The organism is Bradyrhizobium sp. (assembly GCF_036735945.1).
Classification (GTDB): domain Bacteria; phylum Pseudomonadota; class Alphaproteobacteria; order Rhizobiales; family Xanthobacteraceae; genus Bradyrhizobium.
In genome coordinates, this window is record NZ_DAINNI010000015.1 from 1 (window position 1) to 55960 (window position 55960).

Sequence of the window (55960 nt, forward strand, 5' to 3'; positions counted from 1 at the left end):
TGAAGGCCAGCGCCGTCTGCGTCTTCAGCGCGGCGACGAAGCCGTACATGAATTTCTCGGCGGTGAGATACAGCACCTTGCGCTCGCCGCCGGAATTGCCGGCCCATGTCACGGCCTGCAGCAGATGGGTTTTGCCGAGGCCGACGCCGGCGTGAATATAGAGCGGGTTGAACATCACGGGATCGCCGCGGCGTCCTTCGGCGACCTGACGCGCGGCCGCATGAGCCAGCGTGTTGGAACGGCCCATCACGAAGCTTGCAAAGGTCAGGCGCGGGTCGAGCGGCGAGCCGCCGAGCGCTTCGTGGCTCGCGGACACCGGCGCCGTCGCGGTGGCGCGCAGTTCAGGTGCGGGCCGGCCGTTGGCCTGCTCGACACGGCGCTGACCGGCCGGGGCGGCGGCATCCTTTGCCGGCGCCATGGAACGCATGGCGGAGCGCACGGTGAGATCGATCCGGTGCACTTCCGGCATTTCCGCCTGCCAGCAGGTCAGGACCCGGTCGGCGTAGTGCGCCTGGATCCAGCTCTTGAGGAATCGCGTCGGCACCGACAGATGCACGGCTTCGTCCTGCACGCTTTCCAGATCCATGCGTGCAAACCAGCTGGTGTAGACGTCCTCGCCCACGCTCGTGCGCAACCGCCCCTTCACGCGCGACCAGCGATCCTGTTCCGTATTTGTCATTGCCTGAGAACTTTTCTGAAAGAGTAAGTAAGTGTTCTTGCGAAATCGGCTGGCGAGTGCCCTGCAGGTTTCCTGCCAGACGAGACCTCGACGCGGGGTTTTCAACCACCGGGCAAAGATCAGGCGTTCGGCGGAATCGCCGCGGCGCAGACCAGTGCTGGATGGAGTGAAAAAACTACCGAGAGGTCAGCGCGTACTCGACGGTCTACCCGGAGCTCGCGTGGGGGGACGGCCAAAAATCTTGTGCAAGGATTCCGAAGCGGTCTCGATTGAAAAAAGTGTCCCGAATGTCGCGTTGCCGTAAATCATAATGCCTCCCCCTCTCGCCGCGAAAGCGCGCGACGAGTAATCAAGTGCTTCAAAGCCAGTCTGCCGTCACCGAACATCCGCTTGTTCGGCGCTGCGCCGCCGCTACCTCAGTCTGTCGTCTTCAACACGTTCACGAGCCGCACGTTCCCAATCGTTGCCTCGCCGGCGAGCGCCTTATTCCCCCTGTCTGGAGCGCGCTGGATAGATTAGCGCTACGCCAGGAAATCAGACACACAACTACCGCTCTCATATTGCTATGAGTCGCCAACTCAGCTTCGCTTGGAAAGCGTCGCTAACGCGCACACCGCCGCCGATTTGCACGTCCGCTCTTGGGTCTCAAACCGCGCTGGTCAGGAGAGCCTCGAGCGTCGCGAACGAGTAACAAATACACCATGCCGGATTTCTGACAATCCGTGATTCGACCCGCCTCCGGGACTCTTCCTCGGTGTTGCAATGCTGCAATTGCGGCGCTCCACACCAAGTTTTTGAATCAGCGCACAGAATCCCTGAGCGCGAACTTGCGTGACAGTTTTCGCTGCACTCGCAAAATATTTTAAGAAATCGTTACAATCGTGGTTACCCGGACCAGTTTTCAAAACGCTTGCTCTCGCTATGTGGATAAGTGATTAGCGAAGCGAAGTTTTTCGCGATTGCTTTTGCAGGGTAACCTTCGCGGCAGGGATGTGGTCGGAAGCAGCTGCGCCGCATTGATCGGTCGTCACGACCGCACATCTCGCAACTGCGTACGACAAATCGCCGCTGCGGCACGTTGCGCCTCGTAAAATTACGGGTGAGAGAAATGTGACAGGTCAGGCGGAGAGCAGCAACGAGACAAAAGAATTGTCACAATCGATGCGGTGCGCGCGGTTGCATGTGTGTTCGAATTCCAACAGCGTGCGCGCTCGCGACGAAATGGATTTTTGTTCGCGCGTATCGCGCGACATGATCGGAAAAAAGAAAGGCCCGGCGAAGCCGGGCCTGGATGATCGTCTATTTGTGTCGGCTCACTTCGCGAGCTTGGCAATCGCATGCGTGAGGCGAGACACCTTGCGGCTCGCATTGTTCTTGTGAACGATGTTGCGCTGTGCCGCCTGCATCAGTTCCGGTTCCGCGCGCTTCATCGCTTCCAGAGCCGCATTGCGGTCGCCGCTCTTGATCGCTTCCTCGACGGTGCGAACCGCGCCGCGCATCTGGGTGCGACGCGACTTGTTGATGATGGTGCGGCGGGCAATCTTGCGGGTCGCCTTCTTGGCGGAAGTGGTATTGGCCATGTTCTCAACTATCCTTCGGCTGTCATCGCTCGGGTGGTCGGCCCTTGAGCGCGCCGGCCGTTCAAATTGCGTGATCGCTGGTTGCGTTTTCCAGGGTGTTCGGACGTAGCCGTCCTTGAGGATGCCATGGGCGGAAGCCAGAATGCCCCCGCGAGCGGCGCTGCTCAAAGAACAGCGGCGGCGGGATTGCGCCCGCCGCCATTGGGGGTCTTATAGAGGGCTGGTCCTGCACCGTCAACGCCTTCCGCCCTCCTGGTTCGGCCGGGGCGCGGGTGAAAATGTCGCGTAAGGTGCTGATGAGGTTGAATTTCCGGGGGGCGCCCGGTATGGCCTGACGGCCGTATGGGCGACAGATATTTAGGGTGACGCATGATCCGCGGTTTTTTCCGGCTTATCGGCCTCCTGCTCCTGGCCGGCGGGTTCATCTTCATGGTCTATGACGGGGCCCGTTTCGTCGCCGACCAGACCCTGCGGTTCACCCGGTTTGGCCAGTTCTGGAACGACATCCACCAGTCCAGCCAGCTCGCGTTCCGGAACTGGATCGAGGGTGTCGCGCCCTGGCTCTGGAACAGCGTCATCCGGGTGCTGCTGGATCAGCCGGTTTTTGCCGTGCTGGGCGCCGTCGGCATTCTCCTGATGATCCTGTTCCGGCCCCGCAAGCCCTTGATCGGTTATTCGCGGGACTGACCGAGCGCAGGCCTCGGAGGCCACCGGGCGCGGCGTAACAGGGCTGCGGCATCCGGCGTAAAGACATATATAGATGTCTATCGATGTCCTGCCGGACGACGCCGTCGTCGCGTCGCCGCGATCCCGCCTGGAGGTACTCCATGTTGTTCATGCGCAAATCCACCGCGTTGCCGAGTGCAGCCGAAGCGCTGCCGGGCCGCGCCACCCCGATACCGACCGCCACCACGCACTTCGTCAACGGCCGCAAGCTGCAGCCGCCCTATCCGGCCGGCCTCGAGCAGGCGGTGTTCGGCCTTGGCTGTTTCTGGGGCGCGGAGCGCAAGTTCTGGGAACTCGGTGACGGCATCCATGCGACTGCCGTCGGCTATGCCGGCGGGCAGACGCCCAATCCGACCTATGAAGAGGTTTGCTCGGGCCGCACCGGTCACACCGAAGTGGTGCTGGTCGTGTTCGATCCGAAGAAGATTTCCTACGAGCAACTCCTGAAGACGTTTTGGGAAAGTCACAACCCGACGCAGGGCATGCGCCAGGGCAACGACGTCGGCACCCAGTATCGCTCGGCGATCTACACCTTTGGCGACGCGCAGCGCAAAGCGGCCGACGCATCGCAGGCGATGTATCAGAAGGCGCTTGCCGCCAAGGGGCTCGGCGCCATCACCACCGAGATCGCGCCATCAGGCGAGTTCTACTTCGCCGAGGACTACCATCAGCAATATCTCGCCAAGAACCCGGCGGGCTATTGCGGACTGGGTGGCACCGGCGTGTCGTGCCCGATCGGCGTCGGCGTCACCGCCTGAGCGACTGACCTCTCTTTTCGCCCTCGCCCGCAAGCCGCGGGCGAGGGCATTTCATTGCCCTGCCGCTTGTCGCAAAAAACGCTTTGTTAACCATACCGGGTGCAAGACTGGAACTGTCTCGCTTCGAGGTGGCCTGGGGTACGGGTAGTGCGCGCGTTTCGAATTTCGATCACTGCGATCGTCACGGCACTCGCTCTGTCGGGCTGCATGCGCACGACCGGGCCGGTTGCCGTCGCGCCGCAGGGCGATCTCGATTCAATGGCCTATGGCCAAGCTGGCAGCCCGCCGCCACAGGCGGTTGCTGCCGGGTCCGGTGGCGGTGCCATCGGCGCACTTCGTGCCGCCTTTGCCGCGCCGCGGCCCGCGCCAACGCCTGTCATCGTTGCCGAGCCAACTTCCGTGGTCCTCGCCGCGCAGGCGGCTTATGTCGAACCGATGCCCGCGCGGCACGACGCGGCCTATCATCTCGATGCCGGCGACAGGCTGCGTGTCGTGGTTTACGGTCAGGAAGGCCTCACCAATACCTATGCGGTCGGCGCCGGCGGTTCGATCACGATGCCGCTGATCGGTTCGGTCACGGCGCGGGGCCGCACCACGGCGGGATTGGCGGCGGCGATCGCGGCAAAACTGCGCGCGGGCTTCATCCGCGAGCCGTCGGTTGCGGTGGAGATCGAAGCGTACCGTCCCTTCTTCATTCTCGGCGAGGTCGCCGCGCCCGGACAATATCCGTACGTTCCCAACATGACGGCGGAGAGCGCGGTGGCGATCGCGGGCGGCTTCTCGCCGCGTGCCCGCCGCGACCAGGTGACGGTGACGCACACCGACGCGTCCGGAACGCAGCGCTTCGTCATCCCGCCCGCCAGCCCGATCAGTCCCGGCGACACCGTGCTCGTCGGCGAGCGCTGGTTCTAGCGCGCGGAGCGTTTTTATCGAATGCTCATTCGCGCGGCTGTCGCCCTGAGCATTCGCGTCAGGCAAATGCCTCGCATTTGACCAGGAAATTTCACCATATGTTTTGCATCGACGCGTGTGCGGCGCGCGGCTTCACATTGTCGGCCACCTCGCAGCGGATCTAACCAGCAGTGGCAGAATTACGGCCTCGCACGTGTGGGGATGCTCACCTGCGGTGAATTGGCGCTATGCGCGCGAACGCGGGCGAAAGCGTTTCCATATTGCGCTGCAGCGAGGTAGAACCCGCGTCGTTGAAGTGAGGCGCGCCGGTCTGTCGGTAGAGTGCCTGCAATCCGGAGTATGACGATGAACTATCATTTGCCGGTCAGCGTGATGCGCGCTGCGACCGCAGTGGCGTTGTTCGCTTCCATTGCCGCGACGGCATTGGGTGTCTCTTCGCATCCGGCATCGGCGGCGGATGCCTATCCGAGCCGGCGCATCACGTTGGTCATTCCCTATCCCGCGGGCGGCGCCACCGATGTGCTGGGCCGTTTGCTTGCCAACAAACTGTCGGAGGCGTGGAAGACGACCGTCGTGGTGGAGAACAAGTCGGGTGGCGGCGGCGTCGTCGGCAACGATTTCGTGGCCAAGGCGCAACCCGACGGCTACACCGTGCTGCTCGCCATTACCCAGATCATTCAGGCGCCGAGCCTGGTTGCGAAACTGCCCTACGACGTCTTCAAGGATCTCGCGCCGGTCACCCAGGTGGCACTGTCGACCATCGTGCTGACGGTCCCCGAGCAGCAGCCGTTCAAGTCGGTGAAGGAGTTGGTCGACTATGCCAAGGCCAATCCCGGCAAGCCCTATGGCACCTTTGGCAACGCCACCACGTCGCATCTCTATGGCGAATTGCTCAAGAACGTCGCCAATATCGACATGACCCACGTCCCCTATCGCGGTTCGGCCCCGCTGACCAACGACCTGCTCGCCAACACGGTGACCATGGGCTTCGTCGACCTGACGACGGCGAGCGCGCAGATCAAGGCGGGCAAGCTCAGGGCGCTGGCGGTGGGCGGCGAAAAGCGCCGGAAGGCGATGCCCGACGTGCCGACGATGGCCGAACTCGGATATCCCGGCTTCGAAATCGAAGGCTGGCTCGGCGTGTTCGTACCCGCTGCAACGCCCAAGGAGATCGTGAAGAAGCTTTCCGACGAACTCGCCCGCATCGTTGCCTCGCCCGAAGGCATCGCGGGAATCGAGACGCTGAGCCTCGTACCGGTGGGCGGATCGCCCGAAGACTTCGACAAGGCGCTGCGTCGCGATCTCGTAAAATGGGGCGATGTCGTGAAGCAAACCGGCGTCAAGGGCGAGTAAGCCGCTTGCAGCGTCACTCCGGGTTCGCGCGAAGATGCGCGCCCCGGAATGACGGCCGAGAGATTGCGCCCGTCCTACTTCTTCAAATGCTTCGCAAGGAATTCCAGGCTGCGCGGCCAGGCGATATCGGCGCTGGCCTTGTCGTAGCTGGCGCGTTCGTCGCAGTGAAAACCGTGCTGCGCGCCGGGATAGACATGGACTTCGACCTCCGGCCGCCTGGCCTTGATGGTCTCGACGTCGGTCAGCGGAATGCCGGCATCCTTCTCGCCGAAATGCAGTTGTGTCGGCACCTGCGGCTTGTCGTCGGCGAAGCGTACGACGGCGCCGCCATAATAGCCGACCGCGGCTGACAGGCCGGTGAGATTGGTCGCCGCGGCATAGGCGATGCTGCCCCCGAGGCAGAAGCCGATGATGCCGACCGGGCCGACATCCTTCACGGCATCGATCGCCGCCTGGGTATCGCGCAGCATCGCGGGCCAGTCGGGATTGGCGATGAATTTTCGCGCATTTGTAATTTCGTCAGGCGAATAGCCGAACTGAAAATCCGGCTGGCTGCGATCGAAGATCGCAGGCGCGATCGCGACATAGCCTTCGGCGGCGAGGCGGTCGCAGACCGAGCGGATGTGATGATTGACGCCAAAGATCTCCTGGATCACCACGATGGCCGCCTTCGGCGCGCCTGCGGGATCGGCGCGGTAGCCGCCGGGTTTGAAACCATCCGAAGCCGTCAGTTTGATATCCTGTCCCACGGGGCATCCATTTGTGTTTGAGGTGAACGAAGTCGCTTGCGCCGATGAATTGTTATGAACGCGGCTACTGCCACATCCAGTTCTTGCCCCAGTCGCCCTTCCAGCCGGCGAGGCGGCCCTTGCGGAATTGCAGATAGAGACGGTCTTTCTTGTAGAACAGCCCGCTGCCGCCGATGTTGCGGAAGGCGAGGAAGATTTCATCGCCCGGCCGGCCCCTGACATAATTGAGCGGCACGCCGAGCGCGCGCGCCGTCTCACTTGCGTCCATGCCGAAAGCAAGCGGCGTGTTGTTGGACAGCGTCGCGGTGAAGGGCGGCGGGTAGGGGCCGCCGATCGGCGGCGGTTGCTGCGCGGCAGCTTGCGAGAAACTGCCGGCGATCAGGATGAAGGCGACGGCGGCGGCTTTCATGACGCGGCTTTCTTCGCGGCCCTGGCATCGAGACCATCGAGGAATGGCAGCACGACATCGATGAAGGCCTGCGGCTGGTCGATATTGACGGCGTGGCCGGCGGCCGGGATCACCACCTTCTGCGCGCCGGGAATCTTGGCCGCCATGTAGTCGGAGGCGGCAAGGAACGGGGTGTCGTCGGCGCCGACCACGATCAGCGACGGCACCCTGATATCGGGCAGGGATTCGATCACGCGGGCGTCGCGCTGGGTCAGCATGCCGCGCGCAGCGCGCGCCAGCCCCGACGCGTCGCGATGGGTGACGCTGGAGCGCTCGCGGCTGGCTGATTTCAAAACGTCCAGCCCCTCGCGCTCGAATCGGTCGCCGGTGTCGTGCGCGCGCTTGTTCCAGACCTCGCGGGCCTCGTCCTTCTTGAAGCCCGGGCCGGTGTCGATGATCAAAAGCGCGCGCACGCGCTCGGCATGGGCGCGGTAGAACGCCAGCGACATGTAGCCGCCGAGCGAAAGCCCGCCGACGATCGCTGTCCGGGCACCGACCGCGTCGAGCAGCGCCGCCATGTCGGCGACCGTCAGCGCTTCGCTATAGGCTGCGGGATCGTCGGGATAGTCGGACCGGCCGTGGCCGCGCATGTCCCACAACACGAGCTGGTGCCGCTTCGACAGGGCTTCGATCTGCCCCTGCCACATCCCACTGGTCGATGAATAGCCGTGGGTCAGCAGGAGCGGTGGGCCGGCGCCGTGAACCTCATAATAGATCTTGACCCCGTCACGATCGATCGTCGGCATGCTGTTTTCTCCGGCAAATACGCGAATTCGGCCCTGCCTCCATCGCCGGTCGCATCCTAGCGCGATCCCTCGGCGAATTGGAAATGCGGAAACGGAAGACGTGCCCGTGCGGTACGCGCACGTGATTGAAATCCCCTTGCCGCAGCGCACAAGCAGATCACTCGAAGATTTTATTCTCTTCGAACGGTTCCAAATTGGATTGCCTCTCAAAAAGATCGGGATCATTGTTCCCGCCGACCGGCATTACCCGGTGGTGCCGGCCAATACCCAAAAGTGAGATGCCGCCGTAAGCGGCTTCATACACCGGAAGGGGAGCGCCAATGCCTAATCTGAATATCAACGGGCGGAATATGTCCGTCGAGGCGTCCAACGATACGCCGCTGCTCTGGGTCATCCGCGAGCAATTGCAGATGACCGGTACGAAGTTCGGTTGCGGCGCAGGTCTCTGCGGCGCCTGCACGGTTCACGTCAACGGCGAAGCTGTCCGTTCCTGCCAGACCATGGTCAGCGACGCCGTCGGCAAGAAGATCACCACCATCGAAGGCCTGTCCGCCAAGGGCGACCACCCGCTGCAGAAGGCGTGGATCGCCGAACAGGTGCCGCAATGCGGCTACTGCCAGTCCGGCCAGATCATGCAGGCGGCGGCGCTGCTATCCAGGAATTCCAACCCGACCAAGGATGAAGTCGTAGCTCACATGGACGGCAATCTGTGCCGTTGCATGACCTATTCGCGCATTCAGAAGGCGATCATGCGTGCCGCATCCGAAATGCGTACCGCCTCCAACGCCAGCACCGAGCGGAGGGCCACATGAATACGCACGTGAGAATCACCGGCAGCAAGCCTGCCGATCTCAGTCGCCGCTCGTTCCTGGTCGGCTCCGCCGCCACCGGCCTAGTGCTCGGCTACGCCGCGGTGCCCGGCATCGATCAGGCGCTCGCCGCGCCCGCCAGCTTCGAACCCTCCGTCTGGTATTCGATCGCCCCCGACGGCCTCGTCACGGTCACCTGTGGCAAGGCCGACATGGGCCAGCACATCGCCTCGACGATGGCGCAGATCGTCGCCGAAGAGCTCGGCACGAACTGGAAGGACATGCGGGTCCAGCTCGCCTCCAACGATCCGAAGTTCAACGACCCCGTGCTGGGTGCGCAGATCACCGGCGGCAGCTGGAGCACGATGATGAACTTCGATGCCATGAGCCGCGCGGGCGCCGCGGGGCGGATGGCATTGACGGAAGCCGCCGCCGGCATCATGGGCGTGCCGGCCGGCGAGTTGGTGGTGCGCAATTCCACCGTCTCGCATCCGAAGTCGAAGAAGTCGATGAGCTTTGCCGACATCGTCAAGAGCGGCAAGATCACCAAGACCTTCACGCCTGACGAGCTCAAGGCGATCAAGCTGAAGACATCAGACCAATACACCATGGTCGGCGTCTCGGTTCCGCAGCTCGATATTCCCCCGAAGATCAACGGCACGGCCAAATACGGCATCGACGTCATGCTGCCGGGCATGGCCTACGGCAAGGTCGTCACCCCGCCGGTGCGCTATGGCGCCACGGTGAAATCGGTTGACGATTCCGCGGCCAGGAAGGTGCCCGGCTTCATCAAGGCGGTGACGCTCGACGACAAGACCGGCAGCACGACCGGCTGGGTGGTGGCGGTGGCCAATACCTATGCCAATGCCCGCAAGGCGGCCGACGCGCTGAAGATCACCTATGACAACGGGCCGAACGCCAGGCTGTCGAGCCAGTCGTTGCTCGACGAAGCCAAGCGGCTGCAGGCGCTCGACGATTCCGGTCAGTTCTTCGTCAAGGACGGCGATACGGCGGCGGCGTTCGGAACCGCGGCCAAGGTGCTGGAGGCCGAATACACCACCAGCATCAACATCCATGCGCCGCTGGAGCCGATGAACGCGACCGCCGAATTCAAGGGCGACATCCTGCACGTCTATTCCGGCAACCAGTTCGCGACGCGCTCCGGCGCGATCGCCGCCGGTGCCGCCGGGATCGATCCGAAGTTCGTCGTGATGCACCAGATGTGGCTCGGCGGCGGCTTCGGCCGGCGGCTCGATGCCGACATGATGGTGCCAGCGGTGCAGGCCGCGAAGGCCGTGGGCAAGCCGGTCAAGGTCATCTATTCGCGCGAAAACGACATGACCATGGATTATTCGCGCCCGCTGACCTACCAGAAGGTGAAGGCCGGCGTGGACGCGGATGGCAGGCTGATCGCGCTCAACCACGACGTGGTCTCGGCCTGGCCGACCGCGCGCTGGGGAATCCCCGATTTCCTGACGCCATCGGTCGACAAGAAGGGGCCGCTGGACTCGTTCACGGTGAATGGTGCGGACTTCTTCTATTCCGTGCCCAATCACAATGTCCGCGCGATCAAGAACGAGATGGCGCACACCGCGACGCCATCGGGCCAGTTGCGCTCGGTGGCGCCCGGCTGGACCTTCTGGGCGGTCGAAAGCATGATCGACGAACTCGCTCATGCGGCCGGCCAGGATCCCGCGCAGTACCGTATCGCGCTGCTCGACGGCAAAGGCAAGAACGACGGCGGCGCGCAGCGTCTGCGCAACACGCTGCTGGCGGCGATGGGCATGGCCGGCTACGGCAGCACCAAGCTGCCGAAGGGCGAGGGCATGGGCGTTGCCTGCGTCTCGTCGCAGGAGCGCGCCACCGCAAGCTGGACCGCGTGCGTGGCCCATGTCGCGGTTTCGCCCTCCGGCGAGGTCAAGGTCAAGAAACTGACCGTGGCCACCGACGTCGGCATGCAGGTGCATCCCGACAATATCCGTGCCCAGGTCGAGGGCGCGGCATTGTGGGGCCTTTCGCTCGCCATGTACGAGAAGGCGACGCTGAAGGATGGCGGCATCGAACAGACCAATTTCGATAGCTACACCCCGCTGCGGATGAGCCAGACGCCGGAAGTCGCCGTCAACGTCATCGCCAACGGCGACAAGCCGACCGGCGTTGGCGAGCCGGCGGTGACCGTCATCGCGCCGGCGCTCGGTAACGCCATCTTCAACGCCTGCGGTGCGCGCCTCCGCTCGCTGCCGATCACGGCGGAGGCGGTGAAGGCGAACATGAAGGCGTAGGACGCACGCGTCTTCGGTCGACGAATGATCCGCCGGGGGCATGCTCCCGGCGGATTTGCTTTGGCTGGTGTCGGGACGCTGCCGTGAAGCGTCTCTGAATCCTCGGCTTTTGCGGATGTGGCGGCGGCGCGCGCGCCGCGTCACGAACGCATTCGCTACAATTTTACGGTTTACGGTAGGTTTCTTTCACGATGCCTCTTAAGCCCCGAAAAACCCCTTATCCGTTAGCCTTGGCTGCAAGACATCACCGCTAGGGGTCTGGGGTTTCATGACAACCGCAACCAACAAGACTTCGTCCAGGCGCCGGCTGCTGCTGGCTTCGGATCGAAGCGATCACAGCAGCGAACTCGCCGATATCCTGCGCTCGGTCGGCCAGGTCGACACAATAGCGACGTCGGATATTCCCGACGCGCCCGAGCGCGATCTCGCCGGCATCGTCGTCGACATCAACCTGCGCTCGGCCGAGAGCGTGCAGCTCGTGCGCAACAAGCTGCGCGCCGAAGCCTATCGCGAAATGCCGCGGCTGTTCGTGCTGGCGGATGCGCTGCATCACGGATCGATGCAGGCCTGGGCGCTTGGCGCCACCGACACCATCGCCCGTCCGTTCGACGCGCAGGGCATCCTGCACCGCATCCGCGCCGCCTTTCCGGACAGCGACGGTTTTGACGAGACCGATCGCGGCAAGGCCCTCAACCGCGGCGTCGAGGCGGCGCATTCGGTCATGGTCAAGATTTTCGAGAAGCTGCCGGCCGGCGTTCCCCTGAAATTCACCGACATCGTCGAGGCCGAAAACAAGATCCTCAAGGCGATCAAACATTCGTCGCTGCGCGAATGGCTGACCACGGTCGGCTGCCACCACACCGGCAGCTACCGCCACTGCCTGTTCGTCACCGGCTTTGCTGTGGCCTACGCGCAGCATCTCGGCATGCGCGAGGACGACCAGCGCCGTCTCGCCCGCGCCGCGCTGCTGCACGACGTCGGCAAGGCGTTCGTTCCGGTGGCGATCCTGGACAAGCCGGGTCCGCTGACGCTGGAAGAGATGGAGGAGATGCGCCAGCATCCGCGCCGCGGCTACGAGGCGCTGACCGAGCAGGGCGGCTTCCCGCCCGAAATGCTCGACGTGGTGCTGCACCATCACGAATTCCTCGACGGCACCGGCTATCCCAACGGCCTCAGCGGCAAAGAGATCAGCGACATCGTGCGGTTGACCACGATCGTGGATATCTATGCCGCGCTGGTCGAGAAGCGCGCCTACCGCCTGCAGTTCACCCACGCCCGCGCCTTCGGCATGATGGAAGAAATGGGCGACAAGCTGGATCAGCATCTCCTGCACGCCTTCCGCCCGGTGGCGTTCGGGTATTATTGAGTCATTGCGAGCGTAGCGAAGCAATCCATCTATCCCAGCGCTGAAGCATGGATTGCTTCGTCGCTTTCGCTCCTCGCAATGACGCGGATGGAATAGTAGCCGCTCAACGCAAGCTTCGGCCTTGCAACTGCCCAAGTATCGTGGTCATCAGCGCGCCTTGCGCAGATGCTACAGGCAGGCCGGAAGCCCATGGATACGACCGCCAACCCGACGACGAACCTCGACATTCCCGCCGACATTGCGGCAACGCTGGTCGATCCGGCCGCCTATGCCGATCATCGCATCCATGACAGCTACCGCTGGCTGCGCGCCAACAATCCGCTCGGCATTGCGCGGCCGGAAGGGTTCGATCCGTTCTGGGTCGTGACCAGGCACGCGCATATCCAGGCGATCAGCCGGCAGAACGAACTGTTCCACAACGCCGACCGTCCGACCACGCTGACCAACCGGGCCGTGGAGGAGCGCGTCCGCAAGATCACCGGCGGGCCCAATCTGGTGCGCTCGCTGGTGCAGATGGATGCGCCGGATCATCCGAAATACCGCGCGCTGACGCAGGGCTGGTTCATGCCCGCCAATCTCGGCAAGTTCGAGGGCCGCGTGCGCGAGATCGCGCGCGCCGCGGTGGAGCGCATGCTGAACAAGGGCGGGCGTTGCGATTTCGTCGAGGATGTTGCCCTCGGCTATCCCCTGCACGTCATCATGGAAATTCTTGGCGTCCCCGAGCAGGACGAGCCCCGCATGCTCAAGCTGACGCAGGAGCTGTTCGGCCCGCAGGATCCCGATACGGCGCGGATCAGGGAGAAGCTCACCGCAGAGCAGTTCTCCGGGATGATGCAGGCGGTGGTGGCCGATTTCGGCGCCTATTTCCGTGCCATCACCGAGGACCGGCGCCGCAGCCCGCGCGACGATCTCGCCACCGTCATTGCCAATGCCAGGATCGGCGCTGACTACATGCCGGACCACGACGCGACCAGCTATTACATGATCGTCGCGACCGCCGGCCACGACACCACGTCATCCTCGACCGCCGGCGCGATCTGGGCGCTGGCGGAGGACCCCGCGCAATTCGCAGAGGTGAAGGCCAACCCGGAGCGGATCCCCGGGTTGGTCGACGAGGCGATCCGCTGGATGACGCCGGTCAAGCATTTCATGCGTTCGGCCACGGCGGACACCGAACTCGGCGGCCGCAGGATCGCCAAGGGCGACTGGCTGATGCTGTGCTACGCCTCGGGCAATCGCGACGAAGAGGTGTTCGAGGAGCCGTATCGGTTCCGCAGCGACCGCAAGCCGAACCGGCATGTCGCGTTCGGCTACGGCGCGCATCTCTGCCTCGGGCAGTATCTGGCGAAACTGGAAATGCGGATCCTGTTCGAGGAACTGCTGCCGCGGCTGAAATCGATCGCGCTCGATGGCGAGGTCAAGATGACGCAGGCGTATTTCGTCAACGGCCCGAAGAAACTGCCGATCCGGTTCGAGCCGAGTTGAAGGGATCGCGCAGGGTGGGAACGTCGCCGACGGCCCACCCCGCGCAGTGAGCGCGATTACCCTTCCAGCATCTTCCTCAATTCCGCCTTCGCCACCTTCTCCAGCGTCGAGCGCGGCATGTCGTCGACGAAGCGAATCTCGCGCGGCAGCTTGAAGTCGGCGAGGCCGTTGCGGCAGGCGGCCATCACGGCATCATGCAGGTCCGGCGGCGCGTCCCTGACGCCGGCGTGCGGAATGATGAACACGACCGGCACCTCGTCGAGCATCGGATGCTTCCTCGCCACTACAGCGGCCTCGCGGACGCCCGGCACCACCGCGATCACCTGCTCGATCTCGGAAGCCGCGACATTCTCGCCGCCGACCTTCAGCATGTCCTTGTTGCGATCGCCGAACCTGATGAAGCCGTTCTCGAGCAGCGTGACACGGTCGCCGGTGATGAAATAGCCGTGCTCGTCGAAGCTTTCGCGCGTGGCTTTCTCGTTGTGCAGGTACTCTGCAAACAGCGACAGGCCTGGGATGCCCTTGATCAGGAGGTTGCCGGTGCCGCCGACATCGGTCGGCGCGCCGTCGTCCTCGACGATGCGGATCTGATATTCCTGGGCGGCGCGTCCGACCGACATCGGCGTGTTGGGCTGGTCGACCTCGCCGACAATGCCGTGGGTGATGGTCTCCGTCATGCCCCACCAGCCGATCATCTTGACGCCGAACGCGGCAAAGGGCGGCGGCTCCGACACCGCGGTACCCCAGAGCCGGAACTTGTGGTCCTTCGGGATCTCGTGTTCCAGCAGCGCCTTCATGCAGAACGGGATCGTCGAGGTCCAGGTGCAGTTGTGCGCGCGCGCGACGCTCCAGAAGCGGCTCGCGGAAAAACGCGGCTGGATCACGCAGGACGCGCCGACCCACAGCGACGCCAGCATCGAATAGGCCAGCGCATTGGTGTGGAACAGCGGCAGATAGGTCTGGTGCACATCGCCGGCGTGCAGGTCCTCATGCGCGGCGTTGATCTTGGCGCCCCATAGCGCATTGGCATGCGTCCACAGCACCGCCTTCGGGCGCGACGTGGTGCCTGAGGTGTACTGCACGCTGCATGGCGCGAACGGATCGGTGGCGCGTCGTGGCCGGTCGGCGCTGTCGGCGAACAATTGCTCAAAGCTGTCGCCACGCGCTACGCGCTGCGCGGGCGCCGCCCCGGCGTCGTGCGAGATGACGGCGATCCAGCGCAGCTCCCGGCAATTGGCCGCGATCAGGTCGGCATAGGCCGGCTGCGTGACGGCGGCGACGGCGCCGCAATGGCCGGCGAAATATTCCAGCTCGGCGGCCGCCGAGCGGGTGTTGGTGGTGACCGCGATCGCGCCGAGCTCGACGCAGGCAAACCAGGCCAGCATGGCCTCGATGCAATTGTCGAGATGGATCAGCACATATTCGCCGGGCTTCACGCCGCGCCTGGCAAGCCCCGCGGAAAGTTGCCCGACACGCTCGTGAAACTCGCCATAGGACCAGCTCCGTGCCGGACCCTCGAACGGCGCCCAGATCAGGAATGGGTGGTTGCGGCGGCTCTCCGCGCGCATGCGCAACAGCCACGGTACGTCAAGGCCTGCGAAGGGTCCGACAATGCCGGGTGCTGGCTGTGAAATGGACATGGAATTCCTCCCGTGCCGCCTTGAGGCGGCTGTTGGTTCTTGCTTGGGAGTAGTTCTGCCATCGGACGGCGCGATGGGCAAATCGGAGTTGTCATTCCGGGGCGATGCGCAGCATCGAACCCGGAATCTCGAGATTCCGGGTCTGGTCCTTCGGACCATCCCGGAATGAGAGCAAACTTCGGATTGCTTCGTCGCTTCTTTCGCAATGACGAGGAGAGGGCTGCGCGCTAGTTCGTCCCGTCCTCATACGACGAAATCTCGATCAGGCTGCCATCCGGATCCCGGCAATAGATCGAGCGCAGCGTGCCGCGGGCGCCTTGCTTCGCCACCGGACCTTCCTCGATGGCGACGCCGTTGGCCTTCAAATGCGCCACGACTTCATCCGGCGTGCTCGACGTCAGGAAGCACAAATCGTCGCTCCCGGCGGTCTCGCGATCGGCGGTGAACCACTCGACCTTGTCGGCATCGAGCGGCCGCACGTTGATCTTCTGGTTACCAAACACCAGAGAAGTCCGCGGTGTCTTGCCGGGGCCCGGATCGAACACCCTGACCTCCATGCCGAGGATCTTGCGGTACCATTCGGCGGAACGCGTTACATCTGCGACGTTGATGACGATGTGATCGAGTGCATTAACCCTGACAGACATGCCTTATCCTTTCGTCGCGGTGGGCGGCGCCTGTGTCGCACTGGCCGCACGGGGGTTTGTTTGTTACAACGCGGCCCGCGTTCGCTTCAATAGAACCGCGCTTTCAAGAGAAACGGACCGGGCTCCAAACCCCGGCCTCCAAGGAGAATGCTTTATGATTTCACGTCGCTCCGCGATTTGTCTGGCCGTGATCGGCCTGTCCACGGCCGCTTCGATCGGCAGCGTTTCGGCGGCGGATTATCCGACCCGGCCGGTGAAATGGGTGGTCGGCTATCCCCCGGGCGGCGCGACCGACATCATCGCACGCCTGATCGGCCAGCGGCTTTCCGAGCGGCTCGGCCAGCAATTCGTGATCGAAAACAAGCCCGGCGCCGGCAACAACATCGCGACCGAATCCGTCATCAATGCGGAACCGGACGGCTACACCGTGCTGCTGGTCAATCCGGCGAACTACATCAACGCCACGCTTTACGCCAATCTCAAGTTCAACGTGGTTCGCGACATCGCGCCGGTGGCCGCCTTCAATCGCGTGCCGAACGTGATGACGGTGAACAAGGACGTGCCGGCCAAGACGGTCGCGGAATTCATCGCCTATGTGAAGGCCAATCCGGGCAAGGTGAACCTGGCTTCGTCGGGCAACGGCACCTCCGTGCACCTGTCGGGCGAAATGTTCATGGCGATGTCGGGCGCCAAGATGCAGCACGTGCCCTATCGCGGCGCCGCGCCGGCGATCACCGACCTGCTCGGCGGCCAGGTCCAGGTGATCTTCGACAACATGCCCTCCATCATCCAGCACGTCCGCGGCGGCGCGGTGCGGGCGCTGGCGGTGACCAGCACGACGAAGTCGCCGCTGCTGCCTGACGTTCCGCCGCTCGCCGAGACCGTCCCCGGCTACGAGGCAACCGCGCTGTTCGGCATGGGCGCGCCGAAGAACACGCCGAAGGAAATCATCGCCAAGCTCAACAAGGAGATCAACGAGGTCCTGGCCGAGCCCGCGATCAAGGCCAAGCTGAGCGATCTCGGCGGTGAACCCTTGATCGGCACGCCGGAAGCGTTCGGCGCCATGATCGCGGCCGAGACCGACAAGTGGAAGAAGGTGATCGAGGAAGCCAAGGTCGAGAAAGTGCAGTGATCTAGATCACGGAACAACGGCGGAGCCGCGGTGTTTTATGCAAAGACAGCGCGGCTTTCCGTTACGTGAGGAGATCGATGATGCGCAATGCGATGTTGGCACTATTGGCACTGTCGGCGGCGACCGTTGCCACAATGGCGGGCAGTTCGCCGGCGGCAGCCTATGATTACCCCTATTGCCTGCAGGGCAGGGGCATCGGCATTCCCGGTGACTGCTCGTACGCAACCTATGGCCAATGCATGGCGTCGGCGTCCGGTCGGGCGCTCTACTGCAATGTCAATCCGCGCGTTGCCTTTGGGCAGCAGCGGCGGATGCGCGTCTATCGGGATTATTGATCCTGCGAGTTATTCCCGGAGGGCCGGCCCATTCCCCGCGAAAGGCATTCGCGCGGAATGATCCGGCCCTCTGGATTCGCGTCGTCAGAACTCTCAAACACGTGATGCAACCGCCGCCTTGACGGCGTTCTTTTTCCGTCTATGCTAAACCGTATGGTTAAGTATAAAGAAGATGCTCTCGATCGTACCTTTGCCGCGCTTTCCGATCCGACCAGGCGCGCGCTGCTGGCGCGGCTGGGGAATCGCGAGAGCCTGTCGGTCAGCGAACTGGCGCAGCCGTTCTCGATGTCGCTGCCCGCGATCATGAAGCATCTCGACGTGCTCTCGGACGCCGGCCTGATCGCGCGCGAAAAGACCGGCCGCACGGTGGCGTGCCGGTTGACCGCCCAGCCGATGGAGCAGGCGATGGACTGGCTCAATCGCTACCGGCGCTTCTGGTCCGACGCGCTCGACCGCCTTGCCGCTTTTGTGGAGGAAGACCCATGGCCACCCAGTCAAGCCTTGCCAAGCACGACGACGCCGAACTCGCCGCGCGCCCCAGCCTCACGCTCACGCGCCGGTTCAGCGCGGCGCCCGAAAAAGTCTACGCCGCGTGGGCCGACCCGCAAAGCCTAGTGCAATGGTTCGGCCCCGCGGCCGTCGAGGCAGGCTCGGTCAAGGCCGATATCGATCTGCGTGTCGGCGGCCGCTACCGCATCAGCTTCAGCGCCAACGGCAATTACAACGAGGTCAGCGGCGTCTATCGCGAGGTCGTGCCGAACCAGAAGTTGGTCTTCAGCTGGGCATGGCATTCGACGCCGGAGCGGGAATCCTTGGTGACCATCTCGATCAGGCCGGAAGGCAGCGGCTCGCTGCTCGTCTTCCACCACGCGCAATTCGTCGATGAGAAGGCGCGCGACAATCACCAGCGCGGCTGGACCGAATTCCTTGACAAGCTCGAGGACTACCTGGGTTGATTGCGGGAACTGGATCGGGTGCGGCTACGTGAACAGTACCAGTCGACGCCGGTTCAGGCATGCTGTTGTCATAGAGGCCAGATGTGAAGAGGAAACCGCATGCCCTACGTCGACGGCTTCATCGTTCCCGTGCCGAAGAAGAATCTCCAGGCCTATGTCCGCCTGTCGAAGAAATCGGGCAGGATCTGGCGCGAACACGGCGCGCTGGATTATCGCGAATGGGTCGCCGAGGACGTCAAGGTCGGCAAGCTCACCTCGTTCCCGCGCAGCGTCAAGCTGAAGGCGGGCGAGACCGTCGTGTTCGCCTGGATCACCTACAAGTCGCGTGCGCAGCGCGACAGGATCAACGCCAGGGTGATGACCGATCCGCGACTCAAGAACATGTTCGGTGAGAATTCCCGGCCGCCGTTCGATGGCAAGCGGATGATCTATGGCGGCTTCGAGAGCCTGGTGAAGGTCTGACTCGCGCGGCGGTACGGCAGGTTGACAGCGGCCGCGCCGCGGCCAAAGTGTCGCGCATGCGCATTACCCTGGTCCACGCCCTGAAACATTCGCTGCAGCCGATCGAGGCCTCGTTCGCGAGGCTCTGGCCGGAGGCGCGCCTGATGAATCTGCTCGACGACAGCCTGTCCGCCGATCTGGCGCGCGATGACGGGCTGACCGAGGCGATGACGGAGCGATTTCTCCGGCTTGGGCGATACGCCGTCGGCACCGGATCGGACGCGATCCTGTTTACCTGTTCGGCGTTCGGCCCCTGCATCGAGGCGGTGGCGCGCGCCCACGCGCCGATGCCGGTGCTGAAACCCAACGAAGCGATGATCGAGCAGGCGGTCGCGCGCGGTGGCAAGATCGGGCTGCTGTCGACGTTCCCGCCGACGCTGGTCTCGATGCCGCCGGAGTTTCCGCCGTCCATCGAACTGGTGCCGAAACTGGCTGATGGCGCGATGGCCGCGCTCGACCGCGGCGACCGCGCCACCCATGACCGGCTGGTGGTGGAAGCCGCAAAGGACCTGCGCGACTGCGACCTGATCGCGCTGGCCCAGTACAGCCTGGCGCCGGCGGCCGACGAGGTCGCCAAGGCGACGGGCCGGCCGGTTCTCACCACGCCCGACAGCGCGGTGCAGAAATTGAAGAAATTGCTTGGTGTCGGATCGAACTAGGCTTCGTCCTTCTTGACCACCTTCTTCGCAGGCTTCCTGGCGGCCGCCGCTGCCGCTTCCTCGGCCGCGTTCCGGATCGCCCGGGCGTAACTGTCGGCGGTGTTCTCGGCTGAATTCTGCAGCCGCCTGGCGGCGGCGGTGCCGAGTTCCATCGTGCTCCTGGCGATCAGGCGGAATCGGTCCCGCGTCTCCTTGTCCTTTGCCTTGGCGGCACGGGCCATGATCTGGTCGCGCCGCTTCTTCACGGCGGCGATCAGGTTTTTGTTTTGTGCTTTTGCAATTTGCCGGATGACGACGTCGAGATCGGCTTCAGCCATTATGGGTCACTCTTATCGCACCATGTCGTCCGTCTGGTGCGGGGATCATTGGCGCGCCGCGTTTGAAGGATAGGTTCCATTGTGTCGCCGCGCCGCTGCCATTTCAAGCGCCGTTTCTCGCGATCGGAGGCTGCGAGCTATCGGCGCAACCGGATAACAATCGATTAACGTTGTATTGGTAGCAATTCTCAACCAACTGGAAGAGAAGCGGCATGCGTAACCTCACCGTCTACCAGCGCTTTGCGATGATCATTGCGGCGCTGACGATCGTCCTCGTGGCCGTCTCCGCGCTGCAGATCCTGGTGCTGCGCGATGCGGTGCTGGAAGAGCGCCGCACCACGGTTCGCGATCTCGTCGAAGCCGCCACCAGGATTCTTGCCCATCATGAGGGCGAGGCCAAGGCTGGCCGGGTCACCGCGGACCAGGCGCGCCAGATGGCCTTTGCCTCGATCAGCGCCATGCGCTGGGGCGAATATTCCGACTATGTCGGCGTCTACGGCACGGGAAGCAGCGATGCCGGCGTCACCTACGTGCACGCCAACCCCAAATACATCAACGTCAACCGCTGGGAGTTCAAGGACAAGACCGGCAAGCTGCTGATCCAGGACATCGTACGGACGGCGCGCGGGGGCGGCGGGTTTGTCGAATACCTGGCGCCGCGGTCGGCCGGCGGCGCCGAACTGCGCAAGGTCTCTTATGTCGGCGCCTTTGGCGCCGGCGACAAGCTGCTTGCGCTGCAGGCGGGCGCCTATGTCGACGATATCGACGCCGTGGTGTTCCGCCGGATGATGTGGGCCGGGATCGCCGGCCTCGTCGGCCTCGCCATCGCGGCACTGGTCGCGTTCTGGCTCGGCCGCGGCGTGGTCGTGCCGCTCAACAGGACCTGCGCGGCGATGGATGAACTGGCCAGGGGCAACCTGGCCGCCGAGATTCCGTTTGTCGAGCAGACCAACGAAATCGGCCGGATCGCCCGCAGCCTACAGGTCTTCAGGGACCATCTGGTCGAGACCACGCAGCTCCGCACCGAGCAGGAAGCGATGAAGGTGCGTTCTACCGAGGAGCGGCAGGCGGTGATGTCGCGGATCGCCGACGATTTCGAGCGCAGCATCGGTGGCGTGATCCGGGGCACCGCCACCGCCGCCGACGAGTTGCAGAATTCCGCATCCTCGATGTCCAAGGTCGCGGTCGGCACGACCGGCCAGAGCGCAAAGGTCGCGGCTGCCGCCGAGACGACGGCCGCGAACGTCCAGACCGTTGCCGCCTCGGCGGAGGAACTGTCGTCCTCGATCCAGGAGATCGCACGGCAGGTCACCCAGTCGTCGTCGATCGCCCAGAACGCGGTCGGGCAGGCTGACAGGACCGAGGCGATGGTCGGCCGCCTGGTCGACGCCTCGCAGAAGATCGGCGAGGTCATGGCGCTGATCCAGACCATCGCGGGACAGACGAATTTGCTGGCGTTGAACGCGACCATCGAAGCCGCGCGGGCCGGGGAGGCCGGCCGAGGCTTCGCTGTCGTCGCCAACGAGGTCAAGGCGCTGTCGTCGCAGACGGCGAAGGCGACCGACGAGATCACCAGCCAGATCCAGGAAATCCGCGATGCGACCGGTTCGACCGTCGAAGCTATCCGCGAAATCGGCACCACGATCGGGCAGATGAACGAGATCACCGGCTCCATCGCCGCGGCGGTCGAGGAGCAGGGCGCCGCAACGAGGGAGATCGCCCGCAGCGTGCAGCAGGCGGCGCAGGGCGCGCAGGAAGTGATGCAGAACATCGCGGGCGTGCGCGAAGCCTCAAGCCAGGTCGACGCTTCCGCAACCCTCGTGTTGAATGCCGCCGCCCAGCTCACCACGCAGTCCGAGCAACTCGAGACCGAAACCGGCAAATTCCTCGGCAATATCCGCGCTGCTTAAGGGACGCGGACCTCCGCGGTTCAATTCAGCCGCGCGCCGATCCCGGTCAGAATCCGGTAATCCGGCTTGGACTGAACGCCGTTGTGCTGGTTGATGACGGGTACGCCGAACGAGACGAAGCTCGAGAAGCGATCGAAGCCGACGCGGACGCCGGGCGACAGATAGACCGTGGTGCCGCCCGAATTGGGATCGGGGATACCGCCGACGACCTGCTTGTCGTGCCACTCGCCATTGAGCTCGAGAACGAGGTCGAGCGTGTACGGCGTCTTCATCATGTCGCTGTGATCGTGATTGGCGTGATAGAGGCAATGCTCCTGCAACTGGTTGCGCGGCTGCATGCAGTAGTCGTGCAGCTCCACCTCCTTTGCCGAGCCGACCGGGCCGACCAGGCGATACGACACCGCGGTGCCGAACAGGAAGCGGTCGCCGAGATTGGTGTTCTGCGTGCCGTTGCTGATCAGGTAATAGAGGCCGCTGACGTCGAACGCCCAGCGTCCCGTGCGCTTGGTGAAGGCGGCCCCGATCAGCCCGTCCCATGAACCCGAGCCCGGCTGAAACTCGGCCTCGAAGAGCTGGCCGAAGGCATCGCGCTGGCTGGTGCTGCCGGTCGGCGCCTTGAAGCCGAACAGCACGGCGGCGGACGTTCCGGTCTGCGTGTTGTTGTGGAAGCGATACTGGCCGAGCATGGTCACGTCGCCAAAACCCGCCGAATTGCCGCGCCGGTTGATGCCGTCGGCGCTCATCAGGCTGCTCATATCGTTCGAATTCATCATGCCCATATGGCCGCCGCTCAGCATGTCTTCGCCGGGCTCGCGAATATCGGAGCGACGGACGCCGGCCGCGCGGACGGCGAGGGTCAGGTCGTTGGTGATGCCGTAGGCGACCGAGAGCGAGAGGCTGTCGATCGAGCGAAGCGAATGCGCATGTGTGCCGCGGTTCGCGGCGGCGATCAGATCAGCGTCGCTGAGCTGGCCGAGCCGGATGAACTCGTAGCGGATCGATGCAGCGAACATTCCTTCGGCAAGCGTATCGGCGGAGATGGTGTTGATGGCGCCGCCGCTTCCGGTATTGCCGCCGCCGCCGGGATGATGCGCTTCGGCGGGAGCGGTGAGGAAAAGCATCATCGACGAAAAGATGCCGGCCGCCGGCCGCTTGAGATACGCACACACACTCGCCCCCTGTACTTGCTGTCTGGTGATTAGCCATCGCAATCGGGCGCGAGATTGGCTGCATCATGCGAGAAGCGCGGCCTGCTGGCGACGGAAGCTGAGCGGAAAAGCGAAGCCATGATCGCGGGCGCGACAACTCTGTGGCCCTCGCGTGGTAGGCAGATGGCGAAGGCGGCGGGACATCGCCGCCCGGTTGCACGTGCGACATCTTCGCGCCGGCGCGATGCGCTGGCCGCAATCAAGCCCGGCGCTGGCCGTAGTCGCGTCCGATTGTTTCTCTAAGTGCCATTCTGTCCAGCGTGAGTTTGAGTATCGGAGTGGATGTCATGACAAACATACTTAGAAGCTTCGTTGTATCTTTTGCCGCAGCCGCAGCCGCAGCCGCATTCGCCGCGACCGGCGCCACAGCGCACGAGTACAAGGTGGGCGCGCTCGACATCGGCCATCCCTGGTCGCGGCCGACGCCGAAGGAAGCCAACATCGCGGGCGGCTATCTCACCATCACCAACAAGGGCAAGACGCCGGATCGCCTGATCGGCGGCTCCTCGCCGGTCGCGGGCCAGATCGAGGTGCACGAGATCGTCGACGTCGACGGCATGGTAAAGACGCGACCGGTGACGAACGGCATCGAGATCAAGCCCGGCAAGACCGTGGAGCTGAAGCCCGGTGCGCTTCGCATCGTGCTGCTCGGCCTGAAAGAACCGCTGCAGGTCGGCCAGAAGATCAAGGGCACGCTGGTGTTCGAGAAGGCCGGTCCCGTCGATATCATCTACAACGTCGAGGAAAATGCCGGCGCCGCCGTCAATGGCGTCAATGGCGCGCACAAGCACCACTGAAGCACGACTGACTGCAAGCGGATCGAACATCGCGCCGCCGCCGTCAGCGGCGGTCGCTCTCAAGTAAGGCGTCATTCTTCATGGAGGACGATGACCAGTGTCCATCTCAAGCCACATGTTGCTCGCGAGCTCAGGCAAGTCACGATCGGCGCGCCAAGCAAGGTACGTCACCCTGCACTCCGCGGCCGCGGTGTTGTCAGCATCGCTGCTCGGAATTGGGCTGGCGTACTGTGCCTGCGCGTTGCTGATCCCCGCCGTCGCGCATGAGCGGAGCGATGCGTCCGTTCCTGCCGTCGACGGCCGCCCGCAGGATGTCAGCTGTTCGAGCGGAACGTCGTCGACGTCCCCGCAGCGGGATCGCGCGGAGGAGTAGGTCGCAGCACGCTCACGACGGCCGTCGTTCTCCGCCCGCCATCAATAGTTGGGAAACCACGCGCGCGCTCTCCCTCTCGCGCTAACGAATCGAAAATCGTTCTGCCGCAAGTTCGTCTCCGGGAAAGAAATGGGGAGATCCGAACGATGAACGGCCTGGCCATCATGGAAAACGTCCGCCGCTATCGCACCATCGCGTCGCTGTACCGGCAGACCGCGGCGCACCGGCCGCTGCACAGCGGCTCCTTGCTGGCGCAGGCCAGCGAGTGGGAACACCGCGCCGTCACCGAGCTGGAAGCCTACTTCGAAGCTTTCTGTTATGCCGCTCCGGGCGGTGCGCCGGCGCACACTGTTAACTGACGGCGGCGCTCCGCCGTTAATGAGATGGCGGCGGCGCGGGTGAAATCGTTTACCTTCGCCGTCCGGATGGACCTTCCGGCTGCATCATCAGGTCGCAGGCGCGATCAGCCCGACCCTCAAATCCTTCGCAAAATAAACGCAAGTGCCGTCGGCGAAGACCCGGCCGTTCGCGATGGCAACCGCCAGCTTGCCGCGCCTGACCTGGCGCATGCTGACCTCGTACCGCACGCGCTTCGTGTCCGGCGTGATGCCGCCCTGCAACTCGACCTCGCCGACGCCGACCGCGCGGCCCTTGCCCGGCGAACCCGACCAGCCCAGCCAGTAGCCGATGACCTGCCACATGGCGTCGAGGCCGAGGCTGCCCGGCATCACCGGGTCGCCGGCAAAGTAACAATCGAAAAACCATAAGTCGGGCTTGATATCGAGTTCGCCGATGACGTGGCCCTTGCCGAATTCGCCGCCGTCCACGCTGAGCTCGACAATCCGGTCCATCATCAGCATCGGCGGCGCCGGCAACTGGGCATTGCCCGGGTCGAAATAGCCGCCCTCGCTCGATTTGAGCAGGTCTTCCTTGCTGTAGGACTGTTGCGGCGTATGGAAGTCGCGCGGGTCGCTCATGATGGCGTCGCCTCTGCTGTTGTCTGACGGGTGGCTGCTGATTGAGCCGCAGTTCGCATTCCGTGCAACGCGGTTGCGAACTGCGGCCGGAGACTACTTCGCCGGTGCTTTGACCAGGTCGGCAGTGTAGATGATCACCATCCCGTTGCCGGTGTTCTTGTGCCAATGCACGGTGTTGACGCCTTCAGCGGTGGTGTCCCCGGAATGGAACGTCCTGGACGTACCATCTTCGTTCGTGACGACGTCCGTACCTTGATCGAAGTAGACAACGGCTGGCCGGTCTTTGTGGTTGTGCAGCCCGATGTGCCCGCCCGGTGCGATGTTCAGAACGCGCAATCGCAGTTGCCAGCCGGACATGCCTGGAATTTCCTTGCCGAGATCGATCGCGATCGTTGTCGGAGTGGTGTATCCTTGGTTGCCTTTGGGCGCATCTTCCGCAAATGCGGCATGGTTGGCGGAAGCTGCCATAGCGAGCGCAATGCCAGCGCCCAGGATCGGTGCTCGACGCATTTCATTGTTCTCCTCTGAAACAATAAACTACATTGAAATTGAATCTCCGTTGCGCAGCCCTTCATGCCACATCCAGTGAGGGAATGGCACTGGTCTTCTCGCCAAGCTCCTTCTTCGCCGTGGTGGCTGGCGAGTTTGCTGCACCTTTTGGCGCACCCGAGGCCGGCCGCAGGCTCTTGCCTTCCGGCTCGTAACGCGTTACACTGTAACGCGTTACGAAGGAGGATATCCAATGGCGGAGCCCGCCGAAAGGATGAAGATGATGCGGCAGCGGAGGCGTGCCCGGGGCCTGCGTGAGCTGCGTCTCGTGGTAGCTGATGCTCGCTCGCGGGCAGTCCGACGCCGGGTGGCGAAACAGGTCGCCGGTCTCGAGCCCGATCGCGAGCGCGACGCTCTGCAGTGGATCGAGTCGGTCTCCGAGTTCGATGCAGATGCGACGCGGTGACGTGGTGACCGTTGCGGCGGCCGGTGACTATGGCAAGCCCCGCCCGGCGGTCGTCGTGCAGAGTGACGCCTTCCCGGAGACCCATGCCTCCGTGGTGATCTGCCAGTTGACTTCGGAGTTGGTGGACGCTCCGGATTTTCGCGTCACCATCGAGCCAATGCCCGAAAATGGATTGCGACTCAAATCGCAGGTCATGGCCGACAAGCCGGTCACCGTGAGACGCGAACGGATCGGGCAGAAGATCGGGCGTCTCGGCAACCAGGATATGGCTCGGCTCGGTATCGCTTTGGCGTTCGTCCTGGGGCTTGCGGATTAGTACGGCAATGCTTCCGGTCCGGTCGACCGGCGACAAGAATTTCGTACGGCTGGCGGCGCGCGCGATGCAGCCGTTTCCGTTGCTCGGCGACGATATCGTGCAAACTCGTAGAGTGGCGCACCCGACACGATTCGAACGTGTGACCTTTGCCTTCGGAGGGCAACGCTCTATCCAGCTGAGCTACGGGTGCTTCGCAGCATCATTTAGCCGATTGGCCGGGCAGGGGCAACCGGGCCCTTGGCGGGGGCGTGCGACGAAGGTGGCACGATGTGGGCAGCGTTTCCCTATCAAAATTCCGATCCGATTCCGCCGATTGGTGCTAGTCTTGGTGCGTTGAACTTCTCGCCATCGATGGGGACGTACGATGTATAGGAAGGTTCTTCTCGCCTATGACGGTTCGGTCGAGGGGCGGCGCGCGTTGCGGGAGGGCGCAAAGCTCGCACAACTCTGCCGTTCCGAGGTATTTTTGCTCGCCGTCGTCGAGGTTTCTTCGATCATGACGCCGGAAGCCGGGCTCACCATCCCGATCGAACTGCAGACCGAGGACTACAAGGCCATCCTGAACGAAGGCACCGAGCGGTTGAAGGCGCTGGGATTCACGCCGACCGCGCGGCTCGAGGTCGGCGACGCCGGGCAGAAAATCGCCGAAGTCGCCGAGGAAATCGGCGCTCATCTCGTCGTGGTCGGCCACCGTCCGCAGGGGACGCTGGCGCGCTGGTTCGGCTCGATCGGCAGCTATCTGGTCAAGCGCCTGCGCTGCAGCGTGCTGGTGGCCCAGACCGAGATCAGCGACGCCGAGTTCGAGCGGCTGAAGCCTGCGCCGACAGCGGCGGAATAGCTCGACGCGAGTTCAGCTCGCGGGAACGATGATCTTGCCGATCGGCCACAGGGCGATGCCGGCAAGCTTCAGGTGCGCCCAGGCAAACGGAATGCCGATGATGGTCACGGCCAGCAGGACGGCCGTGACGACATGGCCGAGCGCCAGCCACCACCCGGCCAGCACCAGCCAGATGATGTTGCCGATCACCCCGAGCGGCCCGGTGCCGATATCCTCCTGCCCGCTATAGACGTCGCGCGAGACCGCCGTGAAGCCGAACGGGAACAGGGTGTAGGCGGCGATGTTGAACGCGGCACGCGCCCAGGGAATGCCGATGATCGTGATCGCCATGATGACGGCGGCGACCAGCCAGCCGAACGCCATCCAGGCGCCGCCGAGAACGATCCAGATGATGTTGAGGAGCAGCGAGACCGGGGACATGGTCGGGACTCTATCTTGCCGTGGTCGCGATTGAAAGCGCGCTGCAACCGGAACCCGATTGCCGTGCGCCTCGCAGCCGCTAAACTCAGTGCCTAACGACCAGGCCACAAGCGTCGATCAGGAGAAACGTCATGCGTCCACTCGAATTCGGCTGGTATCTGCCCACGCATGGCGACACCACGGCCTATGGCCTGATGGACGCCCAGATTCCCGGCTCGCCCGAACTGTGCGACCGCGTGGTGCAGGCGGCGGAAAAGGCCGGCTTCGAATATCTCCTGATCCCGGTCGGCGCGGCCTGCTGGGAGGCGTGGATATCAGGCGCGTTCATGGCGGCGCGCTCCTCCTCCATCAAGCCGCTGATCGCCGCGCGACCGGGCTACATCAACCCGGTGCTGCTGGCGAAAATGATCTCGACCTTCGACCAGATGTCGGGCGGACGCATCTGCATCAATCTGATCGCGGGCCAGAACGAGAGCGAGGTCGAAGGCGAGGGCGTGCGCTATCCGAAGGAGGCGCGCTACGAACTGATGGAAGAGGAGGTCTCGATCCTCAAGGCGCTGTGGACGACGCGCGGTCCCGTCAACTTCGAGGGAAAATTTCACAAATTGTCGGGCGCGCAGATCCGGCCGCAGCCGCACCAGCAGCCGTTTCCCAAATTCTATCTCGGCGGCGGCTCGCGCCAGGCCTGGCAATTGTCGGCCAGGCATTCCGACGTTCACCTGTTCTGGGGCGACCTGCCCGAGAAGATCGCCGCCAACATCGCCGAGATCAGGCAGATGGCGCGCGCGCATGATCGCGAAAACGACGTCGGCTTCGGCATGCGGCTGCAGGTGATCTGCCGCGAGAACGAGGCGGACGCCTGGGACGCCGCCGAGCAATTGGTGCGGCATGCGACCGAGCGGCAGATGCAGGAAATAAAGACGCTGTACAATCGCTCGGAAGCCAATATGCGCGTGCAGCAGCTTGCCCGCGAGCATGGCGATCTCCTGATGCCGCATCTGTGGACCGGCATTACCAAGGTGCGCCCGGGCGCCGGCATCGCGGTTGTCGGTAATCCCGTCCAGTGCGCTGACACGCTGCAGCAGTTCATCGATGCCGGCTGTCACTCCTTCTGCCTGTCCGGCTATCTGCACGACGAGGAAGCCGAGCGTTTCGGTCGCCTGATCCGGCCGATCCTGGCGGAGAACAATCGCGGCCGGTGGGCGGCGTAAGCGCTGGCGGTAAACCTGTTGCGGTGCGTCCGCGCGATCCGGGCCTATTGCTGCGCTGCGCTGGCGCGCAAGCCTTTATATCACTCGCGGCGGTTCCTGCCCGGCGCTAAGGTCGGGCGTTTCAACTGGGTCACCGCCGAATGAACGGGTCGAGCTCGGTCCCTGCCTGGAGTTCTGCGCTGGAAGACTTCGCGCTGTTTCGAACGCTCAGTTCCGAACAGCGGCTGAAGGCGCTGAGTGCCATGGTCCGCCAGGATCTGGTGCGCGGGCAGATGCTGGTCGCGCAGGGCGGGCCGTCGGATTCGCTGTTCCTGGTGCTGCATGGCGCGCTCGCGGTGCGCAAGACCGGTTATCTCGAACCGATCGCCGAACTGCGCGCCGGCGAACTGGTCGGTGAGATCGGCTTCTTCGCCGATGTGCCGCGCACCGCCGACGTGATCGCCATCCGCGACACCAGCGTGCTGGCGTTGACGCGCCCGGCCTACCAGAAGCTCGTCAAGGAAGCGCCCGCCATCGTCGAGGCGCTGCTCGCGGCGCTGGCGCAGCGGTTCGCAAGGGAGACCGCGCGCATCGCCCCGTTCCGTACCTCGCCGAAGGCGCGTACGGTGGCGCTGATCGGCGGCGGGGTCGAGCCGCTGCCCGACTCGTTCGATCGAAGGATGCGCGAGGGACTTTCTGCGATCAATGCCGAGATCGTCGACGCCGCCCGCCTCCAGGCGTTGTTTCCCGGCCGCGCGCTCGATGCACACGAAGTCACCGAATGGCTCAACAAGCTCGAACACGCCGCGCCGCTGGTGGTCTATCTCGCCGGCCGTGATGCCTCGCCCTGGGCCCGCAAGGCGATCCGGCAGGCCGACATGGTGGTGCTCGCCTGCCGCGGCGAGGCGCCGGCGGCCGCGCTGACTGAAATCGAGGCCTTTGCCTGCCAGGTTCATCCGATTTCGGCACGACGCCTCGTGCGTGTTCATGACGTGCGTAGCGGCGCGGTCTCCGGGACGGCCGCCTGGCTCGCGCGGCTGCCGGCCTTCATGCATCACCATGTGGCGCTGGAGGACCAGGTCGATATCGACAGCCTGATCCGCTTTCTCTGCGGCCGTGCGGTCGGCTTCGTCGCCGCCGGCGGCGGCAGTTTCGGCACGGCGCATGTCGGAATCTACAAGGCGTTTCGCGAGCGCGGCGTGATGTTCGACATCTTCGTCGGCACCAGCGTCGGCTCGGCCATGGTGGCCGGTTTTGCCAAGAATCTAGAGGCCGAGCATCTCGAGCGCGGCACGCACGAGATCTTCGTCAAGAGCCGGAGCTTCCGCCGGCCGACCTGGCCGCGCTACTCGCTGCTGGACCACAAGGCGTTCGACCGCGCGCTGGCGCAGCAATATGGCGCGGACTGCCGGATCGAGGATTGCTGGCGGCCGTTCGCCGCCGTCGCCACCAACCTCTCGACCCATAGTCTCGAACTGATCCGCTCGGGCCCACTCTGGCAGGCGGTGCGCGCGTCGAGCGCGATACCCGGGCTGCTGCCGCCGTTCTATACGGCTGATGGCGCGATGCTGGTCGATGGCTGTCTCATCGACAATGTGCCGGTGAGCTCGATGCATCAGCTCAAGGCCGGCCCCAATCTGGTCGTGCATTTCGGCGAGCCGGCGGCGGAGATGTTCGACGTCGACTATGCGTCGCTGCCGGGTCGGCTGGAACTGATTGCCGCCATGCTGACGCCGTTCCGCAAGAAGCTGCTGCCCGCGGCGCCCAGCGCCGTGAACGTCCTGTGGCGCAGCCTCGTCGCGCATCAGCGCTACGATACGCTCCCGGTCGGGCCGTTCGACACGGTGATGCGGCCGCCGTCCCCTGACGGCATCGACGTGACGGATTTCGATCGCCACACGGAAATCTTCGAGGCTTCCTACGCCTGGGCCAGGGAGGCCATCGCGGCGCTGGAGGCGGGCGGCAGTTCGGCGATGGCGGCACTTCTCGATACCGGCGCGCTGGAGCGGCCTCAGGCCACGGCGGCCCTGGTCTCCAGCCGCACGCCAAGCAGCCTTCTCGCCTCGGCGGCCGGCTTCGGCGCGCTGAACAGATAGCCCTGCATCTGGGTGCAGCCGAGCTGACGCAGCATTTCGCGCTGCTGCTCGGTCTCGACGCCCTCGGCTGTCGTCGTCATGTTGCGAGCGGCCGCGATGTTCACCACCGCCTGCACGATCGCCGCCGAGCCGTCGACCTCGATGTCGCTGACAAAGCAGCGGTCGATCTTGATCTTGTCGAACGGGAACCGCTTCAGATAGCTCAATGACGAGAAGCCGGTGCCGAAATCGTCGAGCGCGATGCGTACGCCGATCGCGCGCAGCTGGTGCAGGATCGCCAGCGCGCTTTCATCGTCATGGATCAGTACCGCCTCGGTGATCTCGACCTCGAGCCGGTCGGGCGCCAGACCCGAGGCGGCGAGCGCGCCGGCGATCCGCAGCGCCAGCGTCGGCGACTTCAACTGGATCGGAGACACGTTGACGGCGAGCCTCACCCGCGACGGCCAGCCCGCTGCTTCCATGCAGGCGGTCTGCATCACCCAGTCGCCGATTTCGTTGATCAGGCCGGTATCTTCCGCAACCGGGATGAATTCGGCGGGCGAGATCATGCCGCGTTCGGGATGGCGCCAGCGCAGTAGCGCCTCGCAGCCCGTCACTTCGCCGCTCGAAAGGTCGAGCAGCGGCTGGTAGTGGATTTCGAAGGCACCATCGGCCAGCGCCTGCCGCAAATCCTGCTCCATCGTCAGCCGCGCCTGGGCGCGGGCGTCCATGGCAGGCTCGAAGAAGCGATGGATGCGGCGTCCCTCGGCCTTGGCGGCATACATCGCGAGATCGGCATGCTTGATCAACTGGTCGAGCTCGGTGCCGTCCTCCGGCGCCAGCGCAATGCCGATGCTGGCATCGGTCGAAAGTTGGTGGCCGAGACACTGATAGGGGTGGCGGATCGCCGCGTAGATCCGCGCGACAAATTGCTCGACATCGCGGCGGCCACGGATCGCGGTCTGGATCACCGCAAATTCGTCGCCGCCGAGGCGGGCAATCAGATCGCCCGGCTTGGTGCAGCCCTTCAGGCAGGTGGCGACCGCCTTCAACAGTTCATCGCCGACATGATGGCCGAGCGAATCGTTGATGCCCTTGAATTCGTCGATATCGATATAGAGCAGCGCGAATTGCTCGCCTTCCCCGGCCTTTCGAAGCTCGCGCTCGATCTGCTCGCGGAAAAGCACCCGGTTCGGAAGGTCGGTCAGCGCGTCGTAATGCGCCAGATGCGCGATCTTCTCGTTGGCGAGCCGGCGCTCGGTGACGTCGTCGACGACGTTGATGATGTAGCGGGCCTGGCCGGCCGAATTGCGGATGCTGAGTCGCCTGGAGGTGATCCAGCGCGGGCCCATCCCCTGGGTTTCCCAGATGTGCTCGTCCTTGAACAGGCCGTCGGGAGATTGCAGCGTCTTCTCCTCATCGGCCGTGATGGTTTCGGCTGCCTCCCTTGGAAAGACGTCGAAGGCCGATTTGCCGATGATCCGGTCGCGCGAAATGCCGAACTGGGCTTCGGCCACGCGGTTGACCAGGAGATAGCGGCGGTCGTGCACGTCCTTCACGGTGATCTGCGAGGGAATGTGATCGATGATCTGGCTCAGAAAGGCGTGGTTGCGGTCGCGCTCCTGTTCGAGATTGCGCCTTTCGGTGATGTCTTCCATGGTGGCGACCCAGCCGCCATCCGCCAGCGGCTTGCTGACCGCCATGAAGGAGCGCCCGTCCGGGCACTCCATGATGCTGCGATCGACCCGGCCGCGCGCGATGTTTCGGATCACGGTGGCGCAGAATACGTCGACGTCGCCGGTAAACGAGCCGCTGTCCTTGCGGTGCTGCATCAGGTCGCGGAAATGGCAGCCCGGCTTCACGACCTCGGCCGACAGATTGTACATGTCGATGTAGCGGCGGTTGAAGGTGACGAGGCGCGCCGACGCGTCGAACGTGACGAGACCCTGGATCATATTGTTCAGCGCGGTGTCGAGCCGGCCGCGTTCCGCTTCAAGCCGCTGCTGCGCTTCGCGGCTCTGCCGGGTGATCTGCCGGATGATCAGGAACAGGGTGAGAGCGATCACCCCGGCCGCCAGCGTTGCCGCGAAGATAAGTAACCTGGTTTGTTCGCGCCAGTCGGCGAGCGCGTCGGCAACCGTGTTGGTCGCGATCACCACGCCCGGATAGTGCACGAGCGGCGCCGCAGATCCAAGCCGCGCCGTCTGGTCGACGGGGCTTTGCACGCGCAGGGTCTGCTGGCCGCCCTTCTCATTGATCCGCTGCAACAGCGGCGCCGAGGAGAAATTCTTCCCGATCATTTCATCGACGCGCGGATAGCGCGCCAGCATGGTGCCGTCGGCGTGAAACATCGAGATGGTGGCGCCGGTGCCGAGTGTGACGGACGCGAAGTACTTTTCGTAGTTGCCGGGGTTGATGCGGCGCACCATCACGCCGAGGAAAGTGCCGTCCTCGCCGCGCAATCGGTGGGCGATGATGGAGTTCAAATTGCCGGAGATGTAACTGCGAACCGATTCGGTCAAAAGGAAGGGCGATCGCGGATCGAATTTGAAACGCTTGAAGTAGGCTCGCTCCGAGATGTTGAGCCTCGGCGCCGGCAGCGGGCCCGACCAGTTCAGCATGTCGCCATTGGAATCGAAGATCGAGATGTCGCCGAGATAGGACAGTACGCCCGCCTTGGACCGCAGGATCTCGTACGCCTCGGTGCTTGTGACGCGTTGCCGGAATTCTCTTTCCGAGCCGATGCCCGATATCTGCAGCCGGGTAATCACGTCGTCGGCGAGCGTGTCGGAATCCTCGAACTGTTGATCGAAGTGGCGGCTGACCAGAAGTACCGTGTTTTCAAGCTCGCGCTCGCTGTTTGCAAGCGCGCGCTCGCGGAATTCGCCGACCATCATGATGGTGCCGACGAAAATCGCCGTGACCAGCACGCCGCCGCACAGCGTCAGCCACAGCACCGGTCCCCGGACCGTCGCGGCGAGGTGCCGTCCGGTTACTGCTGTTCGGGCCTTGATGCCCTGCAGGTGGTGAAACAGACCGCGCATTCTCTCTTTTCCCCCGAGAGATGCATACGATGCGCAAACGTCACAAGGCGTTAGGAAAACCGGTTACCCAAAGCTTAATGCGCGTGCAAGGCGAAGGCGCCGCAGGCGTTCTGGCGGCTTCGCTGGCCATGTCCCCGATCGGTGGCGCCGGAGACGTCGCCGCCGAAGGCGGACGAACTCACGCCGCCGCAGAACGAAACGGGCCGAGGCGATCGCTGGGTCGCCGCGGTCAGCGGCGATAGCCGCCGCCGCGCGAATAGGCGCGGGTCTCCGGCGCCGGGCGGCTGATGACATTGCCGCGCGCCTCGCTGGCGCGCGGGGAGGCCAGCCTGAGGTCTTCCAGGAAGATCGGCTTCGAGAAGTAGTAGCCCTGGGCGTAGCGGATCTTGGTCGCGGCCTGCAGATAGGCCAGCTCCTCGAAGCTCTCGACCCCCTCGGCGATCACGGTCATGCCGAGCGCTTCGCTCAGGGATTCAATCGCGCGCAGGATGCCCTGGCTGCGCGGACGCTTGTGAATGTCGGTGATGAAGGAGCGGTCGATCTTGATCTCGTCGGCGGTAATGTCCGCCAGCGCCGACAGCGACGAGTAGCCAATGCCGAAATCGTCGATCGATATCCTGACGCCGATCTTGCGCAGGACCGGCAGGATTTCGTCCTGGAAGTGCGTCTTGGTGACGAAGGCGTCTTCCGTCACCTCGATCATGAAGCGCTTCGGGAATCCGGTGGCGTCGAGCGCCTCGGCGAACGCCCGCATGAATTCGGGATTGCCGGCCTGTTGGGCCGCGACATTGATGCTGATCGTGGTGTCGGCGCCGAAGGTCTCGTTGATCAGGTCGATCGACTTGACGATCTCGGCCAGCACGAGGTGGGTCAGCTCGTCGATCAGGCCGAGCTCGGTGGCGAGATTGATGAAGGTGGAGGGCGCCTGGATCACCCCGTCGTCGTCGCGCAGGCGCACCAGCGCCTCGACGCCCATGACCTCCTGGGTCCGGATATCGACCTTGGCCTGGAAGGCGCAGCAGAAACGCTTTTCCAGGATCGCCAGCCGCAACGACTGCTCGATCTTCATGCGCGCCAGAGCTTCGCGCTCCATGCTGGCGTCGAAGAATGCGGCGGCGCCCTTGCTGCCGTTCTTGACGCGGTACATCGCGATGTCGGCGTTCTGGCGCAGCACCTCGTAGCTGCGGCCGTGCTCGGGATACAGGCTGACGCCGATCGAGGTCGAGGCGAATATCTCGGACTGATCGATGAAGAACGGCGCCTTCAGCCGCTGCAGGATGAAGTGGATGAACTCCTCGACCTCGGAGACATTTTCGACCGGGTTGAGCAGCAGCACGAATTCGTCGCCGCTGATGCGCGACAGGACGTCGGTTTCGCGCAGGTCGAGCCCGAGCCGCTTGGCGATCTCCACCAACAGCGCGTCGCCGACCGTGTGTCCGTAATAGTCGTTGATGTGCTTGAAATTGTCGACGTCGAGAAACGCCAGCGCGAAGCGGCCCCGTCCGCCGTCGTATTTCAGCAGGCTGTTGACGCGATGCTCGATCACGCGCCGCGTCGGCAGGTCGGTCAGTTCGTCATAATAGGCGGAGCGGAACAGCTGGTCCTCGAAAGCCTTCTGTTCACTGATGTCGGTGGAGCTCGAGATCAGGAGATCGCGCCCGGCGATCCGGACAGGCCGGTGCGCGGTCAGGAAAACCTGCTTGGTCGGAGTGCCGGTCACGGCCTCTTCGAGCACGGCCGTGCGGCCGGCGCGCAGCAGTTCGAGGCAGGTCTCGCGGCGGTCGCTCAATTGCGAAGCCGTCTCCGCCGTGACCGTCTGCAGCAGAGCTGCGGCGGCGTCGTTCATCAGCACGAACTCGCCGGTCTCGTCCTGAACCGTCACGCCGGCCGGAAGCAGCCTGAAGACGTCGCGCAGGACACTCAATTCGGAATCAAATATGCCTTCATTGCCGGCCTGCGTCGCCGCGGCCTGAAAATTTTTCTTGTAGGTACTATGCATGCCACGAAGACTGGCAAAGTCCCTTGTAGCATTGGTTAAGTGGAACTGCGAAAAACCGCGACAATCGTAAAAGTCGGAGATTTCCGATCGTATTGGCTCGATCGTCATTAACAGAATGACAATGCGAAATAACAGAGTACCGCAGCCGTGCAGTTCCGTTCATGTATTACGGAAGCCAATGGTGGAGCCGGGCCTCAAGCGGCGGGAATCCGGCATTGCATCGTGCAATGCACGCCCGACTTCAGGTAGCGGATTTCGGTCTTGCCGTCGAAGGCGCGAAGCGCCGATTGAAGCAGCCTGGTGCCGAAGCCGGACGGGCCGACTTTTTCAACCATCGGCCCCTCGGTCTCGTCCCAGGTCAGGTTGAGGCGATCCTCCGACACCGACCACGACACCTGCAGCAGACCGCGCGCCGAAGAAAACGCGCCATACTTGCCGGCATTGGTCGCGAGTTCGTGAAAGATCAGCGCCAGGCTGACCGCCAGCTTGGCCGGCAGGAACAGCGAGCCGCCGTTCAAATTGAAGCGGACATGGCCGTAGGGGCCGAGTTCGGAACGCAGCATGTCCTTGATGTCGCAACCATTGCCATCGAGCCGCGCGATCAGATCGTCGGTTGCCGACAATGCCCGGAGCCGGCCATCGATTGCGCCCCAGACCTGCGGCTGGTCCTGCAGCACCTGGTGCAGCACGGCGTGGATCGTCGAGGTCTTGTTCTTCAGGCGGTGCTGCAATTCCTCGATCAGAAGCTTGCGGTATTCCTCTTCCTTGATCAGGCGGCTGGCATCTTCCCGCTGCTGCGCGACGATCGTCCGGTAGTGCTCCACGCCCCAGATGACGAAACCGCATACCGCCCAGAATATCAGGAGCAGGGCAAACCGCGCGGGATCGGCCGTGGCGCTGCCGAAATTGACGGCGACGCCGAGCACGCCGCTGGCGACAGCGGTTGCGATCCCGATCCTGGCGCCGCCGATCGCGGCGGCGAGGAACACAGCCGGCAAATAAAGCGCGAAGAACACGTCGGGGCGAATATGGGCGATGCCCCACCGGGCGATTGTCGAGAGCACGAGGCAGCCGGCCGCGAATGTCGCGCTCAACAGCAACGAGGGCTGGGAAATTCCCTGCCATCCGCACCTGAACTCGTCGATCAATTTCTTCATCGGGATTGTCACTTCACGTGATCAGCGAATCCAAAGTATGGCCGAGCATATCGAAAATCGGGGATTTCGGAGCCACCGGGGTCGCACAGCGGGGTAATCGGGATGGAACCGGCTCGCTTGCCTTGTCGGCGAGGTGCGGGAATAGTGACGTCAACCGATATTGACGGGGAACGCAAATGGGAAGGCTGGATGGCAAGGTCGCGGTGATCACAGGCGCGACCAGCGGCATTGGACTGCGCACTGCGGAACTATTCGTCGCCGAAGGCGCAAAGATCGTGATCGCCGGTCGCCGCGCAAGGGAAGGCGAGGCAGTGGCCGACAGGCTCGGCGCCGCCTGCATCTTTCGCCAGACCGACGTCACGATCGAAGGGCAAATGAAGGCGCTGATCACTCTTTCGGTGGAAAAATTCGGCCGCATCGATTGCCTGTTCAACAATGCCGGCGGCCCGGCGCAGACCGGCGGCATCGAAGGCCTCGACGTCGAGCAGTTCGACGCCGCGATGGCCACGCTGGTGCGCAGCGTGATGCTCGGCATGAAGCACGCGGCCCCGCACATGCGCGGGCAGGGTTCCGGCAGCATCATCAACAATGGCAGCATCGCCGGCCGGCTCGCCGGCTTTTCCTCCTCGATGGTCTACGGCGCGGCGAAGGCCGCCGTCATCCATCTCACCAAATGCGCGGCCATGGAACTCGGCGAAGCCAATATCCGTGTCAACTCGATTTCACCCGGCGCGATTGCGACCGGCATCTTCGGCAAGGCGCTCGGCCTGCCGGTCGAGGCGGCCGAAAAGACGTCGGCGGTGATGCGCGAGGCCTTCAAGTCGGCGCAACCGATTCCGCGCGCGGGCCTGCCGGAGGACATCGCGCAGGCCGCGGTGTTTCTTGCGAGCGACAGTTCCACCTTCATCAACGGCCACGATCTCGTCGTTGACGGCGGCATGACCGGCGGCCGCAACTGGAGCCAGCAGCAGCAGGGCTATGTCGCGATGAGGAAGTCGTTCGATCAGACGGAATGACCAATAGAAGCCAGAGCGCTTGGGGAGAGACACAAATGTCCGCAACATTTCGACTGCCGCCGCTGACCGAAGGCCGCCCGTTCCACCTCGCTATCATCGCCGGTCTCGCCTGTGCGTTCGTCATCGGCAAGGCGCTGCCGTCCACCATCGATGCCGTCTCCGCGGTCATCGAGCCGCTATGCGCCAACAGCGTGACCGGCTCGCAGGATGTGGTCGAGCCGATCACGTCGCATGCCTTGCCGAACGTGCCGGGAAAGCGCGTCACCATCGTTCGCGTGTTCTACGGCCCCGGCGGATTTACGCCGGCGCACCGCCATGCCGGCTCCGTCACCGCCTACATCACCAAGGGCCAGATCCGTTCGCAGCTTGCCGGCGGTCCGGTCGAAACATTCGGCGTCGGCCAGTCATTCTTCGAGCCGCCGGGCGCGACGCATCTGGTCTCGGCGAACGCCAGCGCCACCGAGCCCGCGGAATTGATCGCGGTGTTCGTGGCGGACGAGGGCGCGCAACTCACGACGCTGGTTAACTAGGCGCAACCCTCAAACCGGCTTCAGCACCACGCGCAATCCGTCGCGCGGCTTCGGGATCGGCCACATCTGCCAGTCCGGCTTGTAGCCGGGCTCCAGCGAGACGCTGAGGTTCTGCAGGAAGTGCCGCGCGAAGCATTTCGCCTGCATGTAGGCGAAGTGCAGGCCGAGGCACATATGCGCGCCGCCGCCATACGGCACCCAGGCGAAGCGGTGGCGGTTGCGCTGCGCCTCCTCGGTGAAGCGCATCGGATCGAATTTTTCCGGTTCGGGCCAGATCTCCGCCATGTGGTGGGTGAACAGCGGATTGACGCCGACCATGGTGCCGGCCGGGATCGCATACCCCTTGAACGAAAAATCCTTGATGGCGCGGCGCGGCATCGAGGGCACCGGCGGCTTCCGCCGCAGCGCTTCCTTGAAGGCCATCTCCGTGAGCGGCATCGCCTCGAGATGATCGAAACTGGTCGCCGCATCGGGTGCGAGGGCGAGCGCCGTGACCTCGTCGCGCAGCTTCTGCTGCCATTCCGGATGGGCGGCCAGCTCACCGACAAACGAGGTCAGCGACGAGGTCAGCGTGTCGTGCGCCGCCATCATCAGGAAGCTCATGTGATCGACGATGTCCTGCGTCGAGAGCAGCGCGCCGTCTTCATGGGTCGCCTGGCACAATTGCGAGAACAGGTCGTCGCCGCCGCCTTTGGCGCGACGGATCGGAATCTGCTCGGAGAAATAGGCGACGATACGCTTGCGGCCGTTGACGCCACGCGCCATTTGCGTGCCGGGCAACGGCTTGCGGATCACGGCGACGGAAGCCGCCACCATGTCGACAAAGGCGCGCGTGATCTCGTCGACCTCCGGCCCGATGCCGGCGCCGAGAAAGGACGTCGCCGCGAGGTCGAGCGTGAGTTGCTTCATCGCGGGATAGAACAGCATCGGCCCGGGCTGCGACTTCCATCGCGCCACCCGCGCCGCGATCCCGGTATCGAGTTCGCCGAGATAGGACTTCATAGGCCCGGACTTGAACGCCACCGACAGCGCGCGGCGATGCAGGCGGTGCTCCTCGAAATCGAGCAGCATCAGGCCGCGCGGAAACAGCAGCCCCAGAATCCGTCCCCAGCCCAGCGTCGAGGAGAACTGCTTGGCCTGGTCGAACAGCACGAGTTCGTTGGCCTCCGGTCCGAGCAGGACGAGGCTGGTCTCTCCGAACAAATGGCTGCGATAGACCAGCCCGTATTTTTTGGACTGGCGTTCGACCTGGCCCTTGGGGTCGGCCAGCACCTCCAGCGTCTTGCCGATGAAGGGCCAGCCCTCGTCGCCTGGAATATGCGTCAGCGAATTGCGCCGCGGCGGGGTGAAGCTGTAGACGGGAGAGGCGACGCTCTGCATCGACATGGCAACTGCTCCGGTTGAGCCTCGATATCGGCTGGCATTATCTACGGTGCCGGCGGCTTTGTCGCGGCCGAACTATCAACCCCGTCATTGCGAGCGAAGCGAAGCAATCCATTCCCGCCGCGCAAAAGATGGATTGCTTCGTCGCTTTGCTCCTCGCAATGACGGGGATAAAGCTTTCGTCCCCTCACGCCTTGCGCTTGGCGGCTTCCTTCTGCAGGTCGGGCGCGTTGACGGTCGGGATCGCCACGCGGCCGGGACCGGTCAGCGGCAGCGCCGCGGCGGCCTTTTCGTTCTCCATGATCTTCGCCATCACGGCCTGGCCCGCCCGCTCGAACACCGCGCGGTTCTCGATCAGGAATTTCTGCGACTCGCGCAGCTTGGCGACATAGCCGTTGATCTCCGGGATCACGTAGCGCGCCACCATGTCCCAGCTTCGCCGCGTGTTCTCCGGGTTGGCCCAGTCGTGCACGAAACCGATGATGGCGCCGACGCCGCCGGATACGTTGATCAGGTTCTTGATGGTTTTGACCAGATCGTCGGGCGTGCCGATGGTGGATGCGGCGTTCTCGCCGCCCGCGGTCTTCTCGACCGCATCCTCGGCGGACTTGAACGGCTCGACGCCGGGCCGCTGCAGCGTGCGCACGGTGTATTCATTGTGCCAGCGCATCAGGCCGGCGCCGGCCTCGCGCTGCGCCTGTTCGCGCGTCTCGGCGATATGCCAGCTCAGGAGCACGCGCCAGTCGTCGCGGCTGACGGTGGTGCCGGCCTTCTTGGCGGCGTCCTCGGCAAAGCCCCATTGCGTCGGCAACGCCATCAGGCCCTGCGTCGACATCGAGCCGAGCGAGATGATGCCGATGCCGTATTTGCCGGCGAGCGTCATGCCCGAGGGCGAGATCTGCGAGGCCACCACGAACGGCATGTCTTCCTGCAACGGCAGCAGTTGCAGCGCGGCGTCCTGCATGGTGAACCAGTCGCTCCTGGCGGTGACGCGTTCGCCCTTGAACAGGCGTCGGATGATCGCGATCGCCTCGTCCTGGCGGTCGCGCTGTGTCATCGGGTCGATGCCGAGCGTGTGCGCGTCGGAAGCCAGCGCGCCGGGTCCGGAGCCGAAGATGGCGCGGCCGCCGGTCATCCAGTCAAGCTGCACCATGCGCTGCGCGACGTTGTAGGGATGGTGATAGGGCAGCGAGACGACGCCGGTGCCGAGCTTGATGCGCTTGGTGCGCTCGCCGGCGGCCGCCAGGAACATCTCCGGCGAGGCGATCATTTCCCAGCCCGAGGAATGGTGCTCGCCGCACCAGAACTCGTCATAGCCGAGCGTGTCGATCTGCTCGACGAAGTCGAGGTCGCGGCGGAACTGGAGCAGCGGATTCTCGCCGATCGGGTGATGCGGGGCGAGAAAGGCTCCGAATTTCAGGCGTGCCATGGGTGGTTCTCTCCGGAATTATTGTTCTTTTGGAATTGCTCGTGGCCAAGGTACGGGGTGGGGAAGGGCAAGGCAATGCTGGTACACCCGCCGCCAGCGCATGGTTGTCACGCAGGGCTGGCTGACTTACCGTCATCCGGAATTCCGCCTCGCATCGCCGGCAGAAGCCATCATGAAACTTGCAAAACCCCGCATCGACATCGGCTTTGCCACCAACGACGCGCCGGCGGCGCTGGCGTTCTGGCAGAACGAGATCGGGCTTCCCTTCGAGTACACCCAGCCGATCCGCCGCGGCTACAAGCAGCACCGTCATGATCTCTGCGGCTCGATCCTGAAGATCAACCAGGTCTACGAGCCGCTGCCCGACAATCCGCCGTCAGGCTACCTCGAACTCTTGATCGCGCGTGATGGTATTGCGGCCCCGCAGACGATGACCGATCCCGACGGCAACCGCGTGTCGCTGGTGCCGAAAGGCCTGTTCGGGATCGAGCGCATCGGCATCCGGCTCGGCGTGCGCGACATCGAGGCGCACCGTCGCTTCTATAGGGAGGCGCTGGGGCTGCAGCAGGGGCAATATGCCGGAGCGATGACGTTCCTTGCGGGCGACACGGTGCTGATTGTTGAACAGGCGGCGGATGCACCCGGCGATGCCGCCTTCGACGGCAAGGGCTGGCGCTACATCACGTTTCAGGTGTTCGAGGTCGACCGCGAACACGCTTATGTGCTGGCGCATGGCGGCCGCGAGGCACGCGCGCCGGTGACGCTGGGAACGACCGCGCGGATTTCGATGGTGCGCGATCCCGACGGCAACTGGATCGAGCTGTCGCAGCGCGCCTCGCTGACGGGCTCGCTGGAGCCGCCGTCGGCCGCGTGATGTGCCGTAGCTACACTCGCTTCGTCATCGATTCGCGGCACAGTGGTATTCGTGCTTAACGGCAACGTCATCCGCCACGTCGATCATCGCCTGCGCCGCATTCCTGACATGGATGCGTCGGATCACGCCGTGACAAATTAACGTCAACCGCCAAAATTTGATTGTGGGGAATGACAGTGCTCGGCCTTTTTATTTTGCACTGCAGCAACTATCTGTTCTGATCAGCGTTACAAAGAGCAATCGCCCCAGGAGCCCTCTCGTTGTCGCTTGCCAAGAACGTCGAATTCCTGCGTCAATTTCCGAAGCTGAGCGGCTTCAATGGCTTGGGAATCTATGGCCGAAGCGCTTTGCCTGGCGCGTCGAGCCCACTCGTGGAAATTACGGGGTTCGGCACCAATCCGGGCGCGTTGAAGATGTTCGCCTATGTGCCCGATGCGTTGCCGCGCGCTTCCGCGCTTGTCGTCGTGCTGCATGGCTGCGGCCAGACCGCATCCGGATACGATTTCGGCACCGGCTGGTCGACGCTCGCCAAACGCTATGGCTTTGCGCTCGTGATGGCGGAGCAGCAGGCGTCGAACAATGCCAACACCTGTTTCAACTGGTTCAACCCGGGTGACATCGCGCGCGGTCGCGGCGAGGCTGCCTCGGTCCGCCAGATGGTTGCGCGCATGGTGGCCGACCACGCGATCGATTCGCGACGCATCTTCATCACCGGTCTTTCCGCGGGCGGCGCGATGACGTCGGTGATGCTGGCGACCTATCCGGAAGTGTTCGCGGGCGGCGCCGTTATCGCCGGCCTGCCTTACGGTATCGCGAGCAATGTCCGCGAAGCGCTCGGCGGCATGATGCAGTCGACCTCGCGCCCCGCCGGCAAGCTCGGCGATTTCGTGCGCAAGGCGTCGAAGCACAGGGGGCCTTGGCCGAAAGTGTCGGTATGGCACGGCAGCGCCGACCGCACCGTCAACCCGGCCAACGCCGATGAGATCGTCAAGCAATGGCTCGACGTCCACGGCCTGCCGGCGGCGCCGATGTCGAGCGGGGAAGTCGACGGTCACCCTCGCGACGTCTGGTGGAATGCCGACGGCGAGACCATCGTCGAATCCTACACCATCACCGACATGGCCCACGGCACGCCGCTGGGGCTGGCCGGCAATGACGAGCCCTACGGCGCGGAGGGCGCGTTCCTGATCGAGGCAGGGATTTCCTCATCCTATCATATCGCGAATTTTTTCGGCCTGACCGAGCGCGTCAGCCAGCCGAACGAAGCGGCCGCGCCGGATATCGCAAAGCGAGCGCAGGTTGTGCGGTCTGCCGCCACCGAGTCCCTGCAGTCGTCCGATCTCGCCGCCACGCTGTGGTCGAGGTCCCACAAGCCGGTCAGTCAGCCGACGCCCGCGCCACGCGCGCCGAAGCGCCGCCGCATCGATGTCAGTGCCGTCATCACGCGTGCGCTGACGGCGGCGGGATTGATGAAATAGCCGCAGCGCCGCCGCGGCTCTTCCCTCACATCTCGCCGGTCAGGAAGGGATTGGTCAGCCGCTCCTGGCCGATGCTGGAGCCCGGGCCGTGGCCGCAGATGAAGCCGACATCGTCGCCGAGCGGCAGCAGCTTTTCCGTGATCGAATTGATCAGCGTCGCATGGCTGCCGCCGGGCAGGTCGGTGCGCCCGACCGAGCCGCTGAACAGGACGTCGCCGACATGGGCGAAGCGCAATTCCTTGTTGAAGAACACGACGCTGCCCGGGGAGTGGCCGGGACAGTGCAGGATGTCGAAGGTGAGTTCGCCGATGGAGACCTGGTCGCCCTCGTCGAGCCAGCGGTCGGGCCCGAAATTGCGCACGCCGGTCATGCCGAAGCGCTCGCCGCTCGAGACAACGTTGTCGAGCAGAAGCTTGTCGGCGATGTGCGGCCCCTCGATCCTGACCTGCAGCGCGTCGCGCAATTCGGCGGCGCCGCCGACATGGTCGATGTGGCCGTGGGTCAGCCAGATCTTCTCGACGGTGACACCGGTCTGCTTGATCGCTTCCAGAATCCGGGGAACGTCGCCGCCGGGATCGATCACCACGGCCTTCTTGGAAGGCTCGTGCCAGATGATGGTGCAGTTCTGCTCGAACGGCGTCACCGGCACGATCATCGCGCCGGCCTTGGCCTGGTTCTCGGCCTGGGTATCGGTTTTGTTGTCCATAACGGCAACATATTCATCCCGCGCAGGGGGTCAACACGGGCCTGTATCGATATGTGACCGACATGCGGCCTACACGGCGCCGTGATAGGGTCGGTGGCTTCAGCAGTTGGATGTTCCATGAGTGACGTATCTGCATCGCCGGCGGTCGGGTCCCGCACCACGGCCCGCGCCTTCTTCGTCGGCGATCGCCTGAACACGTCGGGGCTCGAACGCGGTGATGTGCTTGCCACGATGCCGCTTGCGTTTCGCGTCAATGCCAACGGCATCGCGATACTCTTCCGTTATGGCGTGGTGGTGCTGATCGGGCTGAATGCGCTGGAAGAGGAGGAATTCCTTGGCAGCCTGGACCAGCGCGTGCTGGGCAAGTTCGCACGACGCGACGAGGAGACCGCCATCATCGAGCTGGCGCCGGAACGGGAGGACCAGATCCCGCCCGGCGGCCCGATCTGCCTGCAAAGCCTGTCGCCCGAGCGGCTGGTTTTGATCGGCGAGGCGCTGGCGAAGAGCGTCGTTCTGGCCCGGCACGAGCGCGAGGTCGCCAGCGTGTTCGACACGACCGAACCGATCGCACGGGAACTGGCGCGGAGCGGGCGCATGCACGGCAGCCGCCGCTCGATCCTGAAAAATATCGGCAACGCGCTGCTGGTGCGGCACCGGGTGTCGGGGCCGGTCGAAGTGGAGGAGAAGCCGGACGTGCTCTGGGACAAGCCGCATCTGGAGCGGCTGTACGCGCGCCTGGCGGACGAGTACGAACTCGAGGAGCGCGCGGAATCGCTGAACAGAAAGCTCGCCGTGATCGCCGAGAGCGCGCAGGTGCTGACCGATATCATCGACACGCGCCGCTCGCTGCGGCTCGAAGTGATTATCGTGCTCCTGATCCTGTTCGAGGTGATCATGACGATCTACCAGCTCGCCGTGGGCCGGCACGGCTGATCGCAGGTGGTCATTCCGGGGCGATGCGGAAGCATCGAACCCGGAATCTCGAGATTCCGGGTCTGGTCCTGCGGACCATCCCGGAATGACGGGTAGTAAACCCTACCGCTTGATCTGCGCCTTCAGCGTGTCCTCGACGGCGCGGTCGAACGAAGAAGCCTTCGGCGGCGCCTTGGTGCGCTGCTCGGCGACGTATTTGTCGCGCTGGCCACCAGCGCGGCGAGCTTCTCGTTGAGTGCCTTGCGCTGAGTCATCTGCTTGTTGACTTCCTCGACGCGCTGCTCGGGCTTCATCGCGCGCAGATTGTCGGGCAGGTCCTCGTCCTTGATGGCGGAGAAACTGCTGCGGCCGGCGGTGACGTCGGCGACGAGATCGCCGTCGCCGGTGACGGCCTCCGACGTCGCCCTGGCGCGCTTGTTGAGATAGCTCGCCATCTCGGATGCCTGCGCGGGCGCTGCGGCAGCGACCTCGGACAATTGCTTGGTCTTGCCCTCGGTGCGCTTCTGCAACTGCTTCGGCCCGTACGGAATTACGGTGCCGTTGATCTCACGCTGCAGGATGATGATCTCCTCGTCGAACGGCGTCTCGATCAGCACCACCTCGCCGCCGTCCTGCGGTATCGGGATGAAGCGGCCATTGCCGTGCTGGGCGATATCGCGCCAGATCCGCGCGGTGTCCTGAGCGTTGCCGGCCAGCACCGCATTGACGATGATGTCCTTCTGCTTCGCCACCGACAGCGTCACCGGATATTTGGTGTCCTGCGCGTAGTCCATGTGCGGCGGCGCGTCGCCGACCAGGAACACGATCCGCCTGACGTCACCGCCCTTGCTCCACTGCATCTTGTTGACGGCGACATCGAGCGCCTCGTTGACGCTTTCCGGCCAGTCGCCGCCGCCGCGGGCCTTCAGCTCCAGGAGTTGGGCGTAGAGATCCTGGATGTCGGTGGTGAGGTCGACCTTCCTGGCCACATAGTCGTCGCCGATGTCGCGATAGGCGACGAGGCCCATGCGGATGTCGGCGTCGGGATTGGAATCGGCGGTCGCGGTCGCGATCGACCAGATCTTGCGCTTGGCGCCCTCGAGCAGGCCGCCCATCGAGCCCGTGGTATCCAGCACGAAGGCGACTTCGACGGTGGGCTTGGCATCGGCCGCTGAGAGGCCGGCGGCGAGTGGAAGGGTGGCGAGAGCGAAAACGAGTGAGCGAAACGTGATGCGAGACTTCATGGATCTCCTCCAGATGTTTCGTCCCCTCGGAACCCGCGTTTCACCGGCTTCGCGGGTGGCTATGGCCGAAAACAGGGCGGGCAGGGGTCGAAATTGCGGCTGACGGTGCGCTGGTCAGCCTGTTGGACGGTGCGAAATCGGTTATGGTTCGAATGATGGAATCGCCTGCCCGCCAGATCAGCCTCGTGCCTGCGCCGGACCGCCGCCAGTCGGAGACGGCGCTTGCGATCGCGCGCGGCACCGCAAGGCTGTTACGGTCGCTCGGCTTCTCCTGCATCAGCGAACTGCCGCTGCCGTCGGGCCGCCGCGCCGACCTCGTGGCGCTGAACGAGCGCGGCGAGATCTGGATCGTCGAGATCAAGTCGTCGGTGGAGGACCTGCGTGCCGACCAGAAATGGCAGGATTACCGGATGCATTGCGACCGGCTGTTCTTCGCCTTCACGCAGGATCTGCCGTGCGAGATCTTTCCGGAAGATACCGGCCTGATCATCGCCGATGCCTACGGCGCGCATCTGCATTGCGAGGCGCCCGAGCATCGCCTGCCAGCCGCGACGCGCAAATCGATGACGGTGCGGTTCGCGATGGCCGCAGCCCAGCGGATCAACCGCCTGGTCGATCCGCAAGGGCATGTGGAGTTTTGAGCGGCACGAAACGGCTCGCCGGTACGCCGCCTGCTGACGTCAGGCTTGGTCTTCCCAGTCTTCCCACTCTACATCATGGGCTTCCAGGTAGCCGGCAACGGCTGCTCCGACGGTCGGGAAGAAACAATTCTCGCCAAGCTGCGCCAATAAACCGAATTTCTTCAGCTTGTCCTTTACGGGGTCCTTGAGCTCGGCAAAGCAAAGCTCGATACCCTGTGCATGCAGCGTCTCGTCCAGTTCGGCGAGCGTATCGCCGGCGGTGACGTCCACGCTCGTGACCGGCTCAGCCGCGACGACCAGCCAGCGAACCGATGTCGGCGATTTCGTCACCGCGTCCAGCGCGCGTTCCTTGAAGAACTCGGCGTTGGCGAAGAACAGGGGTGCGTCCCACCGAAACAGAACCAGCCCGGGGATCTGGCGTGCATCCGGATATCGCGTGATGTCGTGGTAACCCTTGACGCCGTGGGCGCGGCCCAGCACGGCCGAGTGCGGACGCCAGCCGTCCCATAGAAACTCGACGATGGCGATCGCGATGGCCAGACCTATTCCCGGGATCGCCCCGAGCACGGCCACGCCGGCAAAGCAGATCATCGATAGCCAGAACTCCCACTGCTGAATGCGGTAGATCCGTTTGAGGTCGGTGACTTCAAACAGGCCGATCGCGGCGGCGATGACGACGGCAGCCAGTGCGGCGGTGGGCAGGTGGCGAAGGAGGTTTGGCGCCATCAGCAGCAGGAAAGCGATCGCAAGCGCGCCGACGACGCTGGTGAGCTGGGTGCGGGCGCCAGCGGCTTCGGCGACGGGGGTGCGCGAACCGCTGCTGCTGATCGGGAAGCCCTGAAAAAAGCCGGCTGCCAGATTGGCTGCGCCGAGCCCCACCATCTCCTGGTTGGGATCGGGCTGGTCGCCCAGGCGCGCGGCATAAGCCCGCGAAAGGACGCTTGTATCGGCGAACGATACCAGCGCGACGGCGCAGCCGCCGATCAGCACCGGAAGCATATCGTCGTAGCCGATCAAGGGAATGGCAAAACCGGGCAGGCCCTCGGGAAGGGGACCCAGAACCGTCACGCCATGGCGCGCCCCAAGATCAAGCACGCCGACGATGGCCGTCGCTCCAACGACGGCGATCAGAATGCCAGGCAGCCGCTTGTTGCGCTCGAGCAGCAGTATGGCCGTCAATGTGCCGAGCCCGATGCCGAAGGCGGCCCAGTTTGTCTTGCCTTCAAGGATTGCGCCGCCGATTCTCCACAGGCTTGACAGCGGACCGCCGCTCTCAATCGAGAAGCCGAACAGCCTGGGCATCTGGCTGATCAACACCGTCAGGGCAATTCCGTTCATGTAGCCGTAGCGTATCGGCTTGGAAAGAAGTTCGGTCAGAAACCCCAGGCGCGCGAGGCCTGCCAGAATGCAAATCGTTCCCGAAACAATGGCCATCGTGCCGGCCAGGGTTACAGCGCGCAGGGGATCGCCGCCCGACAGCGGAACGACAACGCCAAGGATGATGGCTGCAAGGGCCGAGTCCGGTCCCAGGACGAGGATGCGGCTCGGGCCGAACACGGCATAGACGAGCAACGGTATTATCGTGGCGTAGAGTCCGTAGATGCCGGGCAAGCCCGACGCCTCCGCATAGGCAATGCCGACCGGCACCAGCATGGTCGCGAGCACAAGTCCGGCGAAAGCATCGTGCGGAAGCCATGCCGCTTCATACCGGCGGACCGCGTCGAGACCGGGCAGCCAGCGAGTCCCATGCTTCATCGCCGGTCACTCCCAAACCCGGCCGCGCCGGCGCTCTCGCACGCCATGTGTCGACTGAGCTGGAGCACAGTCGGGGCTGCTGCATTCTTGGGCAAGTGGAAAGTGTTGACGAGCGACGTGTTCGCACTGCGGGGCGTCAGTCCTGATCCGTCATCCCCGAGGAGCGCGCACCGCGCTTCCTCGGGACGACGGGATAGAATTATGCCCGCTGTAGGATCAGCGCGGCGCGCGCTTGGCGAGAATCCGCTGCAATGTACGGCGGTGCATGTTGAGCCGCCGCGCTGTTTCGGAGACGTTGCGGTTGCACATCTCGTAGATGCGCTGGATGTGCTCCCAGCGCACGCGGTCCGCCGACATCGGGTTCGATGGCAGCTCGGATTTTTCGGTGCCGCTCGCGAGCAGGGCGGCGACCACGTCGTCGGCATCCGCAGGCTTCGAGAGATAATCGACCGCGCCCATCTTCACCGCGGTGACGGCGGTGGCGATGTTGCCATAGCCGGTGAGCACGATGGTGCGCGCGTCCGGACGCTTGCGCTTCAGCGCCGACACCACGTCGAGCCCGTTGCCGTCGCCGAGCCTGAGGTCCACCACGGCGAAGGCCGGCGCCGCCTTGTTGATCTGCGCCAGCCCGTCGGTCACGGTGTCGCAGGACGTCACCGCGAAGCCGCGGGTTTCCATGGCGCGCGACAGGCGCTCCAGAAACGGCTTGTCATCCTCGACGATCAGCAGCGAGCGGTCAGTGAGATCGTTCAGTTCGGCGATGGCGTTCAAGGCAGGGAATCCCCCGGTTGCGGATGAAGAGCATTATATAGAGCATATGGCGTGCGGCTTTTGCAGTGCCAAGGGGCAGAAACGTCGCGCGTTCCAGTTTCCGCAATCCCTGCAGCAATTCTAGTCGGCTGATCCCGCAGCGGATTCGGCAGGTTCCTCGGCCTCGAAACGGGCCCGCGGCCAGACGATCTGGACCACGGCGCCGTGATCGGGAAACGTCCGGTTTGAGAAGGAAACCTTGGCGCCGGTGCGTTCCAGCAGCGTCCGGGCGATGAAAACGCCAAGACCGAGCCCGGTGCGGGCCCCTTGCGGATCATCCGCGCCGCGCCGCCGCGATAAATAAGGCTCGCCGATCCGTTTCAGCATGTCGGGCGCGATGCCCGGGCCGTCGTCGGAAATGACGATCTCGATGGTATCCGCGTTCCACCAGGCGTTAACCTCGACGGTGGTTCGCGCGAAATCCACGGCATTTTCCAGGATGTTGCCGACGCCATAGAGGATCGCCGGATTGCGCGCGCCGACCGGTTCCCGCGCGGCTGCGACAGCTAGCCGCACCTTGATCGCGACGCCGAAATCGCGGTGCGGCGCCACCGTCTCCTCGATCAGCGTCGACAGCGGCATGCGGTCGAACGGAGCTCCGGAGGAGGACAGCTGGGTCAGCTTGGCCAGGATGTCGCGGCAGCGCTGCGCCTGCTCGCGCAGCGTCTTCAGGTCGGCCGCCAACGGATCGCTGTCCTTGATGGTCGTTTCCAGCTCCCGCGAGATCAGGAAGATGGTCGCGAGCGGCGTGCCGAGTTCATGCGCGGCAGCGGCGGCCAGCCCATCGAGCTGGGTCAGGTGCTGCTCGCGCGTCAGCACCAGTTCGGTGGCGGCCAGCGCATCGGAAAGCTTTCGCGCCTCTTCCGTTGCCTGGAACGCGTAGAGGCTGGTGACGCCGATCGCAAGCAGGATCGAGAGCCAGACGCCGACCAGATAGATCGGCGGCAGCACCAGCGGGTCTTCGGTGTCCCATGGCAACGGCAGATGAAAGAAACCCAGCGCCGAGGCGCAGGTGACCGCGAGCAGGCCTAATCCGATCGTCAGCCGGATCGGCAGCACCGCCGCCGAAATCAGCACCGGCGCGAGGAACAGGAACGAAAACGGGTTCTGCAAGCCGCCGGTCAGGAACAGGAGCCCCGCCAGTTCGACGATGTTGAGCGCGAGCAGGGCGGCGGCATAGACCGGCTCCAGCCGCTGCATCGGATTGAAAGCGACCTGCAGCGCCAGATTGAGCAGCGCGGAAACGCCGACGATGGCGACGCAGGGGATAATGGGAACGTCGAATTCCAGTCCCCGTGCGACGACGAAGATCGCGGTGAGCTGTCCCAGCGCCGCCAGCCAGCGCAGCCGGAGGATGGTATCGAGACGGACAAAGCGGTGTGGATGGCGGAAGTCGGATGCGGCATCGTCGGACATGTCACGAGTTTAGCCGTGCGGGCGGATGATCACAAATGAGCGAACCATGCAGGCCCGTCTGCCGCCGAGGGGCAGAGCCTTGCGCTGTCGGCCCCAATGGCCCAATGAACGGAGCAGCATGGCTGACAGCGAGACAGCACCAGCGCCGTCGACCGCGGCCGGGCCGGAAGGCCCCGCCGCGATCGAGGTCGCGCATCTGATCAAGCTCTACAAGACCACGCGCGCGGTGGACGACATCTCGTTCCGGATCGCGCGCGGCAGCGTCACGGGGCTGCTCGGCGGCAACGGCGCCGGCAAGACCACGACGATCGCGATGATCATGGGGCTGGTGCTGCCGACCTCGGGCCGCGTCCGCGTGCTGGGACACGCCATGCCCGAACAGGGCGCCGACGTGCTCGGCCGGATGAATTTCGAGAGCCCCTATGTCGACATGCCGATGCGGCTCACGGTGCGGCAGAACCTCACCATCTTCGGCAAGCTCTATGCGGTCCGGAATTTGCGCGAGCGGATCGCGCAGCTCGCCTCCGATCTCGACCTCAACGACTTTCTCGACCGCGCCAACGGCAAGCTCTCGGCCGGGCAGAAGACCCGCGTCGCGCTGGCGAAGGCGCTGATCAACGAGCCCGAGCTGTTGCTGCTCGACGAGCCGACGGCCTCGCTCGATCCCGACACCGCCGACTGGGTGCGCCAGCATTTGCTGACCTACCGCAAGACCCATGACGCCACCATCCTGCTGGCGTCGCACAACATGCTGGAGGTGGAGCGGCTGTGCGACCGCGTCATCATCATGAAGCGCGGCCGCATCGAGGACGACGACAGCCCGGACCAGATCATGGCGCGCTACAACCGCACCACGCTGGAAGACGTATTCCTCGACGTCGCGCGCGGCCGCGTTGCGGAAGGGACGTCGTCATGAGCGAGACGGCGTCCTCTCACGGCATTTCCGCGCACCGCATCCAGGCGATGGTGTTGCGCTACTGGTATCTGCTGATGTCGTCCTGGCCGCGACTGCTGGAATTGATCTACTGGCCGGCGCTGCAGATCATCACCTGGGGCTTTCTGCAGAACTACATTTCGCAGAACGACGGTTTCTTTGCCCGCGCCGGCGGCACGCTGATCGGTGCGGTGATCCTGTGGGACATCCTGTTCCGCGGCCAGCTCGGCTTTTCGATCTCGTTTCTCGAGGAGATGTGGGCGCGCAACCTCGGTAACCTCCTGATGAGCCCGCTGAAGCCGATCGAGTTTCTGATCTCGCTGATGATCATGAGCCTGATCCGGCTCGCGATCGGCATCATCCCGATGACGCTGCTGGCGCTGTTCTTCTTCGATTTCAATTTCTTCGCGATCGGGTTGCCGCTGATCGCGTTCTTCTGCAACCTGATCTTCACGAGCTGGTCGGTCGGGATTTTCGTCTCGGGCCTGGTGCTGCGCAACGGGCTCGGCGCCGAAAGCATCGTCTGGACGCTGATGTTCGGACTGATGCCGCTCGCCTGCATCTACTATCCGGTGGCGGTGCTGCCCGCCTGGCTGCAGGCCGTCGCCTGGATGCTGCCGCCGACCTACGTGTTCGAGGGCATGCGCGCCCTGTTGATCGATCACACTTTCAGAGGCGACCTGATGGCATGGTCGCTTGCAATCAATGTCGTGCTGTTGGCGGCCTCCTTTGCGATCTTTCTTGCCCTTTTGCGCAGCGCAAGGCGGGTCGGATCGCTGCTCGGGGGTGGCGAATAAGTCACTATTCCCGTGGATTCCCTCAGGTTTTGGCCTTTTCGCACCGTAGAACTACCGTTCGGCGCATTGACGCTTAATTACGCTTTCGGCAGTATGCTGCGTCGCAAAACAGGGATCATGGTAAATGCCGATTGGTGAGTTTGGCGGCGCGCCGCCTCTGGTGGCCGAAGGCAGTCCGGCGCTTACGACGCCGATGTACTGGATGTACGAACTGGCCCATGCGTCGCTCAATCCGGCACGCGCCGTGACCGACGCCACCAAGATCCTGTTTCAAAATCCGCTAAATCCCTGGTCGCATACCGAAATCGGCAAATCGATCGCCGCGGCCTGCGAACTGTTCGAGCGCACCACGCGCCGTTACGGCAAGCCGGAATGGGGGCTCGACTTCACCGAGGTCAACGGCGTCCAGACGCCGGTCGAGGTTCGCTCGATCTGGGAAAAGCCGTTCTGCCGTCTCCTGCATTTCGATCGCAAGCTGACCCGCCCGCTGCGCACGCCGCAGCCGCGCGTCCTGATCGTGGCGCCGATGTCCGGTCACTACGCGACGCTGCTGCGCGGCACGGTCGAAGCGTTCCTGCCGACCCATGAGGTCTACATCACCGACTGGGCGGACGCGCGCATGGTCCCGCTCAGCGAGGGCCGCTTCGATCTCGACGACTACATCGATTACGTCATCGAGATGCTGCAGGCGCTCGGCGGCAACATGCATGTGATCGCGGTGTGCCAGCCGTCGGTGCCGGTGGTAGCCGCGGTATCAGTGATGGAAGCCGCGCGCGATCCTTTCGTGCCGCTGTCGATGACGCTGATGGGCGGCCCGATCGATACCCGCCGCAATCCGACCGCCGTGAACAACCTTGCCGAAGAGCGCGGTATCGAATGGTTCCGCAATCACGTCATCACCAAGGTGCCGTTCCCGCATCCCGGCGTGATGCGCGACGTCTACCCGGGCTTCCTGCAGCTTTCGGGCTTCATCACCATGAATCTCGACCGCCACACCGACGCGCACAAGGCGCTGTTCAATAATCTGGTGAAGGGCGACGGCGACATGGTCGACAAGCACCGCGAATTCTACGACGAATACCTCGCGGTGATGGACCTCACCGCAGAATATTACCTGCAGACCGTCGACGTCGTCTTCGTCAAGCATGCGCTGCCCAAGGGCGAAATGACCCATCGCGGCAAGCCGGTCGATCCCTCGAAAATCCACCGCGTGGCGCTGATGACGGTGGAAGGCGAGAAGGACGACATCTCCGGGCTCGGTCAGACCGAAGCGACGCACGCGCTGTGCCCGCATATCCCCGATCATCGCCGCGTTCACTACGTGCAGATGGGCGTCGGACACTACGGTGTGTTCAACGGATCGCGATTCCGTTCCGAGATCGTGCCGCGCATCTCCGATTTCATGATGTCGGCGGCGGATACCAAGGCGTCAGCGGCCAAGACCAAGCCAACATTGGTCCGCGCGGCCGAATAGCTGACATAGCGGCCCGATTCCGTGGCCCCGATAAGCCGCTGAGAAGATTCAAACATTCCGGTTTTCGGCCGAATCAAGGGGTGAATTTAGACTCACCCCTTGAAGGCCGTTTTGGCGCCTGGTTCCATCCAAAATTTTGGGTTCCAGGCCCATTCCCTAGGGGTCATTTGCCGCCAAGCCCCTGTATATTGGGCAAATGATTTGTTTTTGCGCCGAGCAATTTAGATGCGATTTCCCTGGCGGCGGATATGGCAGAATCCGGGCGTACTCCTACTCCCCGGACTTCAAGACATGGCTACTCGCGCCCTCCTATATCGGCGGCCCGCCGAACCCGCGACCATTTTGGTCAAGCACGGCTCGCAAGTCTTTGCGATCCGGATGCGCCGGCATCGCCGCGCGCGCCGATACACGCTTCGAATACATCCGACCGACCGCGAAGCCATCCTGACCATGCCGCCGCGCGGCACGATCGCGGAAGCCAAGGAGTTTGCGCAGATTCATGGCGGCTGGATCGCCGCGCGTCTCGGTCGTCTGCCGAAAGCCGCGCCCTTTAACCCCGGCACCATCGTGCCGCTGCGTGGCGTGCCGCATCGCCTGGTGCATCGCGCCGGCGAGCGCGGGACCGTGTGGACCGAAACCCGCGACAGCGGCGAGAAGATTCTCTGCGTCGCCGGCGAGTACGAGCACATGGACCGCCGCGTCCACGATTTCCTCAAGCGCGAGGCCCGCAAGGACCTGCACAAGGCCTCGCTCGCCTATGCGGCGGAACTTGGCGTGAGGGTCCGCCGCGTCTCGATCCGCGACCAGTCGAGCCGCTGGGGTTCGTGCACCTCAGCGGGCTCGTTGTCGTATTCCTGGCGGCTGATCCTCGCGCCGCCCTATGTGCTCGACTATCTCGCCGCGCATGAGGTCGCTCATCTCGTCGAGATGAATCATTCGCCGCGGTTCTGGCGCGTGGTCGGCCGCATCTGCAGCCATGTCGAACGCGCCAAGCGCTGGCTCGACACCTACGGCAACGATCTGCACCGCTACGGCGTCGAGGATTAGCGGCCGCCGCACACCCTGCTGTCTTCGCCCGGCCTGTGCGCAATTGCGCACCAGGACCGGGCGAACCAGGATTCCGACAACTGTGGCCGCAGCGTACTGGATACCTCGCCTTCGCGGGGTATGACGGTCTGAGCTGGTCGCGAGCTATCCCGCCTACCCGCTGGAATACTTGGTA

General features: G+C 64.1%; 52 protein-coding genes, 1 tRNA gene and 2 pseudogenes. 32 read left to right on the forward strand and 23 right to left on the reverse strand.

Annotated elements, in window-relative coordinates; all coding sequences use genetic code 11:
- Positions 1–679, reverse strand: a 679-nt coding sequence (locus tag V7E26_RS07760; protein WP_324414859.1) for a DnaA ATPase domain-containing protein, incomplete at its 3' end; no start/stop codon positions are given.
- A gap of 1313 nt (positions 680–1992) precedes the next feature.
- On the reverse strand, positions 1993–2259 hold the full coding sequence (gene rpsT, locus V7E26_RS07765; protein WP_324414860.1) for a 30S ribosomal protein S20: 267 nt from the start codon (positions 2257–2259) through the stop codon (positions 1993–1995).
- A 369-nt stretch (positions 2260–2628) separates the two neighbouring features.
- On the opposite strand from rpsT, the gene V7E26_RS07770 reads away from it, so the two are divergent.
- The 4 genes from V7E26_RS07770 (at position 2629) to V7E26_RS07785 (ending at position 6008) form a co-directional block, all read left to right on the forward strand.
- Complete coding sequence (locus V7E26_RS07770) at positions 2629–2946, forward strand: hypothetical protein (RefSeq protein ID WP_324414861.1); 318 nt, start codon at positions 2629–2631, stop codon at positions 2944–2946.
- 140 nt (positions 2947–3086) lie between these two features.
- Entirely contained in the window at positions 3087–3743 is a 657-nt protein-coding gene (gene msrA, locus V7E26_RS07775; RefSeq protein ID WP_324414862.1) for a peptide-methionine (S)-S-oxide reductase MsrA, read from the forward strand.
- Positions 3744–3890: 147 nt separating this feature from the next.
- Positions 3891–4655: a polysaccharide biosynthesis/export family protein gene (locus V7E26_RS07780; RefSeq protein WP_324414863.1), complete on the forward strand. Its 765-nt coding sequence runs from the start codon at positions 3891–3893 to the stop codon at positions 4653–4655.
- 345 nt (positions 4656–5000) lie between these two features.
- Positions 5001–6008, forward strand: a complete 1008-nt coding sequence (locus tag V7E26_RS07785; RefSeq protein ID WP_324414864.1) for a Bug family tripartite tricarboxylate transporter substrate binding protein — start codon at positions 5001–5003, stop codon at positions 6006–6008.
- A 74-nt stretch (positions 6009–6082) separates the two neighbouring features.
- Here the strand turns inward: V7E26_RS07785 and V7E26_RS07790 are convergent, their stop codons facing one another.
- From V7E26_RS07790 to V7E26_RS07800, 3 genes are all read right to left on the reverse strand, one after another.
- Positions 6083–6757 (reverse strand): dienelactone hydrolase family protein, encoded by a 675-nt coding sequence (locus V7E26_RS07790; protein ID WP_324414865.1) that lies wholly within the window; start codon positions 6755–6757, stop codon positions 6083–6085.
- 64 nt (positions 6758–6821) lie between these two features.
- Positions 6822–7166, reverse strand: coding sequence for a hypothetical protein (locus V7E26_RS07795; RefSeq protein ID WP_324414866.1), 345 nt, complete (start codon positions 7164–7166; stop codon positions 6822–6824).
- Positions 7163–7951: an alpha/beta fold hydrolase gene (locus V7E26_RS07800; RefSeq protein ID WP_324414867.1), complete on the reverse strand. Its 789-nt coding sequence runs from the start codon at positions 7949–7951 to the stop codon at positions 7163–7165. The genes V7E26_RS07795 and V7E26_RS07800 overlap by 4 nt, the downstream gene beginning before the upstream one ends.
- 320 nt (positions 7952–8271) lie before the next feature.
- Between V7E26_RS07800 and V7E26_RS07805 the strand changes: the two genes are divergently transcribed.
- The 4 genes from V7E26_RS07805 (at position 8272) to V7E26_RS07820 (ending at position 13893) form a co-directional block, all read left to right on the forward strand.
- Complete coding sequence (locus V7E26_RS07805; RefSeq protein WP_324414868.1) at positions 8272–8763, forward strand: (2Fe-2S)-binding protein; 492 nt, start codon at positions 8272–8274, stop codon at positions 8761–8763.
- Entirely contained in the window at positions 8760–11042 is a 2283-nt protein-coding gene (locus V7E26_RS07810) for a xanthine dehydrogenase family protein molybdopterin-binding subunit (protein WP_324414869.1), read from the forward strand. The genes V7E26_RS07805 and V7E26_RS07810 overlap by 4 nt, the downstream gene beginning before the upstream one ends.
- A 268-nt stretch (positions 11043–11310) precedes the next feature.
- Positions 11311–12408, forward strand: a complete 1098-nt coding sequence (locus V7E26_RS07815) for an HD-GYP domain-containing protein (protein ID WP_324414870.1) — start codon at positions 11311–11313, stop codon at positions 12406–12408.
- Between the two features lie 189 nt (positions 12409–12597).
- The gene (locus V7E26_RS07820) at positions 12598–13893 is read left to right on the forward strand and encodes a cytochrome P450 (RefSeq protein WP_324414871.1); all 1296 of its coding nucleotides are present in this window, start codon (positions 12598–12600) and stop codon (positions 13891–13893) included.
- Positions 13894–13949: 56 nt separating this feature from the next.
- Here the strand turns inward: V7E26_RS07820 and V7E26_RS07825 are convergent, their stop codons facing one another.
- Together V7E26_RS07825 and V7E26_RS07830 are read right to left on the reverse strand one after the other, a co-directional pair.
- Entirely contained in the window at positions 13950–15533 is a 1584-nt protein-coding gene (locus tag V7E26_RS07825) for an AMP-binding protein (RefSeq protein ID WP_324414872.1), read from the reverse strand.
- 227 nt (positions 15534–15760) lie between these two features.
- On the reverse strand, positions 15761–16180 hold the full coding sequence (locus tag V7E26_RS07830; protein WP_324414873.1) for a VOC family protein: 420 nt from the start codon (positions 16178–16180) through the stop codon (positions 15761–15763).
- Positions 16181–16334: 154 nt separating this feature from the next.
- Here V7E26_RS07830 and V7E26_RS07835 point away from each other — a divergent pair, with 154 nt between their 5' ends.
- The 6 genes from V7E26_RS07835 (at position 16335) to V7E26_RS07860 (ending at position 19763) form a co-directional block, all read left to right on the forward strand.
- The gene (locus V7E26_RS07835) at positions 16335–17312 is read left to right on the forward strand and encodes a Bug family tripartite tricarboxylate transporter substrate binding protein (protein ID WP_324414874.1); all 978 of its coding nucleotides are present in this window, start codon (positions 16335–16337) and stop codon (positions 17310–17312) included.
- A gap of 80 nt (positions 17313–17392) precedes the next feature.
- On the forward strand, positions 17393–17647 hold the full coding sequence (locus tag V7E26_RS07840; protein ID WP_442893362.1) for a DUF3551 domain-containing protein: 255 nt from the start codon (positions 17393–17395) through the stop codon (positions 17645–17647).
- 153 nt (positions 17648–17800) lie between these two features.
- Complete coding sequence (locus V7E26_RS07845) at positions 17801–18262, forward strand: ArsR/SmtB family transcription factor (RefSeq protein ID WP_324414875.1); 462 nt, start codon at positions 17801–17803, stop codon at positions 18260–18262.
- Positions 18262–18603, forward strand: coding sequence for an SRPBCC family protein (locus V7E26_RS07850; RefSeq protein ID WP_324414934.1), 342 nt, complete (start codon positions 18262–18264; stop codon positions 18601–18603). The genes V7E26_RS07845 and V7E26_RS07850 overlap by 1 nt, the downstream gene beginning before the upstream one ends.
- Before the next feature lie 99 nt (positions 18604–18702).
- Positions 18703–19065 (forward strand): DUF1428 domain-containing protein, encoded by a 363-nt coding sequence (locus tag V7E26_RS07855; RefSeq protein ID WP_324414876.1) that lies wholly within the window; start codon positions 18703–18705, stop codon positions 19063–19065.
- A 56-nt stretch (positions 19066–19121) separates the two neighbouring features.
- Positions 19122–19763, forward strand: coding sequence for an arylsulfatase (locus tag V7E26_RS07860; RefSeq protein ID WP_324414877.1), 642 nt, complete (start codon positions 19122–19124; stop codon positions 19761–19763).
- Here V7E26_RS07860 and V7E26_RS07865 read toward each other — a convergent pair.
- Positions 19760–20080 carry a hypothetical protein gene (locus V7E26_RS07865; protein ID WP_324414878.1) on the reverse strand — a complete coding sequence of 107 codons (321 nt, stop codon included), beginning with the start codon at positions 20078–20080 and terminating at the stop codon, positions 19760–19762. The genes V7E26_RS07860 and V7E26_RS07865 overlap by 4 nt on opposite strands.
- Before the next feature lie 212 nt (positions 20081–20292).
- On the opposite strand from V7E26_RS07865, the gene V7E26_RS07870 reads away from it, so the two are divergent.
- Positions 20293–21990: a methyl-accepting chemotaxis protein gene (locus tag V7E26_RS07870; RefSeq protein WP_324414879.1), complete on the forward strand. Its 1698-nt coding sequence runs from the start codon at positions 20293–20295 to the stop codon at positions 21988–21990.
- A gap of 20 nt (positions 21991–22010) precedes the next feature.
- Here the strand turns inward: V7E26_RS07870 and V7E26_RS07875 are convergent, their stop codons facing one another.
- A complete protein-coding gene (locus V7E26_RS07875; RefSeq protein ID WP_324414880.1) occupies positions 22011–23159 on the reverse strand; it encodes a transporter in 1149 nt (382 codons plus the stop codon).
- Between the two features lie 326 nt (positions 23160–23485).
- On the opposite strand from V7E26_RS07875, the gene V7E26_RS07880 reads away from it, so the two are divergent.
- Together V7E26_RS07880 and V7E26_RS07885 are read left to right on the forward strand one after the other, a co-directional pair.
- Complete coding sequence (locus V7E26_RS07880) at positions 23486–23995, forward strand: copper chaperone PCu(A)C (protein WP_324414881.1); 510 nt, start codon at positions 23486–23488, stop codon at positions 23993–23995.
- 519 nt (positions 23996–24514) lie between these two features.
- Positions 24515–24727, forward strand: a complete 213-nt coding sequence (locus V7E26_RS07885) for a hypothetical protein (RefSeq protein ID WP_324414882.1) — start codon at positions 24515–24517, stop codon at positions 24725–24727.
- An 87-nt stretch (positions 24728–24814) separates the two neighbouring features.
- Here V7E26_RS07885 and fabA read toward each other — a convergent pair whose 3' ends face one another.
- Positions 24815–25345: a bifunctional 3-hydroxydecanoyl-ACP dehydratase/trans-2-decenoyl-ACP isomerase gene (fabA, locus tag V7E26_RS07890; protein ID WP_324414883.1), complete on the reverse strand. Its 531-nt coding sequence runs from the start codon at positions 25343–25345 to the stop codon at positions 24815–24817.
- Between the two features lie 93 nt (positions 25346–25438).
- Positions 25439–25855: a cupin domain-containing protein gene (locus V7E26_RS07895; RefSeq protein ID WP_324414884.1), complete on the reverse strand. Its 417-nt coding sequence runs from the start codon at positions 25853–25855 to the stop codon at positions 25439–25441.
- 232 nt (positions 25856–26087) lie between these two features.
- Between V7E26_RS07895 and V7E26_RS07900 the strand changes: the two genes are divergently transcribed.
- Together V7E26_RS07900 and V7E26_RS07905 are read left to right on the forward strand one after the other, a co-directional pair.
- Positions 26088–26300 (forward strand): antitoxin MazE-like protein, encoded by a 213-nt coding sequence (locus tag V7E26_RS07900; RefSeq protein ID WP_324414885.1) that lies wholly within the window; start codon positions 26088–26090, stop codon positions 26298–26300.
- The gene (locus V7E26_RS07905; RefSeq protein WP_324414935.1) at positions 26287–26616 is read left to right on the forward strand and encodes a type II toxin-antitoxin system PemK/MazF family toxin; all 330 of its coding nucleotides are present in this window, start codon (positions 26287–26289) and stop codon (positions 26614–26616) included. Before V7E26_RS07900 ends, V7E26_RS07905 begins: the two co-directional genes overlap by 14 nt.
- Positions 26617–26729: 113 nt before the next feature.
- On the opposite strand, the gene V7E26_RS07910 is transcribed toward V7E26_RS07905, so the two are convergent.
- Positions 26730–26806, reverse strand: a tRNA-Arg gene (locus tag V7E26_RS07910).
- 174 nt (positions 26807–26980) lie between these two features.
- On the opposite strand from V7E26_RS07910, the gene V7E26_RS07915 reads away from it, so the two are divergent.
- On the forward strand, positions 26981–27454 hold the full coding sequence (locus tag V7E26_RS07915) for a universal stress protein (protein ID WP_324414886.1): 474 nt from the start codon (positions 26981–26983) through the stop codon (positions 27452–27454).
- A 12-nt stretch (positions 27455–27466) separates the two neighbouring features.
- Here V7E26_RS07915 and V7E26_RS07920 read toward each other — a convergent pair whose 3' ends face one another.
- Complete coding sequence (locus V7E26_RS07920; protein WP_324414887.1) at positions 27467–27874, reverse strand: YccF domain-containing protein; 408 nt, start codon at positions 27872–27874, stop codon at positions 27467–27469.
- A 131-nt stretch (positions 27875–28005) separates the two neighbouring features.
- Between V7E26_RS07920 and V7E26_RS07925 the strand changes: the two genes are divergently transcribed.
- Positions 28006–29085 carry an LLM class flavin-dependent oxidoreductase gene (locus V7E26_RS07925; RefSeq protein WP_324414888.1) on the forward strand — a complete coding sequence of 360 codons (1080 nt, stop codon included), beginning with the start codon at positions 28006–28008 and terminating at the stop codon, positions 29083–29085.
- 140 nt (positions 29086–29225) lie between these two features.
- The gene (locus V7E26_RS07930) at positions 29226–31160 is read left to right on the forward strand and encodes a patatin-like phospholipase family protein (RefSeq protein ID WP_324414889.1); all 1935 of its coding nucleotides are present in this window, start codon (positions 29226–29228) and stop codon (positions 31158–31160) included.
- On the opposite strand, the gene V7E26_RS07935 is transcribed toward V7E26_RS07930, so the two are convergent.
- From V7E26_RS07935 to V7E26_RS07945, 3 genes are all read right to left on the reverse strand, one after another.
- Positions 31076–34183 (reverse strand): bifunctional diguanylate cyclase/phosphodiesterase, encoded by a 3108-nt coding sequence (locus tag V7E26_RS07935; protein ID WP_324414890.1) that lies wholly within the window; start codon positions 34181–34183, stop codon positions 31076–31078. The genes V7E26_RS07930 and V7E26_RS07935 overlap by 85 nt on opposite strands.
- 229 nt (positions 34184–34412) lie before the next feature.
- The gene (locus V7E26_RS07940) at positions 34413–36182 is read right to left on the reverse strand and encodes a putative bifunctional diguanylate cyclase/phosphodiesterase (RefSeq protein ID WP_324414891.1); all 1770 of its coding nucleotides are present in this window, start codon (positions 36180–36182) and stop codon (positions 34413–34415) included.
- A 194-nt stretch (positions 36183–36376) separates the two neighbouring features.
- On the reverse strand, positions 36377–37339 hold the full coding sequence (locus tag V7E26_RS07945) for a sensor histidine kinase (protein ID WP_324414892.1): 963 nt from the start codon (positions 37337–37339) through the stop codon (positions 36377–36379).
- Positions 37340–37515: 176 nt separating this feature from the next.
- On the opposite strand from V7E26_RS07945, the gene V7E26_RS07950 reads away from it, so the two are divergent.
- Both V7E26_RS07950 and V7E26_RS07955 read left to right on the forward strand, forming a co-directional pair.
- Positions 37516–38355: an SDR family NAD(P)-dependent oxidoreductase gene (locus V7E26_RS07950; protein WP_324414893.1), complete on the forward strand. Its 840-nt coding sequence runs from the start codon at positions 37516–37518 to the stop codon at positions 38353–38355.
- A 35-nt stretch (positions 38356–38390) separates the two neighbouring features.
- Positions 38391–38885, forward strand: a complete 495-nt coding sequence (locus V7E26_RS07955; RefSeq protein ID WP_324414894.1) for a cupin domain-containing protein — start codon at positions 38391–38393, stop codon at positions 38883–38885.
- Positions 38886–38894: 9 nt separating this feature from the next.
- Here V7E26_RS07955 and V7E26_RS07960 read toward each other — a convergent pair whose 3' ends face one another.
- Positions 38895–40271 carry a cytochrome P450 gene (locus tag V7E26_RS07960; protein WP_324414895.1) on the reverse strand — a complete coding sequence of 459 codons (1377 nt, stop codon included), beginning with the start codon at positions 40269–40271 and terminating at the stop codon, positions 38895–38897.
- 184 nt (positions 40272–40455) lie between these two features.
- Positions 40456–41697 (reverse strand): LLM class flavin-dependent oxidoreductase, encoded by a 1242-nt coding sequence (locus tag V7E26_RS07965; protein ID WP_324414896.1) that lies wholly within the window; start codon positions 41695–41697, stop codon positions 40456–40458.
- A 172-nt stretch (positions 41698–41869) separates the two neighbouring features.
- Here V7E26_RS07965 and V7E26_RS07970 point away from each other — a divergent pair, with 172 nt between their 5' ends.
- Entirely contained in the window at positions 41870–42571 is a 702-nt protein-coding gene (locus V7E26_RS07970; protein WP_324414897.1) for a VOC family protein, read from the forward strand.
- Between the two features lie 260 nt (positions 42572–42831).
- Positions 42832–44049 (forward strand): extracellular catalytic domain type 1 short-chain-length polyhydroxyalkanoate depolymerase, encoded by a 1218-nt coding sequence (locus V7E26_RS07975; RefSeq protein ID WP_324414898.1) that lies wholly within the window; start codon positions 42832–42834, stop codon positions 44047–44049.
- Between the two features lie 25 nt (positions 44050–44074).
- Here V7E26_RS07975 and V7E26_RS07980 read toward each other — a convergent pair whose 3' ends face one another.
- A complete protein-coding gene (locus tag V7E26_RS07980) occupies positions 44075–44755 on the reverse strand; it encodes an MBL fold metallo-hydrolase (RefSeq protein ID WP_324414899.1) in 681 nt (226 codons plus the stop codon).
- 117 nt (positions 44756–44872) lie between these two features.
- On the opposite strand from V7E26_RS07980, the gene V7E26_RS07985 reads away from it, so the two are divergent.
- Positions 44873–45688, forward strand: coding sequence for an RMD1 family protein (locus V7E26_RS07985; protein ID WP_324414900.1), 816 nt, complete (start codon positions 44873–44875; stop codon positions 45686–45688).
- 102 nt (positions 45689–45790) lie between these two features.
- Here V7E26_RS07985 and V7E26_RS07990 read toward each other — a convergent pair.
- Positions 45791–46911, reverse strand: a pseudogene (locus tag V7E26_RS07990) (vWA domain-containing protein).
- A 155-nt stretch (positions 46912–47066) separates the two neighbouring features.
- Here V7E26_RS07990 and V7E26_RS07995 point away from each other — a divergent pair.
- Positions 47067–47552: an MmcB family DNA repair protein gene (locus V7E26_RS07995; protein WP_324414901.1), complete on the forward strand. Its 486-nt coding sequence runs from the start codon at positions 47067–47069 to the stop codon at positions 47550–47552.
- 39 nt (positions 47553–47591) lie between these two features.
- Here V7E26_RS07995 and V7E26_RS08000 read toward each other — a convergent pair whose 3' ends face one another.
- From V7E26_RS08000 to V7E26_RS08010, 3 genes are all read right to left on the reverse strand, one after another.
- On the reverse strand, positions 47592–49307 hold the full coding sequence (locus V7E26_RS08000) for a SulP family inorganic anion transporter (protein WP_324414902.1): 1716 nt from the start codon (positions 49305–49307) through the stop codon (positions 47592–47594).
- Between the two features lie 216 nt (positions 49308–49523).
- Positions 49524–50078 carry an ActR/PrrA/RegA family redox response regulator transcription factor gene (locus V7E26_RS08005; protein WP_283031085.1) on the reverse strand — a complete coding sequence of 185 codons (555 nt, stop codon included), beginning with the start codon at positions 50076–50078 and terminating at the stop codon, positions 49524–49526.
- A gap of 120 nt (positions 50079–50198) precedes the next feature.
- Complete coding sequence (locus V7E26_RS08010; RefSeq protein ID WP_324414903.1) at positions 50199–51533, reverse strand: ActS/PrrB/RegB family redox-sensitive histidine kinase; 1335 nt, start codon at positions 51531–51533, stop codon at positions 50199–50201.
- A 118-nt stretch (positions 51534–51651) separates the two neighbouring features.
- Here V7E26_RS08010 and V7E26_RS08015 point away from each other — a divergent pair, with 118 nt between their 5' ends.
- The 4 genes and pseudogenes from V7E26_RS08015 to V7E26_RS08030 all read left to right on the forward strand — a co-directional run bounded on the left by V7E26_RS08015 (position 51652) and on the right by V7E26_RS08030 (position 55785).
- On the forward strand, positions 51652–52449 hold the full coding sequence (locus V7E26_RS08015) for an ABC transporter ATP-binding protein (RefSeq protein ID WP_324414904.1): 798 nt from the start codon (positions 51652–51654) through the stop codon (positions 52447–52449).
- Complete coding sequence (locus V7E26_RS08020; protein ID WP_324414905.1) at positions 52446–53264, forward strand: ABC transporter permease; 819 nt, start codon at positions 52446–52448, stop codon at positions 53262–53264. Before V7E26_RS08015 ends, V7E26_RS08020 begins: the two co-directional genes overlap by 4 nt.
- A 124-nt stretch (positions 53265–53388) precedes the next feature.
- Positions 53389–54738 (forward strand): polyhydroxyalkanoate depolymerase, encoded by a 1350-nt coding sequence (locus V7E26_RS08025; protein ID WP_324414906.1) that lies wholly within the window; start codon positions 53389–53391, stop codon positions 54736–54738.
- Between the two features lie 196 nt (positions 54739–54934).
- Positions 54935–55785 (forward strand): annotated as a pseudogene (locus V7E26_RS08030) (M48 family metallopeptidase).
- The last annotated feature ends 175 nt before the right edge of the window (positions 55786–55960 follow it).

Excerpts from the sequence above, each read along its gene's own strand:
- rpsT (WP_324414860.1), bottom strand. The coding sequence starts at position 2,259 with ATGGCCAATACCACTTCCGCCAAGAAGGCGACCCGCAAGATTGCCCGC.
- V7E26_RS07770 (WP_324414861.1), top strand. The coding sequence starts at position 2,629 with ATGATCCGCGGTTTTTTCCGGCTTATCGGCCTCCTGCTCCTGGCCGGC.
- msrA (WP_324414862.1), top strand. The coding sequence starts at position 3,087 with ATGTTGTTCATGCGCAAATCCACCGCGTTGCCGAGTGCAGCCGAAGCG.
- V7E26_RS07785 (WP_324414864.1), top strand. The coding sequence starts at position 5,001 with ATGAACTATCATTTGCCGGTCAGCGTGATGCGCGCTGCGACCGCAGTG.
- V7E26_RS07795 (WP_324414866.1), bottom strand. The coding sequence starts at position 7,166 with ATGAAAGCCGCCGCCGTCGCCTTCATCCTGATCGCCGGCAGTTTCTCG.
- V7E26_RS07800 (WP_324414867.1), bottom strand. The coding sequence starts at position 7,951 with ATGCCGACGATCGATCGTGACGGGGTCAAGATCTATTATGAGGTTCAC.
- V7E26_RS07805 (WP_324414868.1), top strand. The coding sequence starts at position 8,272 with ATGCCTAATCTGAATATCAACGGGCGGAATATGTCCGTCGAGGCGTCC.
- V7E26_RS07810 (WP_324414869.1), top strand. The coding sequence starts at position 8,760 with ATGAATACGCACGTGAGAATCACCGGCAGCAAGCCTGCCGATCTCAGT.
- V7E26_RS07815 (WP_324414870.1), top strand. The coding sequence starts at position 11,311 with ATGACAACCGCAACCAACAAGACTTCGTCCAGGCGCCGGCTGCTGCTG.
- V7E26_RS07820 (WP_324414871.1), top strand. The coding sequence starts at position 12,598 with ATGGATACGACCGCCAACCCGACGACGAACCTCGACATTCCCGCCGAC.
- V7E26_RS07825 (WP_324414872.1), bottom strand. The coding sequence starts at position 15,533 with ATGTCCATTTCACAGCCAGCACCCGGCATTGTCGGACCCTTCGCAGGC.
- V7E26_RS07830 (WP_324414873.1), bottom strand. The coding sequence starts at position 16,180 with ATGTCTGTCAGGGTTAATGCACTCGATCACATCGTCATCAACGTCGCA.
- V7E26_RS07835 (WP_324414874.1), top strand. The coding sequence starts at position 16,335 with ATGATTTCACGTCGCTCCGCGATTTGTCTGGCCGTGATCGGCCTGTCC.
- V7E26_RS07840 (WP_442893362.1), top strand. The coding sequence starts at position 17,393 with ATGCGCAATGCGATGTTGGCACTATTGGCACTGTCGGCGGCGACCGTT.
- V7E26_RS07845 (WP_324414875.1), top strand. The coding sequence starts at position 17,801 with ATGGTTAAGTATAAAGAAGATGCTCTCGATCGTACCTTTGCCGCGCTT.
- V7E26_RS07855 (WP_324414876.1), top strand. The coding sequence starts at position 18,703 with ATGCCCTACGTCGACGGCTTCATCGTTCCCGTGCCGAAGAAGAATCTC.
- V7E26_RS07860 (WP_324414877.1), top strand. The coding sequence starts at position 19,122 with ATGCGCATTACCCTGGTCCACGCCCTGAAACATTCGCTGCAGCCGATC.
- V7E26_RS07865 (WP_324414878.1), bottom strand. The coding sequence starts at position 20,080 with ATGGCTGAAGCCGATCTCGACGTCGTCATCCGGCAAATTGCAAAAGCA.
- V7E26_RS07870 (WP_324414879.1), top strand. The coding sequence starts at position 20,293 with ATGCGTAACCTCACCGTCTACCAGCGCTTTGCGATGATCATTGCGGCG.
- V7E26_RS07880 (WP_324414881.1), top strand. The coding sequence starts at position 23,486 with ATGACAAACATACTTAGAAGCTTCGTTGTATCTTTTGCCGCAGCCGCA.
- V7E26_RS07885 (WP_324414882.1), top strand. The coding sequence starts at position 24,515 with ATGAACGGCCTGGCCATCATGGAAAACGTCCGCCGCTATCGCACCATC.
- fabA (WP_324414883.1), bottom strand. The coding sequence starts at position 25,345 with ATGAGCGACCCGCGCGACTTCCATACGCCGCAACAGTCCTACAGCAAG.
- V7E26_RS07895 (WP_324414884.1), bottom strand. The coding sequence starts at position 25,855 with ATGCGTCGAGCACCGATCCTGGGCGCTGGCATTGCGCTCGCTATGGCA.
- V7E26_RS07900 (WP_324414885.1), top strand. The coding sequence starts at position 26,088 with ATGGCGGAGCCCGCCGAAAGGATGAAGATGATGCGGCAGCGGAGGCGT.
- V7E26_RS07905 (WP_324414935.1), top strand. The coding sequence starts at position 26,287 with ATGCGACGCGGTGACGTGGTGACCGTTGCGGCGGCCGGTGACTATGGC.
- V7E26_RS07915 (WP_324414886.1), top strand. The coding sequence starts at position 26,981 with ATGTATAGGAAGGTTCTTCTCGCCTATGACGGTTCGGTCGAGGGGCGG.
- V7E26_RS07920 (WP_324414887.1), bottom strand. The coding sequence starts at position 27,874 with ATGTCCCCGGTCTCGCTGCTCCTCAACATCATCTGGATCGTTCTCGGC.
- V7E26_RS07925 (WP_324414888.1), top strand. The coding sequence starts at position 28,006 with ATGCGTCCACTCGAATTCGGCTGGTATCTGCCCACGCATGGCGACACC.
- V7E26_RS07930 (WP_324414889.1), top strand. The coding sequence starts at position 29,226 with ATGAACGGGTCGAGCTCGGTCCCTGCCTGGAGTTCTGCGCTGGAAGAC.
- V7E26_RS07935 (WP_324414890.1), bottom strand. The coding sequence starts at position 34,183 with ATGCGCGGTCTGTTTCACCACCTGCAGGGCATCAAGGCCCGAACAGCA.
- V7E26_RS07940 (WP_324414891.1), bottom strand. The coding sequence starts at position 36,182 with ATGCATAGTACCTACAAGAAAAATTTTCAGGCCGCGGCGACGCAGGCC.
- V7E26_RS07945 (WP_324414892.1), bottom strand. The coding sequence starts at position 37,339 with ATGAAGAAATTGATCGACGAGTTCAGGTGCGGATGGCAGGGAATTTCC.
- V7E26_RS07950 (WP_324414893.1), top strand. The coding sequence starts at position 37,516 with ATGGGAAGGCTGGATGGCAAGGTCGCGGTGATCACAGGCGCGACCAGC.
- V7E26_RS07955 (WP_324414894.1), top strand. The coding sequence starts at position 38,391 with ATGTCCGCAACATTTCGACTGCCGCCGCTGACCGAAGGCCGCCCGTTC.
- V7E26_RS07960 (WP_324414895.1), bottom strand. The coding sequence starts at position 40,271 with ATGTCGATGCAGAGCGTCGCCTCTCCCGTCTACAGCTTCACCCCGCCG.
- V7E26_RS07965 (WP_324414896.1), bottom strand. The coding sequence starts at position 41,697 with ATGGCACGCCTGAAATTCGGAGCCTTTCTCGCCCCGCATCACCCGATC.
- V7E26_RS07970 (WP_324414897.1), top strand. The coding sequence starts at position 41,870 with ATGAAACTTGCAAAACCCCGCATCGACATCGGCTTTGCCACCAACGAC.
- V7E26_RS07980 (WP_324414899.1), bottom strand. The coding sequence starts at position 44,755 with ATGGACAACAAAACCGATACCCAGGCCGAGAACCAGGCCAAGGCCGGC.
- V7E26_RS07985 (WP_324414900.1), top strand. The coding sequence starts at position 44,873 with ATGAGTGACGTATCTGCATCGCCGGCGGTCGGGTCCCGCACCACGGCC.
- V7E26_RS07995 (WP_324414901.1), top strand. The coding sequence starts at position 47,067 with ATGGAATCGCCTGCCCGCCAGATCAGCCTCGTGCCTGCGCCGGACCGC.
- V7E26_RS08000 (WP_324414902.1), bottom strand. The coding sequence starts at position 49,307 with ATGAAGCATGGGACTCGCTGGCTGCCCGGTCTCGACGCGGTCCGCCGG.
- V7E26_RS08010 (WP_324414903.1), bottom strand. The coding sequence starts at position 51,533 with ATGTCCGACGATGCCGCATCCGACTTCCGCCATCCACACCGCTTTGTC.
- V7E26_RS08015 (WP_324414904.1), top strand. The coding sequence starts at position 51,652 with ATGGCTGACAGCGAGACAGCACCAGCGCCGTCGACCGCGGCCGGGCCG.
- V7E26_RS08020 (WP_324414905.1), top strand. The coding sequence starts at position 52,446 with ATGAGCGAGACGGCGTCCTCTCACGGCATTTCCGCGCACCGCATCCAG.
- V7E26_RS08025 (WP_324414906.1), top strand. The coding sequence starts at position 53,389 with ATGCCGATTGGTGAGTTTGGCGGCGCGCCGCCTCTGGTGGCCGAAGGC.